The following is a 55851-nucleotide window of genomic DNA, read 5'->3' on the forward strand; positions in this document are numbered from 1 at the left end:
CGAAACGACGAGAGCCCCGCCGAAGCGGGGCTCTCGCGCAGAAAGAACGCTTATCCGAAGCGGCCCGAGACGTAGTCCTCGGTGGCCTGGACGGTCGGGGCCGTGAAGATCGTCGAGGTGTCGTTGTACTCGATGAGTTTGCCGGGCTTGCCGGTGCCGGCGATGTTGAAGAACGCCGTCTTGTCGCTCACGCGCGAGGCCTGCTGCATGTTGTGCGTGACGATGACGATCGTGTACTCGTTCTTGAGCTCCGAGATGAGCTCCTCGATCGCGAAGGTCGAGATGGGGTCGAGCGCCGAGCAGGGCTCGTCCATCAGCAGCACGTCGGGCGAGACGGCGATCGCGCGAGCGATGCACAGACGCTGCTGCTGACCGCCCGAGAGGCCGCCGCCGGGCTTGTCGAGACGGTCCTTCACCTCGTTCCAGAGGTTGGCGCCCTTCAGCGACTTCTCGACGAGTCCGTCGGCGTCGCTCTTGGACATGCGCTTGTCGTTGAGCTTCGCACCGGCCAGCACGTTCTCGCGGATCGACATGGTGGGGAAGGGGTTCGGGCGCTGGAAGACCATGCCGACATGGCGGCGCACGAGCACCGGGTCGACACCGGGACCGTACAGGTCGTCGCCGTCGATGAGGACGCGACCCTTGACGTGACCGCCGGGGATGACCTCGTGCATGCGGTTCAAAGTCCGCAGGAACGTGGACTTGCCGCACCCCGAGGGGCCGATGAAGGCGGTGACCGAACGGGGCTCGATGTCGATCGAGACGCCCTCGACCGCGAGGAAATCGCTGTAGTAGACGTTGAGGTCCTGGACCTCGATGCTCTTGGACACGAAGGTGCCTTTCTGGGGTCAGCGCGCCTTGGGCGCGAACACCGCCGCCACGATACGGGCGATCAGGTTGAAGATGACGACGAGGACGACCAGCAGGAATGCCGCACCCCAGGCGTTGGCCTGCGATGCGTCGATGTCTTGCCCGGGGAAGCTGTACGCGGTGTACGCCATGACGGGGAGGGTCTGCATGGGCCCCTCGAACGGGTTGGCGTTGAAGTTGTCGGTGAAGCTCGCCGCGATGAAGATCGGCGCGGTCTCACCCACCACGCGGGCCACGGCGAGCACGACACCGGTGATGATGCCGGAGGCGGCGGTGCGCAGCACGACCTTGATGATCGTCGCCGAGCGCGGCACGCCCAGGGCGAGCGAGGCCTCGCGCAGGTCGGCCGGCACCAGACGCAGCATCTCCTCGGTGGAGCGGATCACGATCGGGATCATGAGCACGCACAGGGCGATGGATGCCGAGAACCCGCTGAACGCCTTGGGTCCGACGACGAGGCTGAACAGCGAGAAGGCGAACAGACCGGCGACGATGGAGGGGATACCCGTCATGACGTCGACGAGGAAGGTGATTGTCCGGCGGAGCGGGTTGCTCGGCTGGGCGTACTCGACGAGGTAGACCGCCGCGAGGACGCCGACCGGCACCGAGATGAGTGCGGCGATGCCCGTGATGATCAGCGTTCCCGCGACGGCCTGCCACGCACCCGGGGTCGCGACGACTTCGAGTGTGTTCGGGTCGAACGCGGTGCCGCCCACCTGCGTGATGAACTGCAGGTTGACCACGGCGAGGCCCTTGGACACCACCGTGTACAGCGTGGAGACGAGAGGTGCCAACGCCAGCAGGAAGGCCGCCGTGACCAGACCGCGCACGACGCGGTCGACGGCCTTGCGGCGGTTCTCGACGATCGACGACCCCAGGCCGATGGCGATCAGGTAGATCACGGCCGTCAGGATCAGCCACGCCGCGAGGTTGAAGCCGCCCATGAGCACCTGCACGCCGGCGATGACGACCGCGACGCCCGCGAGCAGCGCGGGCTCGATGTAACGGGGGAGCTGGCCGCTGGTGAGGGCCAGGGGAGCGGAGGGTGCGGTGACGGTCATGAGCGCTTGCCCTTCTTGCGACCCTTGGCGCCGGGGCCCGTCGCGCCGATGATGTAGCGGGCGAACATGTTCACCGCGAGCGATACGACGAACAGCATGAGGCCGGTACCGATGAGGGCCGAACGCTGCAGGTCGGTGGCGATGGGGAAGTTCAGCGCGATGTTGGCCGCGATGGTCTGCGAGTTGTACCCGTCGGTGAGCATCAGCACCGAGTAGATGAGGCTGGGGGAGATGATCAGCGCGATGGCCATCGTCTCGCCGAGCGCGCGGCCGAGGCCGAGGAGCGTTGCCGAGACCATGCCGCTGCGGGCGTAGGGGAACACCGACAGGCGGATCATCTCCCAGCGCGTGGCGCCGAGGGCCAGCGCCGCTTCCTCGTGCAGACGGGGCGTCTGGAGGAAGATCTCACGGGTGATCGAGGTGACGATCGGCAGGATCATCACCGCGAGCACGACGCCACCGGTCAGCATGGTCGAACCGGTGCTGGAGACAGGGCCGTTGAAGAGCGGGATCCAGCCGAGGTACTGGTTGAGGAACTCCCCGACCGGCAGCAGCAGGGGGCGCATGACGATGATGCCCCACAGGCCGAACACGATCGAGGGGACGGCCGCCAGCAGATCGACGACGTACCCCAGTGCCCCGGCGATGCGGCGCGGCGCGTAGTGCGAGATGAACAGCGCGATGCCGATGGCCACCGGGGTACCGATGATCATGGCAATGAACGCGGCCCAGATGCTGCCGAAAAGCAGCGGACCCACGTACTCCCAGAAGTTCGCCCAGTTGCCGGTGCGGCTCTGGTAGCCGGCGAGGTCGCCTTCGGCCCAGTTGCCGGTGATGGCGGGGAGTCCGCGGATGATCAGGAAGATCGCCACACCCGCCAGGATGATCATGATCGAAACGGCGGCGGTGGTCGACAGGCCCAGGAAGACGGTGTCGCCGACGCGGCGCTTGCCGACGATGCTCGCGCGGGGCGGGGTCGGTGAGACCGGCGAGGTCTCTTGCTCGGCGACGGTGTCAGTCACGGGGGACCTCACGCTCGGCACGGGTCATGGGTGCTCCTCGATCGGGTGGCTCAGTGAGGATTCGGCTCAGCGGAGCGTTCGACGTGGTCGACCGTTCCGATCAGCCCGGCCCGACCCGCACGAGAGTGCGGGCCGGGCCGAGTGGTAAGAGATGTTTACTTGATCGCTGCGAGCGTCTCGGCGGCAGCCTCGAGCACCGAGTCGGGCAGCGGAGCGGAGCCGGCGTTCTTGGCCGCGACCTGCTGGCCGAGGGTGCTGGTGACGAAGCCGAGGTACGACTTCACAAGCTCGGCCTGGGCGGCGTCCTTGAACGTCGAGCAGGTGATGGCGTACGACACGAGCGGGATCGGGTAGGAGTCGGCGGTCAGCTTCGAGTAGTCGAACTTCTTCGACAGGTCGCCCTCGATGCCGTTGCTGGCGTCGACCGCGGCGGCCTCGAACGTCGCGGTGACGGCCTCGGCGCTGTAGGGGACGGCGGTGCCGTCGGTGACGATCGCGGCCGCGTTCAGGTCGCCGATGGCGGAGTGGTCGGCGTAGCCGATGGTGCCGGAGCCGGCCTTGACGGCCTCGACGACGCCCGAGCCACCCTTCTGCTTCGAGACGTTGCCCTCGATCGGCCAGTCCTTGCCCGCGGGAGCGGTCCAGACCGACGACTGGGTGGCCGCGAGGTAGTTGGTGAGGTTCTGCGTGGTGCCCGAGCCGTCCGAACGAGCGACGGTGGTGATGGTGCCGGCGGGGAGCGCGGTGCCGTTGTCGGCGGTGATGGCCGGGTCTGACCAGTCGGTGATCTGCAGCGCGAAGATCTTCGCGATCGTCTCACCCGAGAGCTTCAGGTCGGTGACGCCGGGGATGTTGAAGATGATGGCCACGCCGTCGAGGTAGACGGGGATGTTGACGCCACCCTCGGTGCACAGAGCCGCGGACTGCGCGGTCTGCTCGGCATTCAGGGGGGCGTCGGAGCCGGCGAAGTCGTACGCGCCGCTGAGGAAGTTGGTGACGCCACCGCCGGAGCCCTGCGACTTGTCGTAGTTGATGGTGACGCCCTTGGCCTGGGCGTTGTAGGCGCTGGTCCACGCGGCCTGCGCGTTGGACTGGGCGCTCGAGCCACCGGCGGTGATGGTGCCCGAGAGGTTGGGGTCGATCGTGAACGCCACGTCGGCGGAGGAGGGGGACTCCGAGGTGCCTGCGGGAGCGGAGCTGGAGGGACCGGCGCAGCCGGCGAGCGTCAGGGAGGCCACGGCGGCCAGGGTGCCCAGCTGGGCGATTCGGGAGATCTTCACGGGGTGAATCCTTCGCATGTCGGGAACAGGAACCCGGTGCAGGGTTCGCCGTGAACGGTAAACAAGGACTCTTAAGAGACTGCGTTGCGGGGGTGAACGGGAGGTGAACCGGTGCGGCCTTTCCGGGGTGTTTCCCTGGGCGTTGTACTGTTCACCCCCGTGACGACCCCCGCATCCGCACCGCAGGCTCCGCTCGATCGGACGACGGCCGCCCCGCCCGCCCGCACCCTCATCGACATCCTGACCGATGTCGCCGCACGGCATCCCGAGGCGTCCGCCATCGACGACGGATCGGGTGCCCTGAGCTACCGCGAACTGCTGGCGCGCGTGTGGCGGACGGCTGCCGCCCTGCACGAGGCCGGCGTCCGCCGCGGCGACCGGGTCGGAGTGCGCATGCCGTCCGGCTCGAAGGAGCTGTACGTCTCGATCCTGGCGGTCATGGCGGCCGGCGCCGCCTACGTCCCGGTGGATGCCGACGACCCGGACGACCGTGCCCGCCTCGTGTTCGGCGAGGCCCGGGTGCGCGGCATCGTGGCGGGTGACGGCGAGTTCGTCGCACAGGGGCAGGATGCCGACCTCGTGCGCCTGTACGACGGGGCGGCGCCGCACCCGAGTACGAACGCCGTCCCGATCGTCGCACCGCCGACCGTCGACGACGACGCGTGGATCATCTTCACCTCGGGCTCGACCGGGGTGCCCAAGGGCGTCGCCGTCTCGCACCGTTCGGCCGCAGCGTTCGTCGACGCCGAGGCCCGCATCTTCCTTCCGCAGGAGCCGCTCGGCCCCGGCGACCGCGTGCTCGCCGGTCTCTCGGTGGCGTTCGACGCCTCGTGCGAGGAGATGTGGCTCGCGTGGGGTCACGGGGCGTGCCTCGTTCCCGCGCCGCGCTCGCTCGTCCGCTCGGGTGAGGACCTCGCGCCGTGGTTGCTGCGTCAGGGCATCACGGTGGTGTCGACCGTCCCGACGCTCGCGGCGATGTGGCCGGCGGACTCGATCGAGAACGTGCGTCTGTTGATCTTCGGCGGCGAGGCGTGCCCGCCCGAGCTCGCCGCCCGTCTCGTCGCGGACGGACGTGAGGTGTGGAACACGTACGGCCCGACCGAGGCCACGGTGGTCGCCTGCGCCGCCCCGCTCGACGGCTCGCTGCCCGTGCGTATCGGGCTGCCGCTCGACGGATGGGCGCTGGCGGTGGTGGATGCCGAGGGGCTCCCCGTGGCGGAGGGGCAGGTGGGAGAGGTGATCATCGGCGGTGTGGGGCTCGCCCGCTACCTGGACCCTGCGAAGGACGCCGAGAAGTACGCCCCCATGCCGACCCTCGGCTGGGAACGCGCGTACCGCTCCGGCGACCTCGTGCGCTTCGACCCGGAGGGACTGGTGTTCCAGGGCCGCGCCGACGACCAGGTCAAGGTCGGCGGTCGGCGCATCGAGCTCGGAGAGGTCGAGTCGGCTCTGCAGGACCTCCCCGGCGTCAGCGCGTCGACGGTGGCCGTACGCACCACCGAGGCCGGAGTGCCGGTGCTCGTCGGGTACCTCGTGATGGACGAGGGCGTCGACCTCGACCGGGGCGCCGCCCGTGCCCTGCTCTCCGAGCGCCTCCCGGCGGCGACGATCCCTCTGCTCGGGGTCGTCGACGAGTTGCCCGTCCGCACCTCCGGCAAGGTCGACCGCGCGGCGCTGCCGTGGCCGCTCCCCGGCGTCGATGCCCCCGCGGCGACCGACTTCTCGCCCGACGAGATGTGGTTGGCCGAGCAGTGGCAGGCCGTGCTCGGTCTGCCCGTCGCCGATCGCAAGGTCGATTTCTTCGACCTGGGTGGGGGCTCCCTGGCCGCCGCTCAGCTCGTCTCGCGCATCCGCGCGCGGGTGCCCGAGTTCTCGGTCGCCGACATCTACGACGTGCCGCGCCTGGGCGCGATGGCGAAGGCGCTCGGACCCCAGCTGGCCGACGGCCCGCCCGCGGAGTTCCACCGCGCAGAGCCCACGCCCCGCACGACGCAGTGGGCGCAGACGCTCCTCGGTGCTCCGCTGTTCATTCTCTCGGGTGTGCGCTGGCTGCTGTACGTGCTCACCGCATCCGCGATCCTGCACCTGGTTCCCGGCTTCGACGTGCTGCCGAGCGTGCCGTTGCCCGTTCTCGCGATCGGACTGCTGATCTTCGCGACGCCGTTCGGGCGCATGGCGATCGCCGTGGCATCCGCTCGTCTGCTGCTGTTGGACGTGCGCCCGGGCGACTACCCCCGCGGGGGATGGGTGCACATCCGGCTGTGGTTGGCGGAGCAGATCGCCGCCCAGGTGGATGCCGTGGGTCTGGCCGGTGCCCCCTGGGTGTCGTACTACGCCCGGGCTCTGGGCGCGCGGATCGGGCGGAACGTCGACCTGCACGCCCTTCCACCGGTCACCGGCATGCTCGAGGTGGGAGACGGCGCGTCGATCGAGCCGGAGGTCGACCTGACGGGCTACTGGATCGACGGCGATCTCGTCCGCATCGGCGAGGTGCGCATCGGGGCGGATGCCACGGTGGGCGCGCGCTCCACCCTGGCACCCGGCACGCGGATCGGTCGACGGGCCGAGATCGCCCCCGGATCCGCCGTGTTCGGTCGGGTCAAGGCCGACCAGTCGTGGGCGGGTTCTCCCGCGGTGCGCGTCGGTGGCACGGCGAAGGGCTGGCCGGGCGAGCGTCCCCCGGCGCCCACGCGATGGTTGTGGGCCTACGCCGCCTCCGCCGTCGTGCTCGCCCTGCTGCCGCTGGCGGCGTTCACGGTGGGCGGTCTCGTCGTCGCGCAGGGAATGCGTGGGGCCGACGACCTCGGACAGGCGACCGCCGCGGCCTTCGCCTGGCTCGTCCCCGCCGTCGCCGTCACGGGCGTGGTCTTCGCGGCATCCGTGGTGCTGCTCGTGCGCCTGCTCTCGATCGGCCTCGCCGAGGGAACCCATCCGGTGCGCAGCCGCATCGCCTGGCAGGCGTGGACGATCGAACGACTTCTGGATGCCGCCCGCACGACCCTCTTCCCGCTCTACTCGTCGCTGTTCACCCCGGTGTGGCTGCGGATGCTGGGCGCGCGCGTCGGCCGCGACGTGGAGGCATCCACGGTGCTTCTCATCCCCTCCATGGCGCGGATCGAAGACGGCGCGTTCCTCGCCGACGACACCATGGTCGCCTCCTACGAACTGCGCGCCGGCTGGCTGCGGATCGGGCCGGTCCGCATCGGCAAGCGCGCGTTCCTCGGCAACTCCGGCATGGCCGCCCCCGGCCACCGCGTGCCGCGCGACGGACTGGTCGCGGTGCTGTCAGCGGCACCGGTCAAGGCGAAGGCCGGGTCGTCGTGGCTCGGATCGCCCGCGGTCCGGCTGCGGCGTCTGTCGGCCGCGGGTGACGAGTCGCGGACGTACCGGCCCACCGCGGGCTTGCGCTTCGCCCGTGCCCTGTGGGAGCTCTGCCGGTTCGTGCCGGTGGTGGTGACGTGCGGCATCGGCCTGGGCGTGCTGTTCGCGCTCGCCGCGCTGTGGGAGACCGTGGGGCCGGTCTGGACGCTGCTGTCGTCCGGTCTCGTGCTACTGGCCGCCGGGGCTGTCGCGGCGGGCGTGTCGACCGCGGCCAAGTGGGCCATCGTCGGGGTGATCCGCGCGGGTGAGCAGCCCCTGTGGTCGAGCTTCGTGTGGCGTACCGAGGTGTCGGACACGTTCACCGAGATGGTCGCGGCGCCCTGGTTCGCGCGCGCCGCGGCGGGGACTCCCGCGCTCGCCGTGTGGCTGCGCACCCTCGGCGCGAAGATCGGTCGGGGGGTGTGGTGCGACAGTTATTGGCTGCCCGAGCCCGACTTGGTGACTTTGGGCGATGCGTCAACCGTCAACCGCGGATGCGTCGTTCAGACACATCTGTTCCATGATCGGATCATGAGCATGGACACCGTCGAGTTGGAACCCGGGTCGACCCTGGGTCCCCACAGCGTGGTGCTGCCGGCATCGACGCTCGGGGCGCACGCCACCGTGGGACCGGCGTCGCTGGTCATGCGCGGCGAGACCGTTCCGGTCGGCTCGCGGTGGAGCGGCAACCCCATCGGCCCCTGGCGTGCGGTGAAGGTGCGCGCCTACCAGTCGACGACGTGAGCGGGACCGATCCGTACGCCCCGCAGAGCGGCGACGCGTCGTACGACGTGCGGTCGTACGACCTCGAGCTCGGCTACCGCGTTCGCACCAACCGCCTCGAGGGAACGGCGACCATCGTGGCGGTGGCGCGCGTCGCGCTGACGTCGTTCGCGCTCGATCTCGTGGGCCTGCGCACCTCGCGCGTCCGCGTCGATGGGGTGACGGCGCGTTTCTCGGCGGGCCCGCGCGTGGTGCGTGTCACGCCGCCGCGGCCGGTGGCGGCCGGTGAGGTGCTCGAGATCGAGGTGGTCTATGCGGGCGCTCCGGCCCCGCGGCGCTCGCGCTGGGGCGCGGTCGGATGGGAGGAGCTGACCGACGGCGCTCTGGTAGCAGGCCAGCCCATCGGCGCACCCACCTGGTTCCCCTGCAACGATCGACCGGACAGCCGCGCGCGGATGCGCATGGAGATCACCGTCGACGACGGCTACACGGTCGCTGCGACCGGTGTCGCCGGAGCGACGACGCGGCGCGGCGGGCGAGCGACGACGACGTTCACGTCCGATGTCCCGACCGCGACGTACCTCGCCGCCGTCCATGTGGGCCGCTATCGCACGCGTCCCCTCGCCGGCGGGGGAGTGGATGTCGTTCCGCCGGTCAGCGTCACGGCGCCCCCGGCACTCAGCGCCGCCGCCGATCGCGCGTTCGCGGCGGTCCCGCACATGCTGCGTGTTTTCGACCGACTCTTCGGCCCGTACCCGCAGGATGCGTGTTCGCTGGTCGTCACGGAGGATGAGCTCGAGATCCCGCTCGAAGCGCAGGGACTCGCCGTCTTCGGCATGAACCATCTCGTGCCGGCGGCTCAGCGTCTGGTGGCGCACGAGTTGGCCCACCAGTGGTTCGGCAACAGCGTCGGGATCGCCCGTTGGTCCGATATCTGGTTGAACGAGGGCTTCGCCTGCTACGCCGAGTGGCTGTGGTCGGACGCCTCGGGGAGCGTTCCCGTCGAGACCTGCGTCGCCGACCACTACGCCCGTCTCGCCGCCAAACCGCGCGACCTGCTACTGGTCGACCCGGGACCCGACGATATGTTCGACGACCGCGTCTACAAGCGCGGTGCGCTGACTCTCCACGCTCTTCGTCGGACGCTGGGCGACCGGGCGTTCTTCGACCTGGTGCGGGGCTGGACGGCGCAGCACCGGCACGCACTCGTCACCACCGAGGACTTTCGCGCCGCCGTCGAGAACGCGGGTGGACCGGATGCCGTGGCGGTGCTGTCGCGCTGGATCGACGGCGAAGCTCTGCCGCCGCGCCCCTGATCCGCGCGGGGTTCGGGGCGGGTCACCCGTTCCAGCCGCGCACCCGGTGCACGACGAAGGACTTCGGGTACGAGCCTGCGGTGGCATCGACTTCGAAGATGTCGATCATGAGCGCCAGCGGATAATCCGGAGCCTGCGCGATGCGTCGCACGACGACGCCCTCGCATCCGATGATCGTCTCGCCCTCGCCCCACACGGCCGTCCACGTGTGCGGGCGACCGGCGTCGAAGGGAAGCGAGACCTCAACCATGTCGGTCGCCAACCGGGGGTCGTGGTGCGCCTTGATTCCGCTGCGGGCGCGGGTTTCGATATCGGTGACCCCGTCGGCGTCGATCTCGAACAGGCAGATCTCGCCCGCATCGCGAGGCGACAGGTGCTCGGTCCCCACGAGCCACGCGGCGACCATGCATCCGCTGTCCCGGGTGGCCGACAGTCTGATGTCGACACGACCCCGGGTGGGGGCGAAGAGAAGCGACGTCGGCGCCTCCGTGCGTACCGTCAGATCGCCGCGGTGGCGGTGCATGCCGCGGTGCGATCCCTTCTCTCCCGCGAACAGCGCCGTCTGCAGGTTGGACACTCGCAGGGGAGCGTCCTCGGGTCGCCAGTGGCCTTGATCCGCGTCGATCCGGAGCCGGATGCCGTCGGCCACGGCATTCCACCGGGCCGCTGCCCGCTCGGCGTCGGTCCAGTGCGGCAGGTATGAGGTGATCCAGCGGGAGGGATCGGGGGTCCCCTCGGTGAAGTCGTCGTCCAGGTCGGCGGCACGCGATGGAAGAGGCGGGAGGGTGCCGTCCGGAAGGAGCATGCACCCTTCATAGTGCCTCTGCGCCCGGACGCCAGACGACGACGCGTCAGCACGCGGGATGCCAGGACGTCGGGTCGCCGGCGTGCGCGCGTGCCGGATGCCGGCGCGTTTGCATGTGTGCATGCTAGCGACGACCTTCGACATCGAAGCTGGTCCTCGGGGCACTCGGGGAGGGCTGCGCGGTTCCTGGGGGTGGGGAGGAGGTGTCGGACGCGAGGGTCAGCGTGACCGCGGCATCCCGGTGGCTTCGACGGGCTCAGCCACCTCCGTTGCCGCGGGCGGGTGCGGCTTGCCGGTGGCTTCGACCGGCTCGGCACCTCGTCAGGCCGAGGGCCGGTATGGCGGCCCAAGAGCCTCGACGACCTCACCGTCCTCAGGCGATGGCGACCGCCGCCACGACCCCCTCGGGGCCGTCGAGGTCCCACCCGCACCATTCGGCCGTCGCGTGTCGGCCGCCCGGATGCTCGATGACCGTCGCCCACCACCGGTCCGCGTCCTCGCGCACGCTGACGTACGCCGGATCCACGGTCAGACCCCGTGCGTCGGCCTTGAGCACGGCTTCCGCACGCGCCCAGTCCCGCGCATCCGTTTCACCGGGGAGCACACGTTCGAGTCCCCCGGCGTCCGCCGGAACCGCATCGACACCGATGCGCCCGTACTCCCGTGTCACGGCGACGACGGTCCACGCGGAGACGTACGACACCGACACCGCGGCATCCATGCCCTCCACCCGTATCCGCCCGTGGTCACCCCCGCACAACGGGCAACGCGAGACGAACCGGCCGCCCGGGAGCAACTCCGCGAGGAGCGCCCGCGAGGTGTCCCGTCGCGACGTACGCGGAGGAACCGCCCGCCACGCGACCTGAACGCCGGACGGAAGGGTCACACTCGCGGTTCGTGCGTCTCGATCGCGACGATACCTGCGCCCGGGTGATCGACCGGCACGTGCACGACCGAGAATGCACCGGTCTCGAGCGTCGACGCGCTGCCCAGGTAGGACCCGCTCATCGTGCCGGTCGCGAGGGCGAGTTCGTGCATGATGTCAGGGAGGACGGGGCCGTGGCTCGTCAGGACCACGGGCTTTCGCGCGCGCACGCGCTCTCCGACGACGGATCGAGCATCGGCTCGGCCCTGCTCCCACGCGTCCTGGCTGAGGTCGGCGCGCACCTGCACCCGCTGACCGATCGCCTGGGCGATCGGCGTCGCCGTGCGCACGCACCGCTCGGCGGGGCTCGACACCACCCGACGCACCCCGAAAGCGAGGAGGGGTCCGACGATCACCTCGGCCTGCTTGCGGCCGCGCGAGGTGAGCGGTCGAGCGCTGTCGACGCCGTCCCACTCGTCGCGCGCACGCGCTTTGCCGTGGCGCAGCACCACGATGGGGAACGTCGGCAGAGCCTGCTCCTCGACGATGCGGGCGAATTCGTCGAGGATCTCGATGTCGACGGGGTAGCTGAGGTGTTTGCGCGCCTTCTTCATGCTGACCCACTCGATCGCCGCGACCTCTTTGTTCGGAACGAACGACGACATCCGCACGGCCGCGTCGGTGGCTTCGGCCGCCCAGTAATGCACGATCTTGGTGCGCGAGTTCGGCATCCGATAGCGCGAGACGCCCACGGGCACGCCGAGGGCGACACGGATGCCGGTCTCTTCTCGGATCTCACGGACCGCCGTCTCGGCGAGCGTCTCGCCGGGATCGACCTTGCCCTTGGGCAACGTCAGGTCACGGTACTTGGTGCGGTGGATGAGCAGAATGCGGAGCTTGCCCTCGACCCGGCGCCACACGACTCCGCCGGCGGCATAGACGGCGGTCTCTGTCATCGGGCCGTCCGGGCGCGGCGCTTGCGCTGGACGCGCGACATCGTGTGCTCCTGCAAGTCGATGAGCGCCGTGCCGTCGGCGGCGACGCTGTGACGCGTCCACTCGCCCTCAGACCCGAGGTGCCACGAGCTCGTGCCGTCGTCCATCGCGAGGTCGAACAGCGAGGTGAGTTCGTGCAGCTGGGTCTCGTCGACGACGCGCACGAGCGCCTCGACGCGGCGGTCGAGGTTGCGGTGCATCATGTCGGCGCTGCCGATGAAGATCTGCCGGTCGCCGTCGTTCGCGAACGAGAAGATGCGCGAGTGCTCGAGATAGCGGCCGAGGATCGAGCGCACCGTGATGTTCTCGCTCATGCCGGGGACCCCCGGCCTGATCGAGCAGATGCCGCGCACCCACACCTCGACGGGGACGCCCGCCTGGCTCGCGCGATACAGCGCGTCGATGATCTCCTCGTCGACCATCGAGTTGACCTTGATGCGCACGCCGGAGGGCTTGCCCTCGAGGGCGTTTCGACGCTCCTTGTCGATGTGGCGCAGCAGGCCCTTGCGCAGGTGGAGAGGCGCGACGAGCAGGCGCTTGAACTTCTTCTCGATCGCGTAGCCGCTGAGCTCGTTGAACAGGCGGGTGAGGTCACGGCCCACCTGGTCGTCGACGGTGAAGAGGCCGAAGTCTTCGTAGATGCGGCTCGTCTTGGGGTTGTAGTTGCCCGTGCCGACGTGGCTGTAGTGGCGCAGGCGCCCCTCTTCTTCACGGATGACGAGGGCGAGCTTGCAGTGCGTCTTCAGCCCCACGAGCCCGTACACCACGTGCACGCCCGCCTTCTCGAGCTTTCGCGCCCAGACGATGTTGTTGGCCTCGTCGAATCGCGCCTTGACCTCGACGAGCGCAAGCACCTGCTTGCCCGCCTCGGCGGCGTCGATGAGCGCCTGCACGATCGGGCTGTCGCCGGACGTGCGATACAGGGTCTGCTTGATGGCGAGCACATGCGGGTCGCGGGCGGCCTGCTCGAGGAACGCCTGCACGCTGGTCGCGAACGACTCGTACGGGTGATGCACGAGCACGTCGGCCTTACGGATCGCACCGAACAGGTCGGCGCGGCCGTTCTGCTCCGCCGGCACGAACGGCAGCGCGGTCCTGGGCACGTGCGGCGGGTAGCGCAGGTCGGGACGGTCGATGCGCGAGAGGTCGAAGAGGCCGCGCAGGTCGAGGGCGCCCGGCAGTCGGTAGACCTCTTGTTCGGTGATGTCGAGTTCGCTGAGCAGCAGTGAACGCGTGACGTCGTCCATGTCTTCGGTGATCTCGAGGCGGATGGGCGGGCCGAAACGGCGTCGCAGCAGTTCGGCCTCGAGCGCCTGGATGAGATTCTCGGTCTCGTCCTCTTCGATCGTCATGTCTTCGTTGCGCGTGAGACGGAAGGCGTGGTGATCGAGCACCTCCATCCCGGGGAAGAGGTCTTCGAGGTGGTTGGAGATGAGTTCTTCGAGGGGCAGGTACCGCACGCCGGAGCCCTCGCCCCAGATCTCGACGAAGCGCGGCAGCATGGGCGGCACCTTCAGGCGCGCGAACTCCTGGCGACCGGTGCGGGCGTTGCGGATGCGGATGGCGAGGTTGAGGGAGAGCCCCGAGATGTAGGGGAAAGGGTGCGCCGGGTCGACGGCGAGCGGCATCAGCACGGGGAAGACGTTGCGCTGGAAGTACTCCGTCAGCCGGGCCGCGGTGTCTTCGTCGAGCGAGTCCCACGACACGACCTCGATGCCGGCGTCGACCAGGGCGGGGCGCACCTTCTCGGTCCACGCGGCGGCGTGGCGCAGCTGCAGGCGGTGGGCCTCGGCGGAGATGTCGGCGAGGACGTCGAGGGGGGCGCGCCCGACGTTGGTGGGAACGGCGAGGCCCGTGACGATGCGGCGCTTGAGCCCGGCGACGCGCACCATGAAGAACTCGTCGAGGTTGCTGGCGAAGATGGCGAGGAAGTTCGCGCGCTCCAGCACGGGAACGGCGGGGTCTTCCGCGAGCTCCAGAACGCGCTGGTTGAACGCCAGCCAGCTCACTTCGCGATCGAGGTACCGATGATCGGGGAGCTGGTCGTCCTCGACTTCTACGGCTTCGTCGAAGTCGTCGTCATCGGCGTCGCCGAGTCCGGCATCCAGCGCGTCGTGTTCCATCATCCCCACATCATTGCAGGGGTCGGTGACACGGGAGTGAACAGGCGGTATGCGCCAGGTCAGACGGGGGCGGATGCCGCGACGGGCGCGTCGTCTTCGTACACGTTGAAGCGGTAGCCGACGTTTCGCACCGTGCCGATGAGCTGTTCGAGGTCGCCCAGCTTCGCGCGCAGGCGACGTACGTGCACGTCGACCGTGCGCGTTCCCCCGAAGTAGTCGTAGCCCCACACCTCGCTCAACAGCTGCTCGCGCGTGAAGACGCGGGAAGGGTGCGTGGCGAAGAAGTGGAGGAGCTGGAACTCCTTGTAAGTGAGGTCGAGCGGCTTGCCGTGCACCTTGGCCGAGTACGACGACTCGTCGATGGTGATGCCCGAGGTCTGGATGCGGGTAGACACCTGGTCGGCCGTCTGCCGCCCCATGGCCAGACGGATACGGGCGTCGATCTCGGCGGGTCCGGCGCCCACGAGCACGACGTCGTCGATGCCCCAGTCGGTCGAGACAGCGGTGAGGCCCCCCTCGGTGACCACCAGCACGAGGGGAGCCTCGACACCGGTGGTCGACATGATCTTGCACAGCGACTTCGCGCCGACCAGGTCGAAGCGCGCGTCGACGAAGATGACGTCCGCGCTGGGGGCGTTCACCAACTGGGCGGCCTCGGCGGGAATCTGCCGCACGCGGTGGCTCAGCAATTCGAGCGCGGGCAGGGCAGCGCCGCCGCCCGGGGCGGAGCTGAGTACCAGAAGCTGTGCCAAGAGGACCTCCCGTGCGGCGTGTCGCGCACCCGATCATCTTAGGGCGACGCGGCGCGGGCCTCATCATCGGCGTCGCGCGTGCGTGCACCGGGGGTCCTGAGCAATGATGGGGGAATGTCGACACCCGACCTCGCCCCGCGCCGCACCTTCGCCGGCGTCGTCGCCGTGTGGGTGCTCGCCGCGGTCGCCGGTGTGGTGATCGGGGTCTTCGCTCCCGAGGCGTGGCGCGCCCAGTGGATCGCCGTCGCCCTGGGGGGATGCGTGATCGTGTCGTTCGCTGTGCAGCTCTGGTCAGGCCGGTCGCAGGCCTTCATCCAGCGGATGGCGCTCAGCTCCCTCGGCGCCCTCGTCGTGCTCGGCGTGATCACGATCGGTTTCGGTCTGGCGTCTCTCGTCTCGCGCTAGAGTTGGGGTATGGACCTCCTCGCGCTCGAACTGTTCTTCGTGGGACTTCTCGGCCTCGCTTCGCTGGCGATCGCCTTCGTGTCGGGAACGGTCATCTGGAACCTCTACCGCGGCCAGCGCTGAGCGCGTCGTGATCGAGATTCCGACAGACCTCCCCGCCGACCTCGTTCCGCTCTCGTGGCTCGTCGGCGTCTGGGAGGGCACCGGCGTCATCGATTACGAGGCTGACGGTCGCGCGTTCTCGGGGGAGTTCGCGCACCGTGTGAGCTTCAGCCACGACGGAGGGGCCTTCCTGAACTACTCTGCAGATGCGTGGTTGCTCGAGGGAGACGAGCGACGTCCGCTCGTCTCCGAGATCGGCTACTGGCGTCTGGCCCGACAGGTCGGTGATGCCGACGCCGGTCCGGGACTCCTCCCCGCGACGGCCGCGCCGGTCGCCCGCACGGTCGACGACGTCGAGGCTCTGCGCAACGCCGACGGCGGCTTCGACATCGAGGTGAGCCTGGCGCACGCCGACGGCATCCTCGAGCTCTACGTCGGTCAGGTCAAAGGCCCGCGCATCGATCTCGCGACGGATGCCGTCGTACGCACGGCCGGTGCGAAGCCGTACGCCGCGGCGACGCGCCTGTACGGACTGGTCGACAACCACCTGCTCTGGGCGTGGGATATCGCCGCCCTGGGCCGCGAACTCGGGTCGCACGCCTCGGCGCGCCTCGCGCGGGCGGAGTGACCGTGACCTCCCTCTCTGACGTGCCCGGTGCCGTCGTCGACGACCGGGGTCTGCGTCATGTCGGCTCACCCGTGGCGGAGCAGCGCCGCTTGGCATCCGGGTCGGCCCTCGCGCCGCTCGGAGACCGCCGGGTCATCTCCGTCGGCGGCGAAGACCGGCGGAGTTGGTTGGACTCCCTCTCCTCGCAGGCGCTGACCCACCTCGCGCCCGGGGTGTCCACCGAGTTGCTCATCCTCGATCCGCAGGGGCGCGTCGAGCACGCGGCCGCGGTGGTCGACGACGGCGATACCACGTGGCTGCTGGTCGACGCGACCGACGCCGACGCGCTGGCATCCTGGCTCGCCCGCATGCGCTTCCGCCTCCGGGTCGACGTGCGGGACCGCTCCGACGAGCTCGTGGTCGTCGGCGGCACCCGCGCGGCCGTGGCCGCCCTGACCACCGTCGCCCCCGTCTGGGTCGATCCCTGGCCCGACGTCTCGCCGGGGGGCTGGGCCTACGCCCGCGTCGAGCCGCATCCCGGTGCCGATCGCGACTGGGCCGAGGCCATCGTGGATGCCGCCGAGTTCGAGAGGCTGGTCGAGCGTGCGGTCCGCGGTGAGGTCGCTCTGGCGGGCCTGGATGCCGTCGAAGCCCTGCGTGTCGCCGCCTGGCGTCCCCGCGTGTCCATCGACGCCGACGAACGCCTGCTTCCGCACGAGATGGACTGGCTGCGCACCGCTGTGCACCTGTCGAAGGGGTGCTATCGCGGTCAGGAGACCGTGGCGAAGGTCCACAATCTCGGACATCCGCCCCGCCGGGTCGTCGCCCTGCAGCTCGACGGCAGCGACAACGTGCTGCCCGCCCGCGGAGACGCCGTGCGCGTCGGCGACAGCGTGATCGGATCGATCACCTCGGTGGCGATGCATCACGAGGAGGGGCCGATCGCCCTCGCCCTCATCAAGCGCACCGCCCCCGAGGGCGTTCCGCTTGTCGTCGACACCGCTGACGGTCCCCTCGCGGCCGCCGCCGAGACGGTCGTGCCCGCCGACGCGGGGGCCACTGCCGGCGTCCCGCGGCTGCCCCGGCTCGGACGCCGCCGCGCGGCGGAATGATCGACGACGACTCCTCGACGACCGTCGGGGTCGTCGTACCTCGCTCGCGCCTGCGCTCGACGCTTCGGCGTCGCGTCGCGCGGGTGCGCGATTCGCTCCCCGCGATCGTGCAGATCGTCGTCGCCGCGACCGCGGCGTACGCGTTCGCGCACTTCGTGCTCGGGCACCCGGTTCCGTTGCTGGCTGCGACCGTGACGGTGTCGAGTCTGGGACTCGTTCGCGACGCGCGTCCCTGGCGGGTCGCCGAGACGGTGATGGGCATGCTCGTCGGAATCCTCATCGCCGAGATCGTGTTGGTCGTCGCGGGCAGCGGTTGGTGGCAGATCGCCCTCGCGATGACCGTGACACTTCTGGCCGCTCGCTTCCTCTCTCCGCAGCCGGGCTTCGCCCTGGCAGCGGTGGTGCAGTCGCTCATCGCGCTCGTCGTGGTCACGGGGGCGCCGTTCCTGCGCCTCGTCGACGGGGCTATCGGCGGCGTCGCGGCGCTCGTCGTCACGGCGCTCATCCCGCGCACGTTGCGGCGCACCGAGCTGCGCGATGCCGACGAGCTGTTCGACGCTCTCGAGGTCGCGATGTCCACGATCGTGCGAGCGCTGCGCCGAGGCGATCGCGCCCGGGCCGAGCGCGGCCTCGAACGCGCACGCGCGCTCCAGACCTACGTCGACGCCTGGACCGGGTCACTGGAGTCGGGCCGAGAGGTGGCCCGTATCTCGCCCTTCCTCCGGCGTCAGCGCACCGAGCTGCAGCGTCACGAGCGGGTGCGGGGGGCGTTGGATCTGACCACGCGCAACCTCCGGGTCGTCGCCCGCCGCGCCGCGTACCTGTGCGTCGACGGGGACGCCCGGCCCATCCCGGCGGACCTGTTGGCCGAACTCGCCCGGGGTGCCTCCCTGGTGCGCGACAGCCTCGACGACATCTCGCTCGAGCCGGCGGCGCGCTCGACCCTCGTGGCCGTCACGCGCCGCCTCGATCCGGCGGTGCTGCTCCCGGACGGCGGAGTGGGCGAACTCAATCTCGTGGCAGCGATGCGGCCCTTGGCCGTCGACCTGCTGACAGCAGCGGGGATGGCCTCGGCTGACGCCCGGGCGCTGCTGCCGCGCATCTGAGTCCTCCGCGCGGCTCCCGTCGGCGGTGCCCGGCGGTCCGCGCATGAGCGGCCGACCGTGTCGTGGTCGCCGATTCGTCGGGCCCGGATGTCACTGCGGCGCCACGGCCTCCCAGGCGACACCGACTTCGCCCAGTCGCCAGCGCTCGCGCCGCACCAGGGGCCACCCGGCATCCTGCAACGCGTGCATCGCGGTCCGCCAGCGATGCACAGCCCCGAAGGGCGCGACCGCCGCGGCGCGCGTCCACTCCCGGTCCAGGGATGCCACGAACGCGTGCACCCGTTCCCCCGGGACGTTCCGGTGTATCAGAGCCTTCGGCAGACGTTCGGCGGCGACGGCGGGGGAGTCGAGCTCGGCGAGGCGGAGCGAGATCGTGAGGCTGCGGGGCGATGCGTCGTCTCCCACCTCCGCCCAGGTGGCGATCCGGCCGATCTCATCGCAGGTGCCTTCGACCAGGATGCCGCCCGGTTGCAACCGCCCGCACATGCGCGACCAGGCGTCGGCGACGTCGGCTTCGTCGTACTGACGCAGCACGTTCATCGCGCGGATGATCGCCGGGCGTCGCCCCCGAGTGGTGGGGATCTCGAACCCGCCCCGAGCGAACGACACGCCCGCGGCACCCGCGGCCTGCTCGCGCGCGCGGGCGACGCGATCGGCGTCGATCTCGAGGCCCAGCACCGTGGCGTCCGGCCGCACTCGGGCGAGGCGGGCGTGCAGTTCGAGGGGGGTGACCGCACTCGCACCGAATCCGAGGTCGACCACGAGCGGATCGTCGGCGCGTCGCAGAGCCGGATGCCGGGCGATCCACCGGTCGACGCGGCGAAGGCGATTCACCCCGGTCGTGCCGCGCGTGGGACGACCGATCGGGGAGGAACTCACGTCCGACATGATGCCAGCCGCGGCTGCGGTCAGGGGCCCGTGCGTCGATAGCATGGGGGCATGCCTCACACGCTGATCCTCCTCCGCCACGGGCAGAGCGAGTGGAACAAGACCAACCAGTTCACCGGCTGGGTCGACGTGCGACTCACCGACCAGGGCAAGGCCGAGGCGAAGCGCGGGGGCGAACTGCTCGCCGAATCCGGCATTCTGCCCGATGTGCTGCACACCTCGGTGCTCAGCCGTGCCATTCAGACGGCGAACATCGCGCTCGACGCGGCCGACCGCCTCTGGATCCCCGTCAAGCGCTCGTGGCGCCTGAACGAGCGTCACTACGGTGCGCTGCAGGGCAAGGACAAGGCGCAAACGCTCGAAGAGTTCGGCAACGACCAGTTCATGCTCTGGCGTCGTTCGTTCGACGTGCCGCCGCCCGCGCTGCCCGCAGACGACCAGTACAGCCAGGTCGGCGACCCCCGCTACGGCGGCATCGACGGCGAGGTGCCCGACACCGAGTCACTCAAGATCGTGATCGACCGCATGCTGCCCTACTGGCACAGCGACATCGTCCCCGACCTGCAGGCGGGCAAGACCGTGCTCGTCACCGCGCACGGCAACTCGCTGCGCGGGCTCGTCAAGCACCTCGAGGGCATCAGCGACGCGGACATCGCCGAGCTGAACATCCCCACCGGCATCCCGCTGGTCTACCGTTTGAACGACGACCTCACCCCCGTCGGACCGGGCGAGTACCTCGACCCCGAGGCTGCGGCAGCCGGCGCCGCGGCGGTGGCGGCCCAGGGCAACAAGCACTGACGCGACGACGAGAAGGGGGTGGATGCCGATCGGCATCCACCCCCTTCTCGTCGAACGCTCAGATGACCGGGCTGGGCTCCTGAACGGTCTCGTCGTCGGCGCCGGCCCAGTCGCCGGTGGCGAGGTAGACGACTTTCTTGGCGACCGACACCGCGTGGTCGGCGAAGCGCTCGTGGTAGCGGCTCGCGAGGGTCGCGTCGACCGTGGCCGTCGCCTCGCCCTTCCATGAGTCGCCGAGCACCTTCTCGAACACACTCACGTGCAGTTCGTCGATGTCGTCGTCTGCGTCGCGGATCGCCTCGGCGATCCGGAGGTCTTGCGTGCGCAGCAGCTCGGCGAGCTTGCGTGCGACCTCGACGTCGAGCTCGCCCATGCGGGTGAACGTGCTCTTGAGGCCCTTGGGGATCGCCCGCTCGGGGAAGCGCGAGCGCGCGAGCTGAGCGATGTGCTCGGCCATGTCGCCCATGCGCTCGAGCGAGGCGCTGACGCGCAGGGCGGTGACCACGATGCGCAGATCGCGCGCCACGGGCTGCTGGCGAGCGAGGATCTCGATCGCGAGCTCGTCGAGCGCGACGGCCTTCTCGTCGATGATCGCGTCGGCCTCGATGACTTCTTCGGCGAGGGATACGTCGCTGGTTCCGAACGCGCGGGTGGCGCGATCGATCGCGACCGTCACGAGGTCGGCGATCTCGACCAGGCGGCTCTGGACGTCCTCGAGGGACTGGTGGAATACTTCGCGCATGGCGGGTACCTTCCTCGTCGGCGGCACGGCACAAGGGTGTTCCGCAACCCTCGGGGATTCTCCCCAGCGAAGGTTAACGAGCGGTGCTGTGACAGTGAATACTAGCCCGCTCGCGCCGGTGAACGGGGGTGAACGGCGGGTGAAGCCTGACCCTCGCCCCTACGCTGGAGCCATGGAACAACCGCAGCTCGCGCTGCTCTCGCTCCTTGCAGGTCTCCTGATCGGAGCCACGGTGGTCGGCCTGGTGGTCTGGGCACTGCGGGCTCGCGATCGATCCCTGGCCCAGACGACCGTCGACGTGCCGGAGGGGGTGGACGCCATGCTCGAGGCGATGGACGACCCCGCCTTCGTGTGCGACATGTCGTCGACGGTGCTGGCGCTTTCTCCCGCTGCCGAGGTGTTCGGCGTGCACGCCGGCGAGGTCGTCTCCAGCGACGAGCTGAAACGTGTGGCCCGGCTCGCCCGCGATACCGGCGCCGGCGTCGCGGAGAACCTCCGACTGCATCGCGGGGCCGCCCCCGCGGAGGCTCGCCTGGTCGCGGTGCGGGCGACGCCCATCTCGAATCGGCTCACCCTGCTCGTCCTGCGCGACATCACCGAGCGCGAGCGGGTCGAGGAGATGCGCCGGGACTTCGTGGCCAACACCAGTCACGAGTTGAAGACCCCCGTGGGCGCGGTGAGCCTGCTCGCCGAGGCCATCGAGTCGGCGGCCGACGACCCCGCTCAGGTGCGTCACTTCGCGTCGCGGATGCAGGCCGAGGTGGCCCGTCTGGGCGCCCTCGTCAATCGCATCCTGAGTCTGTCGCGCCTGCAGGCGTCGGACGAGCTGCGCGACGTCCGCGACGTGTCGGTCGACGAGGTCGTCACCGCGGCGGTCGAGGCGCACATCGTGCAGGCCGACTCGGCTCAGGTGGTGGTCGTGCGCGGCGGCACGAAGGGGCTCTGGGTGCGTGGCGAGCCTCAGATCCTCACCGAGGCCGTCGGCAACCTCATCGCGAACGCCATCGCCTATTCGCCCCAGGGGTCGAAGGTGGGGGTCGGCGTCAAGCTCGACGCCGAGGTGGTCGAGATCGCCGTCACCGATCGCGGCATCGGCATCCCCGAAAGCGACCAGCACCGTGTGTTCGAGCGCTTCTACCGCGCGGACCAGGCGCGTTCGCGTCGTACCGGCGGTACCGGACTCGGCCTCTCGATCGTCAAGCACGCCGTGCAGCGCCACGGCGGTGAGGTACGACTGTGGTCGCGGCCCGACCGCGGCTCGACATTCACCATCCGCCTTCCGTTGTCGGAGACTCCCGACCTCGACAGCGTCCGTCCGAAACCGCGTCGCAAAGGCCGCAAGGCCTCCGGCGCCACTCCCGCACCCGTGAAGGAAGACACCCCATGACTCGTGTTCTGATCGTCGAGGACGAGCCCGACCTGGCCGACCCCCTGGCTTACCTGCTCCGCCGGGAGGGCTACGAGGTCGAGATCGCCGAGGACGGCGCTCTGGCCTTGACAGCGTTCCGCGACCGAGGCGCGGACATCCTGCTGCTGGACCTCATGCTCCCGGGCATGCCCGGCACGGAGGTGTGCCGGCAGCTGCGCCTGACCTCTCAGGTGCCCATCATCATGCTCACGGCCAAGGACTCCGAGGTCGACATCGTCGTGGGACTCGAGCTCGGCGCCGACGATTACATCACCAAGCCGTACTCGACGCGTGAGCTGTTGGCCCGCATGCGCGCGGTCCTCCGACGTCGCACACCGGACGACAGCGACCTCGATGACCGCGTCCTGGCCGGGGGGCGCGTGGTCCTGGACATCGACCGCCACACGGTGGCGGTGGACGGGGGAGAGATCAACATGCCCCTGAAGGAGTTCGAGCTGCTGGAGGTGCTGATGCGCAATGCGGGACGCGTCCTGACGCGCGGCCAGCTCATCGACCGCGTGTGGGGGACCGACTACTTCGGAGACACCAAGACGCTCGACGTGCACATCAAGCGGATCCGCTCGCGTATCGAGCAGAACCCGAGCGAGCCCAGCATGCTCGTCACCGTCCGGGGGCTGGGCTACCGCTTCGAGGGGTGACGTTGCGAACGACGAAGGCGCCGACGGAATCCGTCGGCGCCTTCGTCGTTGCGATCAGGTGGAGGGGTCGGCGTCGGCGAGATCCGTCGGCGCCTTGATCGTCGCGATCAGGTGGAGGGGGTCGGCGTCGCCGTGGGAGTGGGGGTCACCGTGTTGGTGGGGATCGGTGCGAGCGTCACCGTCACCTCGGGCGTCGGCGCGAGGGGCGCGAGGTATTCGAGGGCGCCGTCGAGCACAGGAACCTGCACGAGGGTTCCCTGGCCGTCGCCGGACTGGAAGTAGACGGGCACCGTGGAACCGGGGACGGCGTCGATGTCGCTGAGACGCAGCGGTTCGACGTCGTCGGCCAGGTCGCCGAGGCTGAGCGTGCGACCGGCGGGAACGTTCACCGCGGCGCGGACGGCCGAGGAGCCCTCGCCGACCTCGATGCGCAGAACCAGCTGGTCGGTGGTCGAGTTGACGATGGCGCCGATGAAGTTGCCGGTGGTGCCGTCGTCGTCGGCGACGATGAGAGCGTTGCGCACCGACAGGGGACCGGCGTCGGCCGGGACGTTCACGCCGTCGGAGGCCGAGTAGTCGATGGTGGTCGCCTGCGGAGCGATGAGGTTGCACCCCGTCGTGCCCAGCAGAACAGCGGCACCCAGGGCCACGGACGCGATCAGGCGCGTTTTCACGGATCCTCCAAGATCGACAGACGGCATCCCCCTCATCCTACGGGGTACGCGCTGCGGGTCCGTCTCGCGCCCACGGCGTCCGGGGCCGTGCGTTTCGCGAGCGCGGGCGGGCGGTGCGCTCGCGAGAGGGGTGGGCCGAAAGGTGGGCGGAACCTTAGCGCATGCGGGCCTGTGGTATCCTGGATGTTGCCGAAAGGACATAACTCCATGCTTTTTGAGGTTGGCGAGACCGTCGTTTACCCGCACCATGGCGCGGCCACGATCATCGAGGTCAAGGAACGCGTTATCAAGGGCGAGACGAAGAAGTACCTGAAGCTCAACGTCACGCAGGGAGACCTCGTCATCGAGGTCCCGGCTGACAACGTCGACCTCGTCGGCGTTCGTGACGTGATCGGCAAAGAGGGTCTCGATCGCGTCTTCGAGGTGCTGCGCGCGCCCTTCACCGAGGAGCCGACCAACTGGTCGCGCCGCTACAAGGCGAACCTCGAGAAGCTCGCATCGGGCGACGTGATCAAGGTCAGCGAGGTCGTACGCGACCTGTGGCGCCGAGACCAGGACCGCGGTCTCTCCGCCGGCGAGAAGCGCATGCTGGCCAAGGCCCGTCAGATCCTCGTGTCCGAGCTCGCTCTGGCGGAGAAGACCGACGAAGATCGCGCGGGCGTCGTGCTCGACGAGGTCCTCGCGTCCTGACCGCAGACGGCGTGAGGCGCCTCGTCGCCGTCGCGCTAGCGTGATCGGGTGACTCTCACTCCTGTACCGCGGATCGCGGTCGTCGTCGTCGCCGCCGGCTCCGGCACCCGCCTTCGCGGCGGGGCACCGAAGGCTTTCGTCGGTCTCGACGCGAGGTCGATCCTGCACCGCAGTCTTCTCGGCGTCTTCGGGGGTCCGTCCGCGCAGGTGGTCGTCGTGGTGCCCGACGGGTACGAGGGCGACGCTCTCACCGATGCGCGGGATGCCGCGGGGCCGGCCGCCGACCTCGTCACGATCGTGACCGGTGGTGCCACGCGGCAGGACTCGGTGGCTGCGGGTGTGTCGGCACTGCGGGCTGACATCGAGATCGTTCTCGTGCACGACGCAGCGCGGGCGCTGACACCCTCCGCGGTGTTCGAGCGGGTCGTCGCCGCCGTCGACGCAGGTGCCGCCGCGGTCATCCCGACGGTCCCCGTCGTCGACACCATCAAGCGGGTCGACCACACGGGCCGCGTCGTCGAGGGTGTCGACCGTTCCGAGCTCGCGGCGGCGCAGACGCCGCAGGGCTTCCGACGCGACGTCCTCGCCGCGGCACTCGCGAGTGCTGAAGCGGATCACACCGATGACGCCGCGCTCGTGTCCGCGGCGGGTCACGACGTCGTCACCGTTGCGGGCGACGCCATCGCCTTCAAGATCACCACCGGGGCCGACCTCGAGCGCGCGCGGTCTCTCATGCAGGTCTCGCCCGTGGCGTCCTCCTCCGAGCCCTCCGCGCCGGTGTTCCGCGTGGGCATCGGCACCGACGTGCACGGCTTCGGGGGCGAGGGCGCGCTCTGGCTCGCCGGCCTCGAATGGCCGGGGGAGCGGGCTCTCTCCGGACACTCCGATGGCGATGCGGTCGCACATGCGATCGTCGACGCGTTGCTGGCGGCGGCGGGCCTGGGCGACATCGGAACGCATTTCGGCACCGACCGCCCCGAGTTCGCCGGAGCGCACGCCGAGGCGTTCCTCGCCCACACCGTCGAGCTGTTGCGCGACGCGGGGTGGCGCGTCGGCAACGTCTCCGTGCAGGTGCAGGCCAACCGCCCGCGCTTCGCGGCGCGCCGCACCGAGGCCGAGCAGGCGCTGTCGGCAGCCCTCGGGGGCGTCGCGGTGTCGGTGAGCGCGACCACGACCGACGGCCTGGGCTTCACCGGTCGCACCGAGGGAGTCGCCGCCTTCGCCACGGCCCTGGTGATCGCCGTCTAGAGCTCGCGGGTCATGAAGGTCGAGAGCGGATCGGGCTCGTACGGCGCGAAGGCCTCGCACTCGCGGAACCCCTCGCTCGCGTAAAGACCGCGTGCCGCGGCGAAATCGTCGGTGCTGCCGGTCTCGAGCAGGAGGGTCCGGATGCCGCGCTCCGCGGCATCCTCCATGATGTGCCGCAGCATCGCGCGGCCGATGCCCTGCCCGAGGAAGTGCTGCACGACGCGCATCGACTTCAGCTCGGCACGGTCACGGCCCAGGTCCTTGCACGCGCCGATCCCGGCGAGCTCCTCGTCGACCCACGCCGACCATACGGTGACGCCGTCGGCGCTCAGACGATCCGCGTCGAGGGCGTGCACGCTCTCGACGGGAGTGTTCTCGAGCATGCCCGCCAGGTGGACGGCGACCAGGGCGCGCGTTTCGGCGCCGGTGAGGTCGTCGGGGCGGATGAGCAGGGGCATACCGGCACCGTATCCGCCGCGTGTTTCCCCCAGGTGTCGTGCACGGGGCGGCCGGTAGGGTTGAGAAGTGACTGTTCGGCTGTACGACTCGAAGGCGCAGGACCTCCGCGACTTCGTCCCTCTCGACCCCTCGAACGTCACGGTCTACGTCTGCGGCCCGACCGTGCAGTCGGGTCCCCACATCGGTCACGTGCGCGCGGCGCTCGCCTTCGACCTGCTGCGCCGCTGGCTCACGCACCGCTTCGGACGGGTGACGTTCGTGCGCAACGTCACCGACATCGACGACAAGGTGCTCGCGAACGCCACCGACACCGAGCCGTGGTGGGCACTGGCCTATCGTATGGAGCTGGAGTTCACCCGGGCCTATGCCGCGATCGGCATCCTGGCCCCGACCTATGAGCCGCGGGCCACGGCATCCGTCACCCAGATGCAGGAGCTCATCGCCGAGCTCGTCGACCGCGGCCACGCCTACGCCGCCTCGGGCGACGTCTACTTCGACGTGCGCTCGTGGCCCGCCTACGGCGAGCTCACGCGACAGAGCCTGGATGCCATGGAGCCCGCGGTCGACGCGGATCCACGCGGCAAGCGCGACCCGCGCGACTTCGCGCTGTGGAAGGGTGCGAAGCCGGGTGAGCCCGCGTCGGCCACCTGGGCATCCGCGTGGGGCGACGGCCGGCCCGGCTGGCACATCGAATGCTCGGCCATGTCGCGGCGCTATCTCGGCCCCGAGTTCGACATCCACGGCGGAGGGCTCGACCTGCGTTTCCCCCACCATGAGAACGAGCTGGCGCAGTCCACGGCCGCCGGTGACGGGTTCGCCCGCTACTGGGTGCACAACGGTCTCGTCACCGTCGACGGCCAGAAGATGTCGAAGTCGCTCGGCAACTTCACCCTCGCCGCCGACGTGCTCGCGGAGCACGACCCGACGGTCGTGCGTTACGCCCTCGCCGCCGCCCACTACCGTTCCAACCTCGACGTGTCCGAGAAGGGGTTCGCCGAGGCGGCGAGCGCGCTCGAGCGCATCTCGACCTTCCGCCAACGCGTTCTGCGGGCCGCGGACGCCGACCCGACGGTCGTCGTGCCCGGAAAGGTGCCCGCCGCCTTCGGGGCGGCGATGGACGACGACCTCGGCGTGCCGCAGGCGATCGCCGTGCTGCACGAGACCGTGCGATCGGGCAATGCCGCGATCGACGAGGGAGATCTCGACACCGCGATCGCCGCGCACCGCTCGGTCGCCGCCATGCTCGGCATCCTGGGTCTGGATGCCCCCGAGGCCGCCACCGCGACGGGGACCGCCGACACGGCGCTCGGCGCCCTCGTTCAAGAGATGATCGCGCAGCGCGCCCGCGCTCGCGCCGACAAGGACTGGGCTGCCGCCGACCGCATCCGCGATGCCGTCGCCGCCGCCGGAATCACGCTGGAGGACACTCCGGCCGGAACACATTGGAGTATCGATGCCTAAGCCAGGACGCCCGGGAGCACGCAACGCCGGCAAGAAGAAAGGCCCTCTGAAGGGCACCGGCGGGCACTCCCGCAAGGCACTCGAGGGTCGTGGCCCCACCCCCAAGGCCGAGGACCGCGCCTGGCATCCCGCCGGCAAGCGCAAGGCGGCGGAGGAGCGCTACGCCGCCGCGGGCGGCAAGGGGCGGCCCGGCGTCCGCGCCGTCGGGAACAACTCCAACCGCAAGAGCCCCAAGGCCGCAGACGACACCGAAACGGTCACCGGCCGCAACTCGGTGCTCGAGGCGCTGCGCGCGAAGATCCCGGCCACCGCGATGTACATCGCGCAGCGGGTCGAAATGGACGACCGCGTGAAAGAGATGCTGTCGATGGCCACCAACCGCGGCATCCCGGTGCTGGAGGTCACGCGCCCCGAGCTCGACCGCATGGCCGGATTCGACGGCGTGCACCAGGGTGTGGCGCTCAAGGTGCCGCCCTACTCGTACGCGCACCCGCAGGACCTGCTCGAGAAGGTCATCGATCGCGGAGAACTGCCGCTGTTCGTCGCCCTCGACGGGGTGACCGACCCGCGCAACCTCGGCGCGATCATCCGCTCCACGGCCGCCTTCGGCGGGCAGGGCCTGATCATCCCGCAGCGTCGCTCGGCGAGCGTCAACTCCGCCGCGTGGAAGACCAGCGCCGGGGCCGCAGCCCGCATCCCCGTTGCGCTTGCGGCCAACCTCACGGCCACGCTGAAGGAGTTCAAGAAGCAGGGCGTGTTCGTCCTGGGCCTCGACGGCGGGGGCGACGTGTCGCTGCCGGGACTCGAGCTCGCCGACCGTCCCGTCGTGATCGTCGTCGGCTCGGAGGGCAAGGGCCTGTCGCGCCTGGTCACCGAGACGTGCGACCAGGTGGTGTCGATCCCCATTTCTGCTGCCACGGAGTCGCTCAACGCCGGCATCGCGGCATCCGTCGCCCTCTACCAGGTGTCGACGCTGCGCGCGGCCGACTGACCTCGACCGCCAGACCACCCGAACGGAAAGGAACGCCATGCCCCGCATCGCCGTCATCGGAGGCACCGGCTACGCCGGGAGCCACATCGTGACCGAAGCCGTCCGCCGCGGCCACACCGTGGTGTCGATCGCCCGCTCCGTCCCCGCGGAGCGCATCGAGGGCGCCACGTATCTCGAGGGCACCGTGCTCGATGTGCCCGGCCTCGTCGCGCAGCTCGAGGGTGTCGACGTGCTCGTGTCGGCCGTCGCCCCCCGCGGCGACATGGAGGGCAAGCTCCGTCCCGCCATCGCCGAGCTCGTCACGGCGCTGCCGGATGACGTCCGCGTGGGCGTCGTCGGAGGAGCCGGCGGTTCGCTCGTCGCCGAGGGAGGCCCGCGCCTGATCGACACCGACGGCTTCGCCGAGGAGTACAAGCCCGAGGCCCGTGAGGCCATCGGCATCCTCGAAGACCTGCAGGCCGACGACACCGGACGCGACTGGTTCTACGTGCACCCGGCCGGCGGTTTCGGTGCGTGGGCGCCGGGCGAGCGCACCGGGTCGTACCGCGACGGCGGCGACGTGCTCGTCGTGAACGAGGACGGCGACTCGTTCATCGGTGGCGCCGACTTCGCCGTCGCCGTCCTCGATGAGATCGAAGAGCCCGCGCACACGCGCGGGCGGTTCACCGTCGGGTACTGACCCCGCGTACGGCAGAGGCCGTGGCATCCGGGAACGACTCCGGATGCCACGGCCTCCGCCGTTCCGTGTGCGGTTCCTCGGTGGGGGTCGGATCAGACGATCGGTGCGAGGTCAGACGTCCGGGCCCGCGTGAACCGCGTGAGGACGGGAGGTCGCGTGACCTCGCACGGAGACCGCGGCGCGGTGCCCCGGTCGATCAGACCAGGTCGCGCCAGTCGACGAGATCGGTGTCGGTCGTGGGCACTTCGCCCGTGGCGGGGGCGTCGGCGTCGGACACCGTGGGCAGCGACATGGTGTCGGTCGGGGGGCCCATCACGGTCGCCTCGTCGCGGCGGTGACGGAGCACGTCGTCGATGTACGAACTGACCACTTCGGCGAGGGGAACCGATCGGCCTCGTGCCTGCGACATGTACCACCGGTGCTCCAGCACCTGGTGGAAGACCTCGGCCGGCTCGAGCTTGGCGCGCAGGTCCCACGGGATCGCCATGACGATCGGTTCGAATACACGCGTGAGCCACTCGTGCGCCACCATCTCTTCATCGGCACCGAGCCGCGAGACGCGGGCACGGAACTCGTCGAGATCGTTCAGGAGGCGTCGGGCCTGATTCTCTTCGACGTCGAGGCCGGTGAGACGCAGCAGGCGCCGCTGGTGGTGCCCGGCATCCACGACTTTCGGCTGGATCGACACCTGCGTGCCGTCCCTCGCCGTGCGGATCGACATCTCGCCGATGTCGAAGCCGAGGGCATTCAGGCGGTGCACGCGCTCGGTGATACGCCAGGACTCGTCGACGGCGAACGACTCCTGATCGGTGAGCGCGGCCCACAGCGAGTGGTACGACGACACCAGGCCGTCGGCGATGGCGATGGCATCCACCCCACCCTCGAGTCGTCCGCCGGCCTCGAGATCCATGATCTCGCCGGCGATGTTGGTGCGCGCGATATCGAGATCGTGGGCGCGCTGACCGGGACTCAGGCGGTTGCCGTGCAACTCGCCCGTCTCGGCGTCGACCAGATACGCGGCGAACTCGCCCGCGTCGCGACGGAACAGGGTGTTCGACAGCGATACATCGCCCCAGTAGAACCCGACGTTGTGCAGACGTACCAGCAGAACGGCGAGGGCGTCGACGAGGCGCGTGGCGGTGTGCGGACGCAGCACCTGGGTGAACAGCGCGCGGTAGGGGAGCGAGAAGCGCAGATGAGCCGTCACCAGCGCCGCGGGGAGGGGCCTGCCGGAGGCGTCCGTGCGGTCGGCGATCACCGCGATGCGATCCACGCAGGGCGCGGCAAGACGATCGAGGTTCCCGAGCATGTCGTACTCGCGACGCGCCATCTCCTCGGTCGTCTCCTTGATGGCCACCACGCGTCCCGAGAGGGTCGCGAAGCGCACGAGGTGCCGCGAGATGCCCTTCGGCAACGCGACGATGTGGCTGCTCGGCCACTCACCGAGTCCGGTCGACCACGGAAGCTGCAGGAGGCCGGGATCGACGGTGCTGGCCGTGATGCTGAGCGATTCGGACACGGATACCTCCGGGAAACAGTGCGGCGCGCCCCCGGCCCGAACGAATCGGAACCGGGGACGCGCCGCGTCGGTGCGTGGGTCAGGCCGAGGCGATGGCCCGGTTGGTCAGGCGGTCGCCCGACTCGAGGTCGAACACGTGCACGTGTCCGGGAACCGGCGCCAGCACGACCGTCTCGCCCGCGTTGGGGTGACGGCGACCGTCGACGCGCGCGACCAGGTCGGTGCGCTTGCCGTTGATCTCGGTGTGGCCGTAGAGGTAGCCGTCGGCGCCGAGCTCTTCCACGAGGTCGACGACGACCTTGAGGCCGCGGCCGTCGGCCGGGGCGACCTGGATGTCTTCGGGGCGGACACCGATGGTGACCTCCGAGCCGTGGGCCTTGCCGATGGTGTCGGCCTCGACCGGGACGACGAGGTCGCCGAAGCGGACGCCGCCCTCGGCCAGGTCGGCCGCGAACAGGTTCATCGCGGGCGAGCCGATGAAGCCGGCGACGAAGACGTTCTTCGGGGTCTCGTACAGGTCGCGCGGGGTGCCCACCTGCTGGAGGAGGCCGTCCTTGAGCACCGCGATGCGGTCACCCATCGTGAGGGCCTCGGTCTGGTCGTGCGTGACGTAGACCGTGGTGACGCCGAGGCGGCGCTGGAGCGACGCGATCTGCGTACGGGTCTGCACACGGAGCTTGGCGTCGAGGTTCGACAGGGGCTCGTCCATGAGGAACACCTGGGGCTGACGGACGATGGCGCGGCCCATCGCGACGCGCTGACGCTGACCACCCGAGAGAGCCTTGGGCTTGCGGGTCAGGTACTGCTCGAGGTCGAGGAGCTTGGCGGCCTCGAGCACGCGGGCGGCGCGGTCCTCTTTGCCGATGCCGGCGATCTTGAGCGCGAAGCCCATGTTCTCGGCGACGGTCATGTGGGGGTACAGCGCGTAGTTCTGGAACACCATCGCGATGTCGCGGTCTTTCGGCGGCACGTCGGTGACGTCGCGATCGCCGATGAGGATGCGGCCGGAGTTGACCTCTTCGAGACCGGCGAGCATGCGCAGCGACGTGGACTTGCCGCAGCCGGAGGGGCCGACGAGGACGAGGAACTCGCCGTCGGCGACGTCGAGGCTCAGCTTGTCGACGGCGGCGCGGGTTCCGCCGGGGTACAGACGGGTTGCGTTGTCAAAGGTGACTGACGCCATTTCTTCTTCTCCTTCACCGGCAGGTACGTGCCGGACGATCCGTAGTGAATGGAATGAACGGGGGCGACCCCGTGCGCGCGACAATGCGTGCAGGGTCAGTATGGCACGCGTCTGGCCATTTCTCAGCCAGCCTGGCTACCATCGGTGCTCGTTCGCCCACCCGTGCGGACCCCCACGTTTCATGCGGCGATCACCCGCGTCCGGAAGGTTTCATGTCCCACGACCCCTCAGCGAATGCGCCCGCCGAACGCGACCGTCGCGAGGCGGTGCGTGAGAAGGCGCAGCAGGTCAAGGCGAAGCAGACGCGCTGGCGCATCGCGCGGCGCTCTGCCATCGCGGTCGGCGCCGTCGCGGTGATCGGCATCGGCGCCGTCGGCGTCTCGGCCGCTCTCAACTCGCGTGAGGCGCGGTCCCAGGCGCTTCCGGATGCCGCCAGCGACGACGGGTTCCTCGTCACCACGGCCCCGCAGGTGGCGGACCCGCTGGCAGACCAGACGGTCGACGGCACCGCCGCGACCATGGCCGCCGAGGCGGCGCCGACGGCGGAGCCGACTCCCGCACCGACGTCCACCACCGCGCCCGTCGACATCCGCGTGTACGTCGACTATCTCTCGACCGAGGCGCGCGAGTTCCAGTCCGCGAACGCTACGCAGTTGTCGAAGTGGATCGGCGACGATGCCGCCACCCTGACCTACTACCCCGTGGCCATGCTCACGTCGAAGTCCAACGGGACGAAGTACAGCCTGCGCGCGGCCGGCGCCGCCGCGTGCGTGGCGACGCACGCCTCGGACCGGTTCTTCGCGTTCAACCACGAACTGCTCACCAATCAGCCGGCCGTGGACACCGACGGCTACAGCGATCAGCAGTTGGCCGACATGGCGCAGGGCGCCGGGGTGAGCGACGTCGCGACGGTGCGCTCCTGCATCGAGGACGAGACCTACACCGCCTGGGCCAAAGCCGCCACCGATCGCGCGATCAAGGGACTGCCCGGAGCGGGCGGCGAGGCGCTCACCTCGACCGCCACGGTCCTGGTGAACGGTACCCCGTACGTCGGCAACATGGACGACGCCAAGGAGTTCGCGCAGTTCGTGCTGACGGTCGACAGCAACGCCTATTACTCCACCGCCACGCCGGTGCCGTCGACGACGCCCGCGGGCTGATCGAATCCCTCGGTGAACACGGCGATGTGCGATTCTGGTGTCATGAACGAGGAGCTCGAGGATTCGCCGCCGCGGCGGTCCCTTGATCAGTTGATGGTCTGGGTTCAGGAATTCCGCGATCAAGGTCACCTCGTGGCGGGCACCATCAAAGTCGTCGAGCAGGAGGATGCCGACGGTCAGGACACCGGCCTCGTCGTGATCACCCTGTCGAACGCGAACGCGTCGATCTACATGCAGCCGAAGGGCTACGACGAGCCTCTGTGGGAAGCCACCCTCGGTGCGCGTCCCGAAGACCTCACCCTCTCGCCGCACGACATGGCCAGCCTGGCCGCCGAGCTCGTCGTCGCCGGCAACCTCTGCGCGTTCCTGCAGTTCAAGTCCCTCGATTGGGACCGTCGCAGCGGCACACACCACCCGTGAGGTCGACGGGGTCTTAGACTCTTCACCCGAGGCGCTCCGGCGTCTTCAGCCGGCTTGGCGCAATTGGTAGCGCACCGTACTTGTAAAAGCCTCGGGGTATCCGCCAGCGACTATCGCCAGATATCAGAACACCCGCTCACCTGGGTTTTCTTGTGCTGTGAGTGATCACTGGATATCAGCATTTCTCGCGCAATCTGCGGGGTAAATGCGGGGGTTCAGGCGGCGCGACCTCCGCGTTGTGCTTCCCGATGGCGTCACGCTCGGCGGCCTCTCGCAGTGCTCTCTCGTAAAGGACATGCTCGATCCCATCGCGCATAATGATGGCCGCAGCGGTCAGGCGCTCATCGGGAGTCATGTCACTGATACGTGGCCAGTCGCGATAACGGTCCATGTCGCCACTGTCCCAAGACTCCTCGATGCTCGGCAATGCCCAGACGGAGCAGATGACGGTTGCCCGGTTTCGAGGACACCGCGGCGTCGTCGGCTCTCCCACTGTTACCGTGCGAGCCATGAGCGGTGACGTGGCTGACCCATACAAGTGGAAGCGTGGCTTCAGTCGTGAGCAGGCGGCCGGACTACTGCGGCGTCAGCATCTACAAGGTCGCCGTAGCGATCCGACAGAACACGCTCCCGGCGAGGCGCCACGGCAAGGACATCGTCGTTCTACGCGAAGACCTTGATGCGTGGATGGACGGATGGGATCCGGTCTGACTTGCTCGAGCTGCTGCTACGGTCTGGGCTCATGTACTCATCCGCTTCCGGCGCGACCGTCCTGGTGTTCAGCATCCTCATCTTGCTGATCACGCTGTTGGTGCTGTACTTCCTCATCCGGAGTGCGGTGACGGAGGGCATGAAGAACTACCAGCTTTGGCGTGAGCGCTCAGGACGCGATGTGCCGCCCGCTGACCCCTCGACACCGACAACACGGCGTTAGGCGCTTAGCGAGGCGCACATCGCGCCCTAGCCCTACTTCCAGGCGGCGAGCATCTTGCAGGACATGATGAACTCCTGGATGCGGCGCGCGTACGTAGCCGTGACTGCCGGAACAACCTCGCCCGACAGGGCCATGCGTGACACCCACAGCACCGCGTCAGCCGCTACCTCGTTTGCGTAGTCGAGGCTTCCGGACGTGCGGTAGATCCGGTCGAACTCGATTCCCGGTTTGTCGTCCGCGATGATGCGACCTGCGAGGTTCGTGACCTCCTGCTGATACAGCGCCTCATCACGGACGGCTAGACCGTCGGGAAGGGTGAATTCTTCGTTGCTCAACGCCAACCCCCATAGTTGCCTGCGGAAGAGTTACGCACGATGTCGGCCGCTGCACCCTGGGCACGGTCTACGACATAGGCGTCCATCTGCTGCCCGTTGATCATGAGGGTGAACCTATCGGGCATAGTCACCTGTTGGGTACTCACTCGCACTACGCTGCCGCTGGATGCGTACTGCGGCTGGACGTACCCGCCGGTCGCGTAGCCCTTGAGCATGCCCGCGTTCATCGCCTCAAGGATCCGCCGGTTCTCCGGCTTTGCGACCTCACGAGCACGCACCACGAACTCACCCGTGGCGAGCTTGTAGACGCGGTTGTCACGCTCGGAGGGTGGTCCGGGGATGATGCCACCAGAGGCTGAGCCGGGTAGAACCGGTCCGACGCTGGGCGCCTGACCCCCACCGATCAGCGTGGAGCCGATCGTGGTGAGCGTCACCGTGCGGTTCTTGATGCTCTCCCACAGGTTCTTAAAATTCTCAGCCCGTGTCGACGCCGTAGCGGTCTCCGCGATGAGGTTCAGCGTCTTTGAGTCCGGCAGCTTGAAGACTTCCTCGGCGTACGCGTGGACCGCTTCTTCGCTGTAACCCGCCTCGGTCGCAGCCTTTATGAAGGCATCTTTCTGCGCTGTCAGCGTGTTCGCGTAGTTCGTCGCCGCCTGCGCGCCGAGCCCTGCCGCGATCTCCGCGTCGAGCTGTGCCTTCGCTGCTGCCTGCGCCGCTCCGGCTACCTCTCCGAGAGAATCACGGTTGGTCGACCCGGCGAGGGTGTTCTTGTCCATCGAGAGCGTGAACCCGTCGAGGGTGCCGTTGGCATCCAGGAAGGCGTCCTTCTACTTCTGCACTTCGTCCGAGATGCCGGCGAGGGACTGCTGCCACTGAGCGTTTGCGGATTCGGCGGACTGATTCGCGCCGTTCATTTCGTTCATGGCGTCGATGACTTCCTGCAACCGCGACTGCAGGGTCTCGGCCGATACCGCGGCGCCCTCGAAAGCCTCCCCGGCCTCCCCAGTGGAGGATGCGGATTCCTCGGCCGCTGCGGCCTGGTCTTGGAAGTCTTGCTTGCCGCGCACGACCTCCCCGGAGAGATTGCCAATCGCGGTCTGCGCGTTGCCTGCCCGGAAAGCGAGACCCGTGAACGCGGTGCCGAAGGTGTTGTTTTCGCTGAGGATGCGCTTCACCTCAGCGAGTTTCTTCGTGTCCCCGATGACGGCGTCCGTGAGGAAACCCTGCTCGATCCCAAGCTCGCGGCCGACCTCGAACACGCCCGCCTGGGCGAGCTTCTGCGCGACCAACTCACGGGTGTAGTTCGTCACCGCGCCCGACGTCTTGTTCAGGGACGCCGCGAATTCGGCCGCGTTGGCCGTGGCCTCGGCCTGACGCGCGGACCAGAGGCTGAAAGCGAGACCCGCGGCAGCGAGGGCGCCGGTCGTGAGCCCCACACCGCGTGCTGCCGACGAGCCGGAGATCTTGAGCTCCTGAAGGCCCAGCTTGAATGCGGCGATCTTCGGCACGGCGATGAGTGCGGCACCGCCCGCGAGGGCGACGGCGCCGATCAGACCGCCGATGACGGCCGTGCCCTGCAACACCGGCTCGGGGAGACTGCCGATGCCGTCGACGAGCCCGGTCGTGGCCTGTGTGAGCCCCCGGAGAGTGTCGTTCAGGCCCGACCCGGAGCGGATGAGGGCGGTGTCGAACGCACCGCCCAGCTTCTCGACGTCGCCCGCGAGGTTGTTGAGGCGATCGGCGGCGACCTTCGCGGCGTACCCGGAGTCGTTGGTCTGGTCGATGTACTTCTGGATGCCGTCCGCGCCCTGGTTGTAGAGCACGTTGGCGGAGCGCAAAGCGTCGTTGCCGAAGATGGTGGCGAGGGCCGCGTTCCGCTGCTCATCCGAGAGGCCGGTGAGGTTGGTCTCGAGCTGCCCCGCGATCTGAGCGAACGACAGCATCTGCCCGTTCGCGTCATAGAAGGAGAGGTTGTACTTCTCCATCACCGAACGCGACTTGTCCGTGGGTGCCTGTAGGGCGATGATCGCAGACTTGAGCGACGTGCCCGCGTCCGACCCGAGGAGACCCGCGTCCGCGAACGCCGCGAGGACACCGGTCGTTTCTTCGATCGACTGGCCCGCACCGTTCGCGACAAGACCCGCCTGCCCGAGAGCGTCGGACAGGTCCTTGACGTCACCGACGGCTTTACCGGCGCCGGCGGCGAGGAGGTCCGCGACGTGGGGGACGTCGCCGCCCTCGAGGTTGAACTGCTTGACCGCAATGGCGGCGATCTGAGCGGCATCCGCTACCGACAACTGCCCCGCCGCGGCAAGAGACAGCGCACCGTTCAGACCGCCGCTGAGGATCTGGTCCGTCGTCAGACCGGCCTTGCCGAGCTCCTCGATCGCGTTCGCGGCTTCCGTCGCGGAGAACGCCGTGTCCGCACCGGCCTGCAGCGCGGCCTCGCGCAGTCGGCCCATGTTCTCGGTGGACTCCTGCGTGGCTGCCTTGATGTTCGACAACGCCTGGTCGAACTCGACGAACTTGGCCACGGCAATGCCGACGCCGGCTAGGGCAATGGCACCCATGGCGGTGATGCCGGTTCCCACCTCGCGCATGGCCTCGGACTGGTCCCGGAACCGCTGAGCGGCCTGCTCAGCCTCGGTGCCCGTCTTCTTGGTGGCCGCGCCGGCCTTGTTCATGTCGGCGATGTAGCTGTTCGCGGCGGCGAGCAACGTGACGCGGACGGTCCTCTCAGTCATCCGATTTCTCCTCTGGTTTGCATGTCAACAGCCCCCCACGAGAGGGGCAATGTACGGGTTTGGGGCGTTGGCGCCGAAAGCCTGGAACCCGTACAGGGAAGATTTCCCCTCCCCGGCGGTCCGATGAGATGGGGCGGGGGGAGGGGGTATCCGCCACCCCCTCGGGGGTCGGGTGAGGGGCGGTGTCGACCGTCGCCGGCACCGCCCCGGGGATGGACCGTGCGGGCGACTGCGGGCGAACGGAGGACACCCGTGCGCGTCGTACGGTCCGGTCGGTCACCGTGCTGCTCGCAGTGCGTGGATGCGTGCGAGGCGGAGCAGTCGGCGGCGTTGTCCGGGAGGTCGTGCCTCAGCCTGTGCGAGCAGGGTGTCAGCAGTGGTGTACGCGGTACCTGTCCCTGTTGCTGCGCTGAGGGTGGCGTGTACCTCGGCTGTGGTCCACTCGTCGTCGAGGGGTTCGGTGAAGCCGGTACCGTGACCTGAGTTCTCCTCTCGGGTGAGGAAGGCGGTGAAGGCGGTGCCGTGCTCGGTGGGTGTGGCCATGGTTACTCTCCGGTTCCGTCGAAGTAGTCGGGGGCGAACTTGCCCTTGTTGTCGTGGAGGGCGCGGCCTGCAGCGATGGACTTCTCGCCGCGCTTCGGCTGGGGGGCTTTGGCTCGGGCCGCTTCTCGCTGCTCAGCGGTGGGGTGCAGCTGCTCGAACAGGTCGCGGCCCTTGCTGACTGAGCCCGTGGTGTCGTCGGTCATTGGTTACTCTCCTGCGATCGCGACAACACGGGGGTCGGCGTGGGGTCGGCCGTCAGCACCACGGTTGCCGCGGACCCCTCCGACGCGGGGAAGCTGCGCCCGGGCGGCGGCGGTGTTGAGTGGGGTGAGGGGCTTCACACCACGCTGTGCGTAGTACCGGTCGTAGGCGTCGAGAGCGCCGTGGATCTGGTTGGTGGTGCTGAGGGAGTCGATCATCGCCTGGACGTTCAGCGAGGCGTCGGTGAGCTGCGCGATGGTCGGCACCCACGGGTGACCGCTCTTGGCAACCCACCGGAAGAACGGGATGCGGTCGTCACCGGGGAACGTCTCGTTTTCCAGACGCGGCCACGGGGCCGGGGTGGGCGCTTGCAGCCATGCCAGGTAGTCGGCGCTGTGCCGGTTGGGTTCCTGGCGGTCGTTCCGGCGCCACGCCACCCAGAACTGCTCGAGGTCGAAAGCGTTCGTCAGGTGGCCGAGGGTGGCGAGCACGGTCGTGTCGGGCCGGTAGCTCTCGCCGACCATGCGGAACACGTGGACCTGTGCGGCGCGGATCTGCCGGTACTCGTCGGCGGCGTCCTCGATGTCACGCCACGCGGTCATCGTCTTCTCGTCGCCGCGAATGGCCAGGTCGATCGTCGACGTCGACCCGAGGGTGCGGTCGAGGTCGCGGACGCGGGTGACGAGGGCGCCGAGACGTTCGTGCAGGAAGGTGAACGCTTCGTCGGTCTCTTCCGGCTCGATGCTCTTGGCCTCGCGGTTCCGATCCGCTTGCAGGCGCTCGAGGCGGTCCTTGATCTCGTTGTGCGCCGTGTAGCTGGACTGCAGAGCCTCGCGAGCGTCGAATGCTGCTCGAACCTCGGCGAGGTCGTGGCTGGTCTCGATCGTGTTGAGGAACTCGGCGTCCGCCTGTTGCAACTGCCGGGTCCACCCGGCGGCGGCGAGGTCGCGCAGCATCGCCGTGATGCGCCGGGACTCCTTGCCGATGTCGACGTGCCCCCGGATGCGTGCCTGAGCTTCCGCCAGAATGCTGGTCATCGGTTCTCTCTCTTCGTCCTGTAGTGCGCGATTGCCACGCGGTGGATGAGCCACGAACCGCCCGACACTTGAGCGTCGAGGCGGCCGGCGGTGCACGCTGCGCGGATCCCTCGGGGAGTCATCCTGAGCATGTCCGCGGCCTCCTTCGTCGTTACCCACTCTCGGCGTTGTTCCGCAGTGTCGGGGGTCGGTGTTCCGGACTCGGCACGCACCCACCGCTCGGATGCCTGCCGGACCGTCTCGAGCGCCTGGTTGAGCTCCGGGTACCGTTGCCGCAACTCCGGCGGCATCTGGTCCGGGCGGGCGAACATCCACAACAGACGCGCGCCCTCGCCGGTGATGACAGCCGTAACGCCGTCGAAGACGTCCGCCCGTCTCAGCATCAGCAGGGCACCTCCTGCTCGATCAGGTCACCGTGCTCGTCCACGCGGTTCCTTCCCTGGTGGTGGTGGGTCCCCGCATCTGGATTCGAACCAGCGGCGTCCGACTTAGAAGGTCGTCGCTCTTCCACTGAGCTATGCGGGGTAAGGGTGTCGATCGGGTCGACGCCCGGCGGGTTTGGGGCTACTCGGTGTCGTCGCGTTGGACGGGGCCGGATGTGCGTTCGAAGGCGTCGCCCCAGAACCCGTCGTCGTCGGTGTCGTGAGCGGTCCACTCGCACTGCTGGCACTCGTACCATGTGCGGCCCTGTCCGTCGCGGGGAGGGGATACGATGACGGTCTTGAAGTCGCATTCGGGGCACGGGTTGGCGGCCCATCGTCGGCGGTCGCGGATGGGCCAGCGGGCGGCCGCTCTCGCGAATGTCCAGAAGTGCGGGGCGTCGGGGATCTCGAGCGCGAGCATCAGCGGCCACCATTCGGCGACGGACTGTCCGTCACCGGCGAGGTCGTCGAAGCGGGCGAGCACGGCCCCGACCGCGAGACCAGCATGCGCGCGGGTCTCGGCCTCGTCCGCGGATGCCGGGAAGCCCTCACCGCGGAGGATGACGCCGAGGTCACGCAGCGCGTCGAGCAAGTCGGGACTGGTGGGGGCTTTCTCAGCCGGCGCTCCGGGGCTCCGCGTGTGGGAGAGGCGGTGGGCGGATGCCATGCGCGTGCGCTCACGGAGATGCTCGACCAGCTCGGGGCCTGTCTGAAATGCCGACCAGAGGCGTCCGTAGCAACGCGAGCAGATCACGGCACCGTCCCGGGCGGCGCGGGCCACGCACCCCTCGCAAGCGCCGTCGTCGCGACCGAAGTCTTCGCATGCGGCGTAGTGCTCTCCACGCTGCACGCATCCGCGCACACAGTCACCGGTCAACGGGTCTCCTCACTCGGTAGGGGGTAGGCGGCGCCGGCCCAGAAGCCGACCTCGGGGCGGGCGGCCGCGGCGAACGCGGCACACGCGGCGCGGACGTTGCAGCCGAGGCAGACGGGGAGCAGCTCTGCGGCGCGCGGGTGGTCCTCGGTGAACCGGTTGTCTCCGGCGCAGGCCGCGGGGAACTGCTCGAGCGCCACGGCAAGCGCGTGCAGCTCGTTTTGCGCCTGTCTCGACGGCCGTACGGCTGACCTCGTGAGTGACTCCACCGTGACCGCTACCTGACCGCTCAGCACGGCGGGGGGACGAAACCCCGCCACGTCAGTAGCACCCGTTCACGCAGCGGTCGTCCCTGTCACCGTCTGCGTGGTGGTCTCGGCAGGATCCGGGCTCGTCGTGGAGGCTGTGCCGGTGCGGGATGCACTGGTCACGGGTGCGGACGTCGGCGTAAAGACGATCGCGGCGTGCGTGCTCGGCCGCGGTGCGCAGGTGCGCCGGCGTGGGACGGCGGGAGTCGCTCCGGTAGTGGTTGTTGAGGCCCTCGACGGCGTCGACGTAGTCCAGGTCGGCGACGAGCGGTTCCCACATCTCGAGCGTCACCTGGTCAACGTCGCGACCGTCGACGACGCTCATGCGCGACAGGAGCTTCACTACCTCCTCCGCGATCAACGGTCCAGCTCCTTCGGTCGTAAAGACGTCACGGGGGCCAGACCGCCGCGGCGAGACTCGATGAACCGCTGTCCGGCCTCGGCGATCGCGACGACTTTCTGGGTGGGCGTGGGGCGTCCGTTGCTGCGGGGCCCGTCGAGGGGGTCGTCCCATCCATCACGGTTGAGCCACGTCGCCGGGTGCGGAATGAACTCGGTTGACGGGCGATGCGGGTTGTCGCGGTATGCCTCGGCCGCGGCGGTGATGGTCTCGGGCGTCGCGCGCTTGATCGCCTTCGCCCATGCCTTACGGCCGTTCGGCTTCGCGACCTTGCGCGGCCACGCCGCCCAGAACTCGTCGAACGGATCGATTCCGTCGATGGTGTTCAGATCACCAACAGGGGGTTTGGGGGTGTACTGAGTGTTCATCTGAATGTTCCTCTGAATGTTCTCTTCTGCTACCGCTGTCGACTGGGTAGGCGCCGGTCGAGAGCGGGTTAGGTCACCGCTGTCGACCAAGTAGGTTGAGGGCCTAGTAGGTTCAGGGCCTACTTGGTCGACAGCGGTATAGGTGGGGTTCACGACGATCAGATCCGAGGTGCGGTAGCCGCCCGGGCCCGTCCGCCGGTGGCGCTCGATGATGCCGATTCGCTCGAGCGTGGAGAGGCCCTTCTGCACGAAGTCCTGCGAGCCGCTGACCATCTCGGCGATGGTCTGTTGGCTGACGAAGGTCTCGTGAGTGGCATCCAGCGTCCGGTGGCAGACGGCGACGAGCACGACCTTCTCGCGCATGGCGAGGTGGTCCTGCGCGTACGCCCACTCGGCATCCTTAAACCCATGTCAGACGTCGCGCTCCCGGAGCTCGTCGTCGACATCCGGGAGGCGCCGCAGGTGGCTGCGGCGGGCATCGTCGTACCTGTCGGCCGCGTACGCCTGGATCGGCACCGAGGGGGCATGCCGCGCGCCCCCGGTCGCGTCGATCCGATCCCACTCGTCGGCGAGCGCCAGGAGTCGGAGCCCGACCGCCCGTGCGTTGCCGCGGCTAAGGTGCGGGTCGTCGAACTGCTCGACGTAAATCGAGCAGGGGTCCCCGGCGATCAGGTCGCGAGACAGGTGGACGTACTCCTCGGCGAACTCGGCCTCGAACGGGTCGACCGCGGGGAGTGCGACCTTCTCGTTGGCGCTCAACGCTTCTCTCCGAGCTGGTAGACGTCGCCGGGGCTGACGCCGAGCTCTCTCCCAACGATCTCGAAGATGGAGACGCTGACGTTGCCCGGTCCGTAGAGGATCTGACCGGCGCGGATGAGGTCCATGCCGACATCCATGATGTTCTCGCCCACGAGGATGCCGTAGTCGTTCGTGCTGGCAACGACTTGCACCTCGGCGGCTCCATCGGGAGTGAAGGTGCCGTCCTCGACGCCGAACGACTGCTCGATCCGCACCGTGCCGATGGTTCGCATGAACTGGACGGTCTCCGCGTCATCGGGGTCAACATACGTCTCGTCGACGTCCGCCCAGGAGGGAATTACCTCGTTGACGGCGTCGGAGTTGTAGTCGAGCCACTCTTGGATGCGGCGGTTCTCCTCCGCTCGCAGGGAGAAGGTCGAGACGAACCGAGCCATACCCTCCGCGTTGGGGTGGTCTTCGGTCTGCCACATGCCGCCCGAAACGAACAGGTGCGCCTCGTTGACGAGGTAGAAGTTCGGGAAGCGACCGAAGCGCGCGTAGTCGAATTCGCCCATCTGCTCGGCCCACCATTCGTTGCCCAACTTCTTTCCGGCGTCGAGCTGCTCGCCCGTGCGCAGGTCGTAGACGCGGATGACGTAGAAGTTCTCGCCGATCGCGTCGGCCTTCTCGTAGCGCTCCTCGTGCTGGTCGATCCAGAGAGCGTCGCCGTCAGGGAGCAGCGCAGGGGCCGGGTCAGCCTGGCGGATATCGAACGCGCCATCCGCGTAGAACAGGTGGCGCAGGGTCTCGTGGATGTCGGTGGTCTGGGGTACGTTGTTCATGACTGATCCTTCTGCTAGCCGGTTGTTGGTTTGGTCCGGGCCCTTGGAACTGGTTGCCGCCAGCACAGGGCCCTTTTTCTTTGCAGCGCACATCAAGTGGCGCTTCCTCCCGCGTCGAGCGAGTCGAGCCACGCGAGAACATCCGCGCGTCTGTACCGAACGGCGGCGCCCAGATGCACGAATCTGGGGCCCTTTCCCTCGCCAGCCCAGCGGGCCAGGGTCGGGACGGACGTCTGGGTGTACAAGGCCACCTGCTTTCGCGTCGCGACCTCAGGTAGAGGCGCTTCATCAGCTGCCGCTTCGATGATGGACATTCATTCTCCTATCGCAAAGTTCTTGGGCGATCTGAGTATATGCCCCGTCTGGGCAGCGTCAAGCTGTATTCGCATGTAATCTGAGCGCGTGTCGAATATTGACGAGCCTCAAGAGGCATTTCCGTACGTCGGGGCGGTCGTCGCGGACGAGTCAGGCGTAGTCCCCGAAGGTGAGCATCAACGGCTCCGCCGAGCCATGCTGGGAAACCTCGGCGTGGCAGAGCTGCGGCACAATTGGCGTCAGGAGTATCTCGAAGCCGAGCGCCGAGCAGCCGCCAATATCCGGGAGCAACGTAGTCGCGCGGGGATGTCTCAGGAACAGTTGGCGACCGCGCTCAAGATGTACGGCTTCGACCTGCACCAGAGCACGATCGCCAAGATCGAGGCTGGCAAGCGTCCCCTCAGGCTCGCCGAGCTATTTGCGTTCGCTGACGCCCTTTCCATCCCTTGGATGAACCTGATCGAGGGTGGTCGCGACATCGACATCTTCCCCGATGAGGGCATGGTTCCAGTAGACCTGTGGCAGGCGCAGCTCGAAGAACTGGTTCATGAGCGGGAAGACGTGATGTCCGACCTTGTGAGCACCTTCGAGGCCAAAGCTCGGGCCTACGCGGAGTACGATCGCGCGATCTTGGTCCGAATCTCTGCGCTGAACAACGCCGCGGCGCGCGCGCAGCGTGACAGCGAGGGTCAGGGGCAAGTGATCCGGGAGATGCTGGAGCGCTGGCAGCATGAGACCTCGAAGGCCAAAGCGGCGCGCGAGCACAGCCTGCGTGCCCAGCAATCTGCTCGAGCAGTTGAGGAACAGGAGGCCCGCGCAGTCCGGCAGCAGCAGCAGAGCGCGCTGATCGACGAGTTCTTGAGATGGCGAGATGGTCAGGCCTCGAACCCCTCTGAGTAGCTACGGAACCATTACCGTGCAGGCGGTCGAGTACGCGTCTCCGGACGGGGGTCGGTCCCGGCTCCGGGTCGTCGAAAAGCCTGGCCGGCGCCACGGTCTGTGGCGTGCACGTACCCGATACCGGTTCGACGACGGCAAGCTGAGGCAGGTCGAGCGTTTCGCGGAGAGCGAGGCGAAGGCCTCGGCGAAGCTACGCCAGGCTCTCACAATGATTGCCGCGTCGACGGCGACCGAGGTCAAGCGTGAGACACGGATCGGCGACCTGGGGGAGCGGTTTCTGACGTCGAAGACGAAGATCGCGCCGCGTACGCTCGCTGACTACACGCGCATCGTGCGGAACGTCATCGTCCCGCGTATCGGTGACCTCGCCGTCTCCGAGGCTGGCCCCGATCGCCTGCAGCGGTTCCTTGACGTCGTCGCGGCCGAGAGTGGCCCCGGCGCCGCGAAGACGGCGCGCGCCGTGCTCTCCGGCATGATGGGCGTCGCCGCGCGCGCCGAGGCCGTGCACGGCAACCCCGTACGCGAGCTCGAGCGCACGGAGTCCAGCGGCGCGCACGGCTCGATCGCGATCCCTCTCGGTGAGCTCCCCGGCATCCTGGATCGCGTGCGCGCCGACACGCGCCTCGTCGACATCGACCTGGTCGACCTGATCGTCTTCCTCGCGGGGACAGGCGTGCGGATCAGCGAGGGGTGCGCGCTCGCGTGGCCCGACGTCGACCTCGACGCCGGTGTGGTCGAGATTCGCAAGTCGAAGACGAACGCCGGCAAGCGGCGCATCCGCGTCTCGTCGACCGTCGTCGCCATGCTCATGGCGCGGCGCGTGCGCGGTGGCCCGAACGACGACGGCGTGGTCTTCCCGACCGTCCTGGGCCGCGCGAGGGACCCACGCGCAGCTGCACGCGAATGGGCGGACGCTCGCGAGCGGCTCGGTTTGCCGGCGCGGTACACCTTCCATGCGTTCCGCAAGACGATGGCGACGCTGCTCGATCAGGCAGGCCTCACCGCGCGCGACATCGCCGAGTATCTGGGGCACACTAACCCGGCGCTGACGCAGACGGTCTACATGTCGAAGACGGTCGGCGGCACCCGCGCGGCGGACGCCGTAGACTCCATCTTGACGAAATGAATGTGCGGGGTTTGTGCGGGGTAACCCGCCGCCCGACATCACGAGTCCCGCGGATTTCCGCGGCTAGCCGGCTTGGCGCAATTGGTAGCGCACCGTACTTGTAATACGGGGGTTGCAGGTTCAAGTCCTGTAGCCGGCACGCCATCTCTTCTCCCCGGTGCGGTGCCACCTTGGTGCATTCGTAACGTGGGCGACGCATGCTTTGCGTAATTTGGTGCAGCGACTGCTCGACCCTCGTCGCCAAACGTCTGGAGCCGCACGTGACGAACATTTCCCGACGGGCCGCCATGTCCCTCCTCCTGATAGCGCCGGTGGCCGTCATCGCGTCGTGCGCGCCGGACGACCGACCCGATCCCGGTCCGGTGTCCCCATCGGGGTCCGCCGACGGCGACGGTGGCACGGTCCGTCCTGCGGCCGCCACCACGCCGCCCCAGATTCCCGACGCCGGGGATGTGTTCGGACCCACCGGCCAGCATTGGCCGTCGCGGACACCCCGGCCCTATGACGCGTTCGACGCCAGCGTCGAGTGCGAGTGCTCGTGGGACGCGATCGCCGAGGCCATCGCGGCCGTCGATGCGGCTGCGCCCGACGGAGCGGTTCGCGTGCTGGTGCGCCCCGGCACGCTACCGGGGGGAGGAGCGGGGTCGACCTCGGAAGCAGTCCTCCAGGGCATCGGCCGCGAGGGGCGCGCGTCCCGCGTCCTCGTCATCCCGCGGGACGGGACCGGGACGGTGACGTTGGACGGATCGATCCGCATCGACGCCGTCGTCGGCGTCGCATTCGCCGGGTTCTGGTCCTTCCCCCGCAGTGTCGTGCTGACCTCGACCCGGGACTTTGCGTGGGCCTGGTCGAAAGGGCAGGCGTTCAACATCACGTCCGGTGCGAGCGGCCCCAGCGACGACGTCGAACTCGTCGAGTGCGTGACCCCCGAGGCATCGTCGGGTGATGCGGACACCTGGGCGTTCCGGACGGCCGACAACCCGTACAGCAACATCAGCGTGCGCGGGTGCTACCTCGCCCCGACCTACAAGTCCGACGACTCGTCGGCGCACTGCGACACCCTTCAGCTCTCCGGCAACTCCGACAAGGAGGGGCTCGTTCTCGAGGACACCGTGCTCTTCGCCTCGACGAACGCGGGTTTCATCCCTTCCGCAGGCGCCACGGGCGTGGTCTTCGACCACAGCCTGTTGGTGGGCGGCGATCGGATGCTCGAGCGCTATCCGCTCCCCGATGGGGCGAACGACTTCACATCGGGGCTGCCCGCCGCAGTCAACGCGGCGGGCTCGGTAGACCAGATGAGCGCGAAGGACTCCGTCTTCGTCGGCGGGGTGCGAGGGACGTTCTTGGAGGTCGAGAACTCCAGGACCTCCGCGGCCGAACCGCCCAAGGCGACGAGCGGGTCGTTCACCTCCGACCCCTCGCTGCGCGAGATCGATGCGGAATGGCTCGAGACGAACGCTCCGATGCCGACGGACGAGCGCCTCGCGCAGATATGGGTGCTTCGGTGAGTCGCGGCGCAGGAGGCCCCGAGGTCGCCGTCGCCCTCGCCTCGGACAGTGTGATGAGACTCGGGCTCGCGGCTGCGGCACAGTCGGTGTGCCGACGCGTGCAGGAGCGTGGCGGCCGAGCGACCGTGTATGTGGTGGACTGCGGGGTCCCCGCCCGTGCGCGGCGACGCATCGCGGCGTCGACCGCGAAGGCGGGCGGCCGCGTCGAGTGGCTGCCGGTGCAGGGCGCGGCAGCGAACCTGCTGCGTCAACTCAGCACCTCCTCGTCGCGGCCGTATCCGCCGGCGGCGTACGCCCGGCTCCTTCTGCCGGCGTTGCTCCCCCCGTCGCTCGATCGAGTCGTCTATCTCGATGCCGACATGGTCGTGCGGCACGACATCCTGCCGCTCTGGAACGAGCCGTTCGACGGTGACGTCCTCTTCGCCGTTCGCGACCTCCCGCTCGACAACGGCAATGCGGCGCGAATCGCCCGGACGGTCGATCAGGAAAAGTATCCTTACAGCGCCGAAAATACTTATTTCCAGTCGGGATTGCTGGTCATCGACCTGGCGACGTTCCGCTCCGAGAACATCGCTGAGAGGGCATTCGCGTTCCTCGCGGAGTACCCGACCATGCAGTTCCCCGATCAGGATGCCTTGAACGCCCTCCTGTCGACGAGAACGCGGCTGATCGATCCCCGGTGGAATCAGATGACGGCGGTGTTCGCGTACCCCGACTCCTCCATCGAGCCCTCCCCGTTCTCGCCCGAAGATCTGGCTGCGCTTCAACGGGACCCGCACATCGTCCACTACTCCGGCCGCCCCAAGCCGTGGGAACGGGGGTGTCGACACCCTCTGGTGAGCGAGTGGTACGACTCGCTGGAGGACACCTCGTGGCGGGGGTGGCGCCCGAACCTCCTGAACACGACGCTGTCGAGAATTCCGCGCGCGGTACGGGTGGCACGTAAGAAGATCGCTCGACTACTGAGCAGGAGTTAGACCAGAACGGGTCTGATACTGAACTTCTCGCGCACGTAACCTGGGACGTTTCTCGGTCCTTTATATTGTGCTGATGAGCGCCATCACCCGAAGGTCCTTCGTTGGACTGTTGTCCGCTATTCCCGTTGTCGCCGCATCCGCGCTCGCGGCGCCGCAAGGCGCATTCGCGGCGACGCCCTCGGTGTACTCGACGACCTTCGGGCCGGATGGGTCGCACTGGCCGTCGCGCACACCGCGACCCACCGACACCTTCGTGAAAACCATCGAATGCGATTGCACCTGGGCGGCGATCGGCAACGCGATCACGTCCCTCAAGGACGTCGCCAAGAACGAGAACGTGCGCATTCTCGTCCGCCCCGGTCGACTGGCGGGGAACGGTGCCGGGTCGTCGGTGCGCCCTGTGCTGGAGCGCGTCGGCCAGCTCGGGCGGGGCCGCCGCGTGCTGGTGATGCCTCGCGACGGATCCCAGAGCATCACGTTCGATGCCTCCCTCCGTCTGGACCGCGTATTCGGCGTCAGCTTCGTGGGCTTCTGGACATTCCCCTTCTCCCTGGTCCTCACCGGTGCGTCCGACTTCTCCTGGGCCTGGTCGAAGGGGCGCGCGTTCAACGTCTCGACGAATGAGCTCGCTGCGGTGTCGGACTTCGAGTTCGTCGAGTGCGTGACGCCCGAATCGCAACTCACCGAGTCCGACGCGTGGGCCACCCGGACCGCGGGGTCCACGGTGACCAACCTCTCGATCGTCGGGTGCTACGTCGCCTCCATGTACAAGCCGGCCGGGTCGGCGGCCCACCTCGACACCGTTCAGCTGTCGGGGACCCATGCGCTGAAGAACGTCGTGGTGGAGGACTCGGTGATCTTCGCGTCCACGAATGCGGGCTTCATTCCCACGGAACTGGCCGGCGGGGTGCGTTTCGAGCACTCCCTGGTGGTGGCCGGGGCCACCATGATGAAGCGGTACCCGCTGCCCGCCGGCGCAAAGATGTCCACGAATTACCCGCAGGCGGCCAACGGGTCGGGGACCAACGGTGTGTTGTCCGCGCGGGACTCGATTATGATCGGATCCGTCCCGGGGGTGTGGGCGGCCGTCGAGAATTCCTTCACCCCTGCGGCGAAGACTTATGCCAATTCAGGGGGGTGGACGTACGACCCCACGCTGTCGGAGGTCTCCTCCGCCTGGCTGGACGCGCGTACGCCCACGCCCACGGACGAATACCTGAGGACCGTGTGGAAAATGTGACTGCAACCCCGCCGCGGCTGTCGAGCGCACGCCCCGGCGACACGAGTTCTTCGTGAGTATCGCCCGTCGTCTGACGAAGCCTCTGCAGTCGGAACGGCTCATCCGCGCCGTCGACCGGGTCCTGATCCGGGTGCGCCCGAGCAGCGACGGCGAGAGCCACGTGCTGCTCGCGCCGCCCGGGCGCGGCAACATCGGTGACCAGGCCCTCGTCGAGGCCTTCGTCGAAGCGTCGAACGGCCCCGTCGTGGTGCTGACTCGTTCGACCCGCGACTTCGACGTCCCCGCCGCCCTCCGAGAGCGCATGCGCCTGGTCCCGCTTCCCGCGCTCGTCTACGGCTCCGCCATCGGCCACGCCCGAGACGTCCGGAAGCTGACGCGGGAACTCCGATCGGCCCGGTCGTTCTCGGTGATCGGCGCCGACGTCATGGACGGCGCCTACGTGCTCCGCGCCTCGGTCAACCGCGCGAGCCTCGCGGAGCGTCTGGCCCGGCTCGGATGGCCCACGCGCATCGTGGGCTTCAGCTGGAACGCCGCGCCGCACGAACGAGCCGTCGCGGCCCTGCGGCGCGCGGGCGACGCGGGCGTGCGGCTCTACCTCCGCGACCCCCGATCGGCCGAGCGAGCCCGCGCCGACGGACTCTCCGTGCTCGACAGCGCCGACATCGTCTTCTCCGCCCGCTCGCGCGACGACGGCATCGTGCAGCGCCTCCTGCCCGATCTCGGTGACGATCGACTCGCACTCGTGAACGCCTCGGGCCTGGTCGGCGACCGGCTCCCCGCCTACGGTCGAGCGATCGAGGCTCTGCGGGCCGCCGGCCACCGCGTGCTGGTCGTTCCGCACGTGTCCCGCCACGGCGCCGATGACCTGCCTCTGTGCGAGGCACTCGTCGAGGCGGCGGGAGACCCGCATGTCCAGCTCGTGCCGCGCCTGCTCGCGCCCGCCGAGATCCGTGGTCTCGCGGCACGGGCCTCCGTCACGGTCACCGGTCGCATGCATCTGGCGGTCATGTCGCTCATGGCGGGTACGTCCCCGGTGACGGTGGCGACGCAGGGCAAGGTCGAGGGTCTGATGGACTTGTTCGGCACGCCGGAGCTGTGCGTCTCTCCGGGGTCGGGGTTCGATGCAGAGCTGGCCGCCGCAGTCGCTACAGTGATCGAACGGGAGGGCGAGTTGCGCTCGCGCATCCTGGCCGCCCTCGAGGCCGTTGGACGTCTGTCCGAGCGGAATGTCGAAGGCCTGTGACGGGGGACACGCGATGAATGGCATGACGCTTCTGGAGTACGCCACCCGCGCACGCGACGCGGGTTACACCAAGCTGGCATCGACGGGTTTCGCGGAGTTCGGGCGGGGCTCGCGCATCATGCTCCCGTTTCGAGCCGGGAACCCTCAGAAGGTGTCGGTGGGGCGCGACGTCCTCATCGGCCCGTCGTCGTGGTTCATGGTTCCGAGACTGGACGCCGCCGGCCCCGTCATCCACCTGCATGACCGCGTGCGGATGAATCAGACGTCGATCACCGCCGTTCAGGAGGTCGTGATCGAAGAGGCGGTGGAGCTGGCGCGCGGGGTGTACATTTCCGACCACATGCACGGCTTCGACGATCCCGACGCCCCCATCCGCGATCAGCCCCTCGAACGCGTCGCCCCGGTCCGGATCGGCCGCGGCGCCTGGCTCGGCCAGAACGTCGTCGTGATGCCCGGCGTGACGATCGGCGCCGGATCGGTCGTCGGGGCGAACGCCGTCGTGACCTCGGACATCCCGCCGCGGTGCGTGGCCGTGGGAGCGCCGGCCCGCGTGCTCCGGGAGATCGTGTCGTGAAACGCGACGTCGTCTTCACCTTCTCGTACGAGACCTACGCAGACGCCGTCGCGCGCGGCATGATGCGCCCGCCGGACCGCATCCTGCAGACCCTGATGTCGTCGGACGCGGTGGGGAACCTCCTCGTGGCCAACCCTTTCCGTTCGATCGCGAGCGTCGCGGCCCGTGGCATCCGGCCCACCGAGGCCTTTCCCGCCCGCGCGGATCGGCGACTCCTCACCCCGACCCGTCTCGCTCGTCGTGACCCGGTCAGCGTGCCCGCGATCGTGCGCACGTACCGCTCGTACGACGAGCAGTTGCGTACCGCGGTCGTCCGCGCCGGTATGAGTCGCACCGCGATCGTCACGACGAACCCGCTCGTGGCGGCGTTCTGTCCGTTCGGCTGGGCCGACACCGTCACGTACTTCGGGCGAGACGACTGGCTGAGTTTCGAGGCGCGTCAGGCTTACTGGCCGGCGTATGCTGCGGCCTACCGCCAGATCAGCGAGAGCGAGGTGGGTGTCGCTGCGGTATCGCAGCAGATCATCGACCGGATCGACCCGCGCGGACCGGCTGTCGTCGTTCCGAACGGCGTCGACCCCCGAGAGTGGATGGGCCCCCGCCCCGCAGCGCCGGACTGGTTGGCCGCTATCCCCGGCCCGCGCGCGATCTACGTGGGCACGATCGACAGTCGCCTCGACGTCGAGGGCATCGCCCGACTGGCGGTTCTGCGGCCGAACCTGCACATCGTGCTGCTGGGGCCGACACCCGACCCCGAGTACACGCGGGCGCTGCGCAAGGTGCCGAACGTGCATCAGCACAGCGGAGTCGGGCGGTCGGAGCTGGTCGCCGCGCTCCGCAACTGCGACGTGTCCCTGCTCTCGCACCGACGGACGCCGCTCACCGAGGCGATGAGTCCGCTCAAGGTCTACGAGTACCTGGCCGCGGGACTGCCCGTGGTGTCGATCGATCTCCCGCCCGTGCGCGGCATCCACGAGAGGGTGACATTCTCGGCCAGCACGGCCGACATGGCCGCCGAGGTCGACGACGCTCTCGAGCGCGGCCCCCTCACCGAAGCCGAGCGTTCCCGTTTCATCGAGGACAACAGCTGGACTTCGCGGCACCGCGCGGTGCTGGACCTCGTCCTGCGCTCGTCCGCTCGTCACCGCGCGGCTGCGCCGGCCGACGTCTGAACGACCCCCCTCTCTCGCATCCGGTCGGTCATCCCGCCAGGACGCGACAGAGGGGGGGGGTCGTGTCGGCGGTTACCCGCCGAGGGCCTTCTGCACGGCCGGCCACGCCGCGGCCGCCACCTTCGCCTGGCCGGAAGCCGAGGGGTGGAAGTGATCGGCCGACGAGATGTCGTCCAACGTGAAGGTCATGCGGGCCACGGCCCCGTCGTCGGTCGTGCACCCCGACACCTCCGCGCATGCGTCGACGATCGCGGCGTTGTAGCCGGCGAGGGTCTCGGCCACCGAGGCGCGACGCTCCTCATCGGCCGCGGCATCCGAGTCCGCGTCGCCGAGGAGGGTGCGGCACGACGGGCTCTGGTTCCACAGACGCACGATGTTCGGGTCTCCCCGGCCGGCCTCCCACAACTGCGTGATGTCGGGGAGGGACACCGCGACGATCGGCGCATCCGGCACACCGGCGCGAATCGTGGTGAGCAACTCGCTGTAGGTCTGGCCGAACTCGTCCACGGGCGTGATCAGATCCATGCTGCTGGTGCATACGTTGTTCGTGCCGATGGCGACGAGCACCAGGTCGGCGGATTCGCCGCGCGCCTTCTCGACGGCCGCGATCCGGTCGGCCACGACCGCACCCGGACGAGCCAGCGACAGCGATGCGATGTCCGCCCCACCGGTGGCCGCGCTGACGCGTTCGCGGATGGAGGACACGGCGGGATCCGTTCCGAGCGCCCACGAGGCCTCGGGGCACGCGTCCCGCGTGCCGCAGGCGGCCATACCGACCGACATCGAGTCCCCGACGACGGCGATCGACGAGACGGTGCGCAGTGAAGCGTCGGGCGTTTCCGTCGGGGCCGTCGGTGCGGCCTCGGGCGGGGTGCACCCCGCCAGGAGGGCGACGAGCGCGAGGCCGGTCGCGACCGCGGAGATCTTCGTTCTCATCGTCATTTGTCCTTCCGACGGGCGCGCTCTTGTTCGATCTCGGCTTCGAGCTCACCGGCCGACGTCTCGTCGGCACCGAGCACGGTGGCCGGTGCGTCGACGGGCGTCGCCGCGAGATCGATCTCGGCCGCTGTGGGCTGCGAGACGGCCTCGGCGTCGGACGTCGTCGCGCTGGTGGGCTGTTCTGCGGCGGGCTTGCGCGGGGCGGGCTTTCGCGCCTGCTTCACGAAGTCCAGCATCATGCGGTAGTCGCGCCGGTAACCGGGGATGAGGTACAGGATGCCGAGGACGATCAGGCCCGCGACACCACCGCCGATGACCTGGAAGATCGCGAGCCAGTCGACGAGCAGCTGGACGGTGACCCAGGACACCCCGAAAGCGAGGCCGGCGGCTATCGCGGGGCGGATGAGGGGAAGCGCGATGTCGCGACCGCTGCGCAGGAACGTGCCCTGGGTGGCCACGAGGAAACCCGGGACGAGGAGCACCAGTGTCACGAGGCCGTACAGCAGGGCGAGGCCGTTCACGCCGTTCCACGCCACGCCGATGATGAAGGCGGCGATCACGAAGGGACGGGTGACGGCGTAGTAGATCAGCTGGCGGTGCGCGCGGCCGAGGGTGATGTAGATCCACCCGTTCACGTTGCCGACCGCCTGGGCCACGCCCGCCAGGGCGAGGAGCGCGAAGGCGTCCGCCGCGGTGTCCCATCCCGGCCCCAGGAGCAGAAGGATGAGCGGGTGGGCCACGGCTGCCGCGATCGCATAGACCGGCAGGGCCATGTATCCGATGACCACCATGGCGTTGCTGATGTAGCGCCGGTAGCGCTCGCCGTCATCCTGCAGACGGCTCAGGATGGGCAGGGCGACCCGGCCCAGGGGAGCAGTCAGCTGCTGCTGCGGGAGCAGGAAGAGTGCGTACGCGCGCGAGTACTGACCCAGCGCTGCGGCGCCGAGCTGCTGACCGATCACGACGTTGTCGAGGTTGCGCGAGGCGTAGTTGAGCAGCTGCACGCCGAAGAGGCTTCCGCCCGTCGTCAGCAGAGGGCGGATGTCGCGACCGACGCGGGGGCGACCCCAGCGGGGCTTGGCGGCGATCCACAGCGCGATCAGGCGGTACACCTGGCCGGCCCCGGCGAAGACGACCAGCGACCACACGCCGAAGCCCACCAGGGCGGCAACGACCGAGAGCGCGACTCCGACCGCCATCGCGACGATGTCGATGAGAGCGAGGGTCCCGAAGCGCAGGTCGCGTTGCACCGAGGCCTGCAGAGGCATGCAGAGGCCGTTGATCAGGAGCGTCGGCGCGATGGCGAGGGTCAGGATCGTCAGGCGGGGCTCGCCGTAGAGCAGGGCGATGAGGGGAGCGCAGGCGGCGATGGCGATCATGAGCGCCGTCCCCAGCAGCGCCGAGAACCACAGCAGCGACCGCCACTGATCCTCGGTGAGCTTCTTGGCTTGGAGGATGGCACCGGTCATGCCGAAGTCGCGCACGAGGTCCGCCACACCGACGATGGCCATGATCATCGCGACGAGACCGAAGTCCGACTGGTCGAGCAGGCGGGCGAGCAGCATCGTGGAGATGAGCTGCAGCGCCGTCTTGATCCACAGGCCGCCCGCGGTGACCGCGGCGCCGCGTGACGCTTTGTGCTTGAGGTCGCTTGTCATCGGCGTGATGCCTCTCTGAGGGATGCGTCGCGGTCCCATGCGATGGGACCCGCCGATCGGCGACGGGCGATGAGCTTGGGCATCACGTATCCCCACGCGTAGAAGGGGAAGGAGAGCCAGAGACGGGGGGAGCGGGCGACGCGCCCGAGGAGCCCGCCGCGGTCGCGTTCGGCCCCGCCGTTCGGCAGTTGCCGGTTACCGAGCTCGATACGAACCCCACGGCGCACGAGAGCGCGCATGGTCTTCGGAGCGTGGACCGTGAAGGTCTCGTCGGACAGGGTCTTGCGCTCGTCGGGCGCGAAGCGCAGCTGCACGAACCGGTCGTCGGCGATGACGTCGGGGAACGTCTCCCACCGCTTGCGGCCCGCGGCGTTCACCGCGTACACCCCGGAGCCGACATGACCGCGGGATCGGTAGGCCGACGCTGCCCAGATGCGCGAGTGGCACCGCACGGGCAGGCTCGACCGCGACGTGTCGACGATGAGGCGCGGAGCCGCCGCGAGCGGCGCCGGCGTGCCGGTGAGCTCGTCGGCCAGCGCACGCAGGGCCGACACCGACAGGGCGACGTCGGCATCGATGTAGGCGCGGGGGAGCACGCGCGTGAGCGCGTCGCCGGCGTTCAGCGCCGCGATCTTCGAGCCCTCGGCGATCTCGAGGACGGTGACGCCGGACACGGCGCGCGCCTGTTCCGCGGTGTCGTCCGAGCACCCGTTGGCCACCACGACGACGTCGAACTCCCCGGGCGCCGCACCCCGGAGCATCCGCTCGAGGCTCCGTCGCACCAGGGGGCCCTCGTCGTGGGCCGGGATGACGATCGACATCCGAGGTGTCATACGGCGACCCCGGATGACACCGTCGTGCGGGGCCACCGGACGAACGTCCTCTCGCCGGCCGCGCGCGCCTTCAAGGCGGGCGGGCTCGATGTGATCAGCCACGCGCCCACCGCGAGCAGCATGGAGTAGACGAAGAG

General features: G+C 69.0%; 60 protein-coding genes and 2 tRNA genes (1 of these 62 running past the window's edge). 27 read left to right on the plus strand and 35 right to left on the minus strand.

Going from position 1 to position 55851, the window contains the following annotated elements; translation table 11 throughout:
- Positions 1 to 50: 50 nt before the first annotated feature.
- The 4 genes from pstB to MT347_RS13575 form a co-directional block, all read right to left on the minus strand.
- The gene (pstB, locus tag MT347_RS13560) at positions 51 to 830 is read right to left on the minus strand and encodes a phosphate ABC transporter ATP-binding protein PstB (RefSeq protein ID WP_243501737.1); all 780 of its coding nucleotides are present in this window, start codon (positions 828 to 830) and stop codon (positions 51 to 53) included.
- A gap of 18 nt (positions 831 to 848) precedes the next feature.
- On the minus strand, positions 849 to 1931 hold the full coding sequence (pstA, locus tag MT347_RS13565; RefSeq protein WP_243501739.1) for a phosphate ABC transporter permease PstA: 1083 nt from the start codon (positions 1929 to 1931) through the stop codon (positions 849 to 851).
- Positions 1928 to 2953, minus strand: coding sequence for a phosphate ABC transporter permease subunit PstC (pstC, locus tag MT347_RS13570; RefSeq protein ID WP_243501740.1), 1026 nt, complete (start codon positions 2951 to 2953; stop codon positions 1928 to 1930). Before pstC ends, pstA begins: the two co-directional genes overlap by 4 nt.
- Before the next feature lie 155 nt (positions 2954 to 3108).
- Positions 3109 to 4233, minus strand: coding sequence for a phosphate ABC transporter substrate-binding protein PstS (locus MT347_RS13575; RefSeq protein WP_243501742.1), 1125 nt, complete (start codon positions 4231 to 4233; stop codon positions 3109 to 3111).
- A gap of 159 nt (positions 4234 to 4392) precedes the next feature.
- Here MT347_RS13575 and MT347_RS13580 point away from each other — a divergent pair, with 159 nt between their 5' ends.
- A complete protein-coding gene (locus MT347_RS13580; protein ID WP_243501743.1) occupies positions 4393 to 8337 on the plus strand; it encodes a Pls/PosA family non-ribosomal peptide synthetase in 3945 nt (1314 codons plus the stop codon).
- Positions 8334 to 9632: a M1 family metallopeptidase gene (locus tag MT347_RS13585; RefSeq protein ID WP_243501744.1), complete on the plus strand. Its 1299-nt coding sequence runs from the start codon at positions 8334 to 8336 to the stop codon at positions 9630 to 9632. Before MT347_RS13580 ends, MT347_RS13585 begins: the two co-directional genes overlap by 4 nt.
- 22 nt (positions 9633 to 9654) lie before the next feature.
- Here MT347_RS13585 and MT347_RS13590 read toward each other — a convergent pair whose 3' ends face one another.
- The 5 genes from MT347_RS13590 to MT347_RS13610 all read right to left on the minus strand — a co-directional run bounded on the left by MT347_RS13590 (position 9655) and on the right by MT347_RS13610 (position 15172).
- The gene (locus MT347_RS13590; RefSeq protein ID WP_243501745.1) at positions 9655 to 10437 is read right to left on the minus strand and encodes a hypothetical protein; all 783 of its coding nucleotides are present in this window, start codon (positions 10435 to 10437) and stop codon (positions 9655 to 9657) included.
- A gap of 373 nt (positions 10438 to 10810) precedes the next feature.
- Positions 10811 to 11158, minus strand: a complete 348-nt coding sequence (locus tag MT347_RS13595) for a hypothetical protein (RefSeq protein WP_243501746.1) — start codon at positions 11156 to 11158, stop codon at positions 10811 to 10813.
- Positions 11159 to 11319: 161 nt separating this feature from the next.
- Positions 11320 to 12258 (minus strand): NUDIX domain-containing protein, encoded by a 939-nt coding sequence (locus MT347_RS13600; protein ID WP_243501747.1) that lies wholly within the window; start codon positions 12256 to 12258, stop codon positions 11320 to 11322.
- Positions 12255 to 14423 (minus strand): RNA degradosome polyphosphate kinase, encoded by a 2169-nt coding sequence (locus MT347_RS13605; RefSeq protein ID WP_243501748.1) that lies wholly within the window; start codon positions 14421 to 14423, stop codon positions 12255 to 12257. The genes MT347_RS13600 and MT347_RS13605 overlap by 4 nt, the downstream gene beginning before the upstream one ends.
- A 56-nt stretch (positions 14424 to 14479) precedes the next feature.
- Complete coding sequence (locus tag MT347_RS13610) at positions 14480 to 15172, minus strand: response regulator transcription factor (protein ID WP_243501749.1); 693 nt, start codon at positions 15170 to 15172, stop codon at positions 14480 to 14482.
- Positions 15173 to 15286: 114 nt separating this feature from the next.
- Here MT347_RS13610 and MT347_RS13615 point away from each other — a divergent pair, with 114 nt between their 5' ends.
- From MT347_RS13615 to MT347_RS13630, 4 genes are all read left to right on the plus strand, one after another.
- Positions 15287 to 15577, plus strand: a complete 291-nt coding sequence (locus MT347_RS13615) for a hypothetical protein (RefSeq protein WP_243501751.1) — start codon at positions 15287 to 15289, stop codon at positions 15575 to 15577.
- Between the two features lie 130 nt (positions 15578 to 15707).
- A complete protein-coding gene (locus MT347_RS13620) occupies positions 15708 to 16307 on the plus strand; it encodes an FABP family protein (protein ID WP_243501753.1) in 600 nt (199 codons plus the stop codon).
- A gap of 2 nt (positions 16308 to 16309) precedes the next feature.
- Positions 16310 to 17398 carry a folate-binding protein YgfZ gene (locus tag MT347_RS13625; RefSeq protein WP_243501755.1) on the plus strand — a complete coding sequence of 363 codons (1089 nt, stop codon included), beginning with the start codon at positions 16310 to 16312 and terminating at the stop codon, positions 17396 to 17398.
- Positions 17395 to 18504 (plus strand): aromatic acid exporter family protein, encoded by a 1110-nt coding sequence (locus MT347_RS13630; protein WP_243501757.1) that lies wholly within the window; start codon positions 17395 to 17397, stop codon positions 18502 to 18504. Before MT347_RS13625 ends, MT347_RS13630 begins: the two co-directional genes overlap by 4 nt.
- Positions 18505 to 18594: 90 nt before the next feature.
- Here the strand turns inward: MT347_RS13630 and MT347_RS13635 are convergent, their stop codons facing one another.
- Complete coding sequence (locus tag MT347_RS13635) at positions 18595 to 19392, minus strand: class I SAM-dependent methyltransferase (protein WP_243501759.1); 798 nt, start codon at positions 19390 to 19392, stop codon at positions 18595 to 18597.
- Positions 19393 to 19443: 51 nt separating this feature from the next.
- Between MT347_RS13635 and MT347_RS13640 the strand changes: the two genes are divergently transcribed.
- The gene (locus MT347_RS13640) at positions 19444 to 20190 is read left to right on the plus strand and encodes a phosphoglyceromutase (RefSeq protein WP_243501760.1); all 747 of its coding nucleotides are present in this window, start codon (positions 19444 to 19446) and stop codon (positions 20188 to 20190) included.
- Positions 20191 to 20248: 58 nt separating this feature from the next.
- On the opposite strand, the gene phoU is transcribed toward MT347_RS13640, so the two are convergent.
- Complete coding sequence (gene phoU / locus MT347_RS13645; protein WP_243501762.1) at positions 20249 to 20932, minus strand: phosphate signaling complex protein PhoU; 684 nt, start codon at positions 20930 to 20932, stop codon at positions 20249 to 20251.
- A 172-nt stretch (positions 20933 to 21104) separates the two neighbouring features.
- Here phoU and MT347_RS13650 point away from each other — a divergent pair, with 172 nt between their 5' ends.
- Positions 21105 to 22319 carry a cell wall metabolism sensor histidine kinase WalK gene (locus MT347_RS13650; RefSeq protein WP_243501764.1) on the plus strand — a complete coding sequence of 405 codons (1215 nt, stop codon included), beginning with the start codon at positions 21105 to 21107 and terminating at the stop codon, positions 22317 to 22319.
- On the plus strand, positions 22316 to 22999 hold the full coding sequence (locus MT347_RS13655) for a response regulator transcription factor (protein WP_243501766.1): 684 nt from the start codon (positions 22316 to 22318) through the stop codon (positions 22997 to 22999). The genes MT347_RS13650 and MT347_RS13655 overlap by 4 nt, the downstream gene beginning before the upstream one ends.
- A gap of 107 nt (positions 23000 to 23106) precedes the next feature.
- Here the strand turns inward: MT347_RS13655 and MT347_RS13660 are convergent, their stop codons facing one another.
- Positions 23107 to 23673 carry a DNA modification methylase gene (locus MT347_RS13660; RefSeq protein WP_243501768.1) on the minus strand — a complete coding sequence of 189 codons (567 nt, stop codon included), beginning with the start codon at positions 23671 to 23673 and terminating at the stop codon, positions 23107 to 23109.
- Positions 23674 to 23880: 207 nt separating this feature from the next.
- Between MT347_RS13660 and MT347_RS13665 the strand changes: the two genes are divergently transcribed.
- Together MT347_RS13665 and ispD are read left to right on the plus strand one after the other, a co-directional pair.
- On the plus strand, positions 23881 to 24363 hold the full coding sequence (locus MT347_RS13665) for a CarD family transcriptional regulator (RefSeq protein WP_055956557.1): 483 nt from the start codon (positions 23881 to 23883) through the stop codon (positions 24361 to 24363).
- A gap of 48 nt (positions 24364 to 24411) precedes the next feature.
- On the plus strand, positions 24412 to 25611 hold the full coding sequence (gene ispD, locus MT347_RS13670; protein WP_243501770.1) for a 2-C-methyl-D-erythritol 4-phosphate cytidylyltransferase: 1200 nt from the start codon (positions 24412 to 24414) through the stop codon (positions 25609 to 25611).
- Here the strand turns inward: ispD and MT347_RS13675 are convergent.
- A complete protein-coding gene (locus MT347_RS13675; protein WP_243501772.1) occupies positions 25608 to 26069 on the minus strand; it encodes a GNAT family N-acetyltransferase in 462 nt (153 codons plus the stop codon). The genes ispD and MT347_RS13675 overlap by 4 nt on opposite strands.
- Positions 26070 to 26136: 67 nt before the next feature.
- Between MT347_RS13675 and cysS the strand changes: the two genes are divergently transcribed.
- From cysS to MT347_RS13690, 3 genes are read left to right on the plus strand one after another with little or no spacing between them, the layout of a single operon-like run.
- Positions 26137 to 27531, plus strand: coding sequence for a cysteine--tRNA ligase (cysS, locus tag MT347_RS13680; RefSeq protein WP_243501773.1), 1395 nt, complete (start codon positions 26137 to 26139; stop codon positions 27529 to 27531).
- Positions 27524 to 28522, plus strand: a complete 999-nt coding sequence (rlmB, locus tag MT347_RS13685; protein ID WP_243501774.1) for a 23S rRNA (guanosine(2251)-2'-O)-methyltransferase RlmB — start codon at positions 27524 to 27526, stop codon at positions 28520 to 28522. Before cysS ends, rlmB begins: the two co-directional genes overlap by 8 nt.
- 37 nt (positions 28523 to 28559) lie before the next feature.
- Complete coding sequence (locus MT347_RS13690) at positions 28560 to 29201, plus strand: NAD(P)-dependent oxidoreductase (protein ID WP_243501775.1); 642 nt, start codon at positions 28560 to 28562, stop codon at positions 29199 to 29201.
- Between the two features lie 196 nt (positions 29202 to 29397).
- Here MT347_RS13690 and MT347_RS13695 read toward each other — a convergent pair whose 3' ends face one another.
- On the minus strand, positions 29398 to 30720 hold the full coding sequence (locus tag MT347_RS13695) for a DUF4032 domain-containing protein (RefSeq protein WP_243501776.1): 1323 nt from the start codon (positions 30718 to 30720) through the stop codon (positions 29398 to 29400).
- Positions 30721 to 30799: 79 nt separating this feature from the next.
- A complete protein-coding gene (locus tag MT347_RS13700; protein WP_243501777.1) occupies positions 30800 to 31903 on the minus strand; it encodes an ABC transporter ATP-binding protein in 1104 nt (367 codons plus the stop codon).
- A 212-nt stretch (positions 31904 to 32115) separates the two neighbouring features.
- Here MT347_RS13700 and MT347_RS13705 point away from each other — a divergent pair, with 212 nt between their 5' ends.
- Both MT347_RS13705 and MT347_RS13710 read left to right on the plus strand, forming a co-directional pair.
- A complete protein-coding gene (locus tag MT347_RS13705) occupies positions 32116 to 33063 on the plus strand; it encodes a thioredoxin domain-containing protein (protein ID WP_243501779.1) in 948 nt (315 codons plus the stop codon).
- Positions 33064 to 33195: 132 nt separating this feature from the next.
- Positions 33196 to 33483 (plus strand): hypothetical protein, encoded by a 288-nt coding sequence (locus MT347_RS13710; RefSeq protein ID WP_243501781.1) that lies wholly within the window; start codon positions 33196 to 33198, stop codon positions 33481 to 33483.
- Positions 33484 to 33658: 175 nt separating this feature from the next.
- Here MT347_RS13710 and MT347_RS13715 read toward each other — a convergent pair whose 3' ends face one another.
- On the minus strand, positions 33659 to 33874 hold the full coding sequence (locus tag MT347_RS13715; RefSeq protein ID WP_243501783.1) for a hypothetical protein: 216 nt from the start codon (positions 33872 to 33874) through the stop codon (positions 33659 to 33661).
- Positions 33875 to 34029: 155 nt separating this feature from the next.
- Between MT347_RS13715 and MT347_RS13720 the strand changes: the two genes are divergently transcribed.
- Complete coding sequence (locus tag MT347_RS13720) at positions 34030 to 34194, plus strand: helix-turn-helix domain-containing protein (RefSeq protein ID WP_243501785.1); 165 nt, start codon at positions 34030 to 34032, stop codon at positions 34192 to 34194.
- 31 nt (positions 34195 to 34225) lie between these two features.
- Complete coding sequence (locus tag MT347_RS13725; RefSeq protein WP_243501787.1) at positions 34226 to 34417, plus strand: hypothetical protein; 192 nt, start codon at positions 34226 to 34228, stop codon at positions 34415 to 34417.
- A gap of 32 nt (positions 34418 to 34449) precedes the next feature.
- On the opposite strand, the gene MT347_RS13730 is transcribed toward MT347_RS13725, so the two are convergent.
- The 15 genes from MT347_RS13730 to MT347_RS13795 form a co-directional block, all read right to left on the minus strand.
- The gene (locus tag MT347_RS13730; protein ID WP_243501788.1) at positions 34450 to 34752 is read right to left on the minus strand and encodes a hypothetical protein; all 303 of its coding nucleotides are present in this window, start codon (positions 34750 to 34752) and stop codon (positions 34450 to 34452) included.
- Positions 34749 to 35528 carry a hypothetical protein gene (locus MT347_RS13735; protein ID WP_243501790.1) on the minus strand — a complete coding sequence of 260 codons (780 nt, stop codon included), beginning with the start codon at positions 35526 to 35528 and terminating at the stop codon, positions 34749 to 34751. The genes MT347_RS13730 and MT347_RS13735 overlap by 4 nt, the downstream gene beginning before the upstream one ends.
- A 51-nt stretch (positions 35529 to 35579) precedes the next feature.
- Positions 35580 to 37496: a phage tail tape measure protein gene (locus MT347_RS13740; protein WP_243501791.1), complete on the minus strand. Its 1917-nt coding sequence runs from the start codon at positions 37494 to 37496 to the stop codon at positions 35580 to 35582.
- A 276-nt stretch (positions 37497 to 37772) separates the two neighbouring features.
- Entirely contained in the window at positions 37773 to 38039 is a 267-nt protein-coding gene (locus tag MT347_RS13745) for a hypothetical protein (RefSeq protein WP_243501793.1), read from the minus strand.
- Between the two features lie 2 nt (positions 38040 to 38041).
- Positions 38042 to 38242: a hypothetical protein gene (locus MT347_RS13750; protein WP_243501794.1), complete on the minus strand. Its 201-nt coding sequence runs from the start codon at positions 38240 to 38242 to the stop codon at positions 38042 to 38044.
- Between the two features lie 3 nt (positions 38243 to 38245).
- Positions 38246 to 39277 carry a hypothetical protein gene (locus MT347_RS13755; protein WP_243501796.1) on the minus strand — a complete coding sequence of 344 codons (1032 nt, stop codon included), beginning with the start codon at positions 39275 to 39277 and terminating at the stop codon, positions 38246 to 38248.
- Positions 39274 to 39660, minus strand: coding sequence for a helix-turn-helix domain-containing protein (locus tag MT347_RS18560; RefSeq protein WP_374206540.1), 387 nt, complete (start codon positions 39658 to 39660; stop codon positions 39274 to 39276). Before MT347_RS18560 ends, MT347_RS13755 begins: the two co-directional genes overlap by 4 nt.
- A 70-nt stretch (positions 39661 to 39730) precedes the next feature.
- Positions 39731 to 39802 (minus strand) — tRNA-Arg (locus tag MT347_RS13760).
- A 39-nt stretch (positions 39803 to 39841) separates the two neighbouring features.
- Positions 39842 to 40453 (minus strand): hypothetical protein, encoded by a 612-nt coding sequence (locus MT347_RS13765; protein WP_243501797.1) that lies wholly within the window; start codon positions 40451 to 40453, stop codon positions 39842 to 39844.
- Between the two features lie 119 nt (positions 40454 to 40572).
- Entirely contained in the window at positions 40573 to 40773 is a 201-nt protein-coding gene (locus tag MT347_RS13770) for a WhiB family transcriptional regulator (protein WP_243501798.1), read from the minus strand.
- 121 nt (positions 40774 to 40894) lie between these two features.
- Positions 40895 to 41224: a hypothetical protein gene (locus MT347_RS13775; protein WP_243501799.1), complete on the minus strand. Its 330-nt coding sequence runs from the start codon at positions 41222 to 41224 to the stop codon at positions 40895 to 40897.
- 14 nt (positions 41225 to 41238) lie between these two features.
- Positions 41239 to 41997, minus strand: a complete 759-nt coding sequence (locus tag MT347_RS13780; RefSeq protein WP_243501801.1) for a hypothetical protein — start codon at positions 41995 to 41997, stop codon at positions 41239 to 41241.
- A 63-nt stretch (positions 41998 to 42060) separates the two neighbouring features.
- Positions 42061 to 42408: a hypothetical protein gene (locus tag MT347_RS13785; protein ID WP_243501802.1), complete on the minus strand. Its 348-nt coding sequence runs from the start codon at positions 42406 to 42408 to the stop codon at positions 42061 to 42063.
- Positions 42405 to 43229 carry a hypothetical protein gene (locus MT347_RS13790; RefSeq protein WP_243501804.1) on the minus strand — a complete coding sequence of 275 codons (825 nt, stop codon included), beginning with the start codon at positions 43227 to 43229 and terminating at the stop codon, positions 42405 to 42407. The genes MT347_RS13785 and MT347_RS13790 overlap by 4 nt, the downstream gene beginning before the upstream one ends.
- 92 nt (positions 43230 to 43321) lie before the next feature.
- Positions 43322 to 43543 (minus strand): AlpA family transcriptional regulator, encoded by a 222-nt coding sequence (locus MT347_RS13795; protein ID WP_243501805.1) that lies wholly within the window; start codon positions 43541 to 43543, stop codon positions 43322 to 43324.
- 88 nt (positions 43544 to 43631) lie between these two features.
- Between MT347_RS13795 and MT347_RS13800 the strand changes: the two genes are divergently transcribed.
- The 9 genes from MT347_RS13800 (at position 43632) to MT347_RS18430 (ending at position 52284) form a co-directional block, all read left to right on the plus strand.
- Positions 43632 to 44444 (plus strand): helix-turn-helix domain-containing protein, encoded by an 813-nt coding sequence (locus MT347_RS13800; RefSeq protein ID WP_243501806.1) that lies wholly within the window; start codon positions 43632 to 43634, stop codon positions 44442 to 44444.
- A gap of 208 nt (positions 44445 to 44652) precedes the next feature.
- On the plus strand, positions 44653 to 45570 hold the full coding sequence (locus tag MT347_RS13805; protein ID WP_243501807.1) for a site-specific integrase: 918 nt from the start codon (positions 44653 to 44655) through the stop codon (positions 45568 to 45570).
- A 66-nt stretch (positions 45571 to 45636) separates the two neighbouring features.
- A tRNA-Thr gene (locus tag MT347_RS13810) sits at positions 45637 to 45709 on the plus strand.
- A 148-nt stretch (positions 45710 to 45857) separates the two neighbouring features.
- The gene (locus MT347_RS13815) at positions 45858 to 47078 is read left to right on the plus strand and encodes a hypothetical protein (protein ID WP_243501808.1); all 1221 of its coding nucleotides are present in this window, start codon (positions 45858 to 45860) and stop codon (positions 47076 to 47078) included.
- The gene (locus MT347_RS13820; protein WP_243501809.1) at positions 47075 to 48055 is read left to right on the plus strand and encodes a glycosyltransferase; all 981 of its coding nucleotides are present in this window, start codon (positions 47075 to 47077) and stop codon (positions 48053 to 48055) included. The genes MT347_RS13815 and MT347_RS13820 overlap by 4 nt, the downstream gene beginning before the upstream one ends.
- Before the next feature lie 73 nt (positions 48056 to 48128).
- Positions 48129 to 49295: a hypothetical protein gene (locus tag MT347_RS13825; protein WP_243501811.1), complete on the plus strand. Its 1167-nt coding sequence runs from the start codon at positions 48129 to 48131 to the stop codon at positions 49293 to 49295.
- A 52-nt stretch (positions 49296 to 49347) separates the two neighbouring features.
- Positions 49348 to 50538 carry a polysaccharide pyruvyl transferase family protein gene (locus MT347_RS13830; protein ID WP_243501813.1) on the plus strand — a complete coding sequence of 397 codons (1191 nt, stop codon included), beginning with the start codon at positions 49348 to 49350 and terminating at the stop codon, positions 50536 to 50538.
- 13 nt (positions 50539 to 50551) lie between these two features.
- Positions 50552 to 51112 (plus strand): DapH/DapD/GlmU-related protein, encoded by a 561-nt coding sequence (locus MT347_RS13835; protein WP_243501815.1) that lies wholly within the window; start codon positions 50552 to 50554, stop codon positions 51110 to 51112.
- Positions 51109 to 52284, plus strand: a complete 1176-nt coding sequence (locus MT347_RS18430) for a glycosyltransferase (RefSeq protein ID WP_243501817.1) — start codon at positions 51109 to 51111, stop codon at positions 52282 to 52284. Before MT347_RS13835 ends, MT347_RS18430 begins: the two co-directional genes overlap by 4 nt.
- 72 nt (positions 52285 to 52356) lie before the next feature.
- Here the strand turns inward: MT347_RS18430 and MT347_RS13845 are convergent, their stop codons facing one another.
- The 4 genes in view from MT347_RS13845 to MT347_RS13860 are tightly spaced (at most 8 nt apart) and all read right to left on the minus strand, a layout consistent with a single transcriptional unit that may run on beyond the window.
- A complete protein-coding gene (locus tag MT347_RS13845; protein WP_243501819.1) occupies positions 52357 to 53220 on the minus strand; it encodes an SGNH/GDSL hydrolase family protein in 864 nt (287 codons plus the stop codon).
- A gap of 2 nt (positions 53221 to 53222) precedes the next feature.
- Positions 53223 to 54881 (minus strand): lipopolysaccharide biosynthesis protein, encoded by a 1659-nt coding sequence (locus MT347_RS13850; protein WP_243501820.1) that lies wholly within the window; start codon positions 54879 to 54881, stop codon positions 53223 to 53225.
- Positions 54878 to 55702, minus strand: a complete 825-nt coding sequence (locus MT347_RS13855) for a glycosyltransferase (protein ID WP_243501821.1) — start codon at positions 55700 to 55702, stop codon at positions 54878 to 54880. Before MT347_RS13855 ends, MT347_RS13850 begins: the two co-directional genes overlap by 4 nt.
- 8 nt (positions 55703 to 55710) lie before the next feature.
- Positions 55711 to 55851: the end of an O-antigen ligase gene (locus MT347_RS13860; protein ID WP_243501823.1), read on the minus strand. Its footprint extends 1386 nt past the window's final position; the window shows 141 of its 1527 coding nt (coding positions 1387-1527); the start codon falls outside the window, past its right edge; its stop codon occupies positions 55711 to 55713.

Source organism: Microbacterium sp. VKM Ac-2923, assembly GCF_022815605.1.
In the GTDB taxonomy this organism is placed as follows: domain Bacteria; phylum Actinomycetota; class Actinomycetes; order Actinomycetales; family Microbacteriaceae; genus Microbacterium.

What these genes read in the sequence shown, in the direction of transcription:
- pstA (WP_243501739.1), bottom strand. Translation starts at nt 1,931, where the DNA reads ATGACCGTCACCGCACCCTCCGCTCCCCTGGCCCTCACCAGCGGCCAG.
- MT347_RS13590 (WP_243501745.1), bottom strand. Translation starts at nt 10,437, where the DNA reads ATGCTCCTTCCGGACGGCACCCTCCCGCCTCTTCCATCGCGTGCCGCC.
- MT347_RS13595 (WP_243501746.1), bottom strand. Translation starts at nt 11,158, where the DNA reads ATGGATGCCGCGGTGTCGGTGTCGTACGTCTCCGCGTGGACCGTCGTC.
- MT347_RS13600 (WP_243501747.1), bottom strand. Translation starts at nt 12,258, where the DNA reads ATGACAGAGACCGCCGTCTATGCCGCCGGCGGAGTCGTGTGGCGCCGG.
- MT347_RS13605 (WP_243501748.1), bottom strand. Translation starts at nt 14,423, where the DNA reads ATGATGGAACACGACGCGCTGGATGCCGGACTCGGCGACGCCGATGAC.
- MT347_RS13615 (WP_243501751.1), top strand. Translation starts at nt 15,287, where the DNA reads ATGTCGACACCCGACCTCGCCCCGCGCCGCACCTTCGCCGGCGTCGTC.
- MT347_RS13630 (WP_243501757.1), top strand. Translation starts at nt 17,395, where the DNA reads ATGATCGACGACGACTCCTCGACGACCGTCGGGGTCGTCGTACCTCGC.
- MT347_RS13635 (WP_243501759.1), bottom strand. Translation starts at nt 19,392, where the DNA reads ATGTCGGACGTGAGTTCCTCCCCGATCGGTCGTCCCACGCGCGGCACG.
- MT347_RS13640 (WP_243501760.1), top strand. Translation starts at nt 19,444, where the DNA reads ATGCCTCACACGCTGATCCTCCTCCGCCACGGGCAGAGCGAGTGGAAC.
- phoU (WP_243501762.1), bottom strand. Translation starts at nt 20,932, where the DNA reads ATGCGCGAAGTATTCCACCAGTCCCTCGAGGACGTCCAGAGCCGCCTG.
- MT347_RS13650 (WP_243501764.1), top strand. Translation starts at nt 21,105, where the DNA reads ATGGAACAACCGCAGCTCGCGCTGCTCTCGCTCCTTGCAGGTCTCCTG.
- MT347_RS13655 (WP_243501766.1), top strand. Translation starts at nt 22,316, where the DNA reads ATGACTCGTGTTCTGATCGTCGAGGACGAGCCCGACCTGGCCGACCCC.
- MT347_RS13665 (WP_055956557.1), top strand. Translation starts at nt 23,881, where the DNA reads ATGCTTTTTGAGGTTGGCGAGACCGTCGTTTACCCGCACCATGGCGCG.
- MT347_RS13675 (WP_243501772.1), bottom strand. Translation starts at nt 26,069, where the DNA reads ATGCCCCTGCTCATCCGCCCCGACGACCTCACCGGCGCCGAAACGCGC.
- rlmB (WP_243501774.1), top strand. Translation starts at nt 27,524, where the DNA reads ATGCCTAAGCCAGGACGCCCGGGAGCACGCAACGCCGGCAAGAAGAAA.
- MT347_RS13690 (WP_243501775.1), top strand. Translation starts at nt 28,560, where the DNA reads ATGCCCCGCATCGCCGTCATCGGAGGCACCGGCTACGCCGGGAGCCAC.
- MT347_RS13700 (WP_243501777.1), bottom strand. Translation starts at nt 31,903, where the DNA reads ATGGCGTCAGTCACCTTTGACAACGCAACCCGTCTGTACCCCGGCGGA.
- MT347_RS13705 (WP_243501779.1), top strand. Translation starts at nt 32,116, where the DNA reads ATGTCCCACGACCCCTCAGCGAATGCGCCCGCCGAACGCGACCGTCGC.
- MT347_RS13715 (WP_243501783.1), bottom strand. Translation starts at nt 33,874, where the DNA reads ATGGACCGTTATCGCGACTGGCCACGTATCAGTGACATGACTCCCGAT.
- MT347_RS13725 (WP_243501787.1), top strand. Translation starts at nt 34,226, where the DNA reads ATGTACTCATCCGCTTCCGGCGCGACCGTCCTGGTGTTCAGCATCCTC.
- MT347_RS13735 (WP_243501790.1), bottom strand. Translation starts at nt 35,528, where the DNA reads ATGGACAAGAACACCCTCGCCGGGTCGACCAACCGTGATTCTCTCGGA.
- MT347_RS13740 (WP_243501791.1), bottom strand. Translation starts at nt 37,496, where the DNA reads ATGACTGAGAGGACCGTCCGCGTCACGTTGCTCGCCGCCGCGAACAGC.
- MT347_RS13745 (WP_243501793.1), bottom strand. Translation starts at nt 38,039, where the DNA reads ATGGCCACACCCACCGAGCACGGCACCGCCTTCACCGCCTTCCTCACC.
- MT347_RS13750 (WP_243501794.1), bottom strand. Translation starts at nt 38,242, where the DNA reads ATGACCGACGACACCACGGGCTCAGTCAGCAAGGGCCGCGACCTGTTC.
- MT347_RS13755 (WP_243501796.1), bottom strand. Translation starts at nt 39,277, where the DNA reads ATGACCAGCATTCTGGCGGAAGCTCAGGCACGCATCCGGGGGCACGTC.
- MT347_RS18560 (WP_374206540.1), bottom strand. Translation starts at nt 39,660, where the DNA reads ATGCTGAGACGGGCGGACGTCTTCGACGGCGTTACGGCTGTCATCACC.
- MT347_RS13790 (WP_243501804.1), bottom strand. Translation starts at nt 43,229, where the DNA reads ATGAACAACGTACCCCAGACCACCGACATCCACGAGACCCTGCGCCAC.
- MT347_RS13795 (WP_243501805.1), bottom strand. Translation starts at nt 43,543, where the DNA reads ATGTCCATCATCGAAGCGGCAGCTGATGAAGCGCCTCTACCTGAGGTC.
- MT347_RS13805 (WP_243501807.1), top strand. Translation starts at nt 44,653, where the DNA reads ATGATTGCCGCGTCGACGGCGACCGAGGTCAAGCGTGAGACACGGATC.
- MT347_RS13815 (WP_243501808.1), top strand. Translation starts at nt 45,858, where the DNA reads ATGTCCCTCCTCCTGATAGCGCCGGTGGCCGTCATCGCGTCGTGCGCG.
- MT347_RS13825 (WP_243501811.1), top strand. Translation starts at nt 48,129, where the DNA reads ATGAGCGCCATCACCCGAAGGTCCTTCGTTGGACTGTTGTCCGCTATT.
- MT347_RS13835 (WP_243501815.1), top strand. Translation starts at nt 50,552, where the DNA reads ATGAATGGCATGACGCTTCTGGAGTACGCCACCCGCGCACGCGACGCG.
- MT347_RS13845 (WP_243501819.1), bottom strand. Translation starts at nt 53,220, where the DNA reads ATGAGAACGAAGATCTCCGCGGTCGCGACCGGCCTCGCGCTCGTCGCC.
- MT347_RS13850 (WP_243501820.1), bottom strand. Translation starts at nt 54,881, where the DNA reads ATGACAAGCGACCTCAAGCACAAAGCGTCACGCGGCGCCGCGGTCACC.
- MT347_RS13855 (WP_243501821.1), bottom strand. Translation starts at nt 55,702, where the DNA reads ATGTCGATCGTCATCCCGGCCCACGACGAGGGCCCCCTGGTGCGACGG.